Source organism: Legionella quateirensis, assembly GCF_001467955.1.
Classification (GTDB): Bacteria; Pseudomonadota; Gammaproteobacteria; order Legionellales; family Legionellaceae; genus Legionella; species Legionella quateirensis.
In genome coordinates this window covers 303,595-361,265 of record NZ_LNYR01000006.1, presented here as the reverse complement: position 1 = coordinate 361,265, position 57,671 = coordinate 303,595, and the positions used below count along the sequence as shown (strand labels likewise).

Genomic DNA, 57,671 nt, shown 5'->3' with positions numbered 1-57,671 from the left:
AAAAGAATTTGAAAATGAGCTTAAAAAAGAGGGTTGGCATAGTATAAGAGAGCGAATTCAAGTCGAAGAATTAGTTCTGGATGAATTGACTAATGAAAAGCATCAATTACAACAAGCTGTAGAAAGAAGTTGCCTCACCCCAGCTATAGAGAGAGCCAGGCAGGGTTATTCTGTTAGAGGAGTGTTCTGGGAGGAAATGCAAAAAAATCGTAAACACGTTGCTCCTTCAGAAACTTTAAAAGTCCTTGATGAACAAATTGATTGGCTGAACACACGACAAAAAATATTCGAAGAAATAAATGCTTACACCTCAATTAATAGGCCGTTTTCTTAAATTCTGTAGATTATTCTCTTTATTAACGAGCAAATTGCTCCCGACTGAACGTTACTTTATCCGTTGTAGATTCGTGCCCATGTTCCATAAAGCGGTTTTCAATAGCCCTATAGCGATTTAATCCACCTTCTCGATTGGCTATCTGAATATTTAATCCTGGCCGCGCATTAAGCTCCAGCATTAAAGGTCCATGATCTTTATCTAATACAATATCAACGCCAAGATAACCCAATCCAGTTAAATCGTAGCAACTTGATGCAATTTCAAGGATTTTATTCCAGTAGGGTACTTCGATATCAACTATCGGATTTAATGTATCCGGATGATAATCAATGGTGTCATTCTGGAACACACCTCCGAGAGTCTTTCCAGTTGCAAGATCAACTCCAACACCAATTGCTCCCTGGTGCAGATTTGCTTTTCCGCCAGAAAGGCGAGTAGGCAATCGTACCATAGCCATTGCGGGATAGCCCAATAAAGTGATGATACGAATATCAGGAATGCCCTCATAACTGACTTCAGCAAAAACGGGATCTACAACGACTCGTTTTTCGATGATGGCATAATCTGAAGATCCACCCAGGCTATAAGCACCTGATAAAAGGCATGACAGATGATAACTTAATTCTTGATGGGTAGTCAGTTTGCCATTAATTTGTCGATAGCGGCCATATACTTTATCCTTAAAAACTAAAATACCATCACCACCAGATCCTCGCGCAGGTTTAACTACGAAATCATTATATGGAGAAAATCGTTCTTCAATGTTGCGGATTTGTTGTTCTGTTTCTATGATGTCGTACAACGGCGGAACTGCAATTCCAGCTTTTAAAGCAAGCTTTTTAGTTTTAAGTTTATCGTCAACCAGAGGGAATAATTTTCTTGGATTATAACGCAAGACAAAATCGGTATTCCGCTGATTAATACTCAAAACTCCGTGATTTTTTAAACGACGAAAGAGACGAATCATTCTATAGCGCTCGCAAGTGCTTTAAACCGTTTCAATTCAGAGAGTCTATAACCGCGATATTGACCAAACCATAAAATAAAGCCCAGGAGAATTAGAAGCAGTTCAGGGAATGCGAATACCAAGTATTGAACGGGTTCGTAACTCATTGCCCAATAAGATAAAACAGCGGCGACCAGACTGCCGGCGCCTGATTTAATCGCTTCGGATGCCCCTCGCTCATCCCATGTAATACACATCCGTTCAATGGTCATAGTTAAAATAACCATCGGGAATAAAGCAACGGATAATCCGGAGTCCAGATCAAGATTCTGGCTGACCACACTGATGAATATCATCAACAGGATGACTACCGTGAGTATGGCAGCCAACCTCGGCACCAGGAGCAGTCTTAACTGATCCAGATAAAACCGGGCGAGCAAACCAAAGGATACAATGATAATAAAGAGGCTTATTCCCCAGACCACGTGTGTTTCTCTAAATGCCAAAGCGATTAATACCGGCATAAAGGTACCAAAGGTTTTTATACCTACGAAATTGCGTAATAACAGGATAATGAAGGCACCGATAGGAACCGTTAACAGGATTTTATAGGTTGCCTGGACATTCACTGGTAGCTGGAGTAGAGAAAATCGCAAGAGTTGGGAATCGGATTGTAATCCTCTTGATTTGGCTACGCTGAGCGCATTAATAGGAGTTGGTGACACTGTAAGAGAGAATTGTGCTTTGTTACCACCTGTTACATTAAATAGGGGATCATTACCATATTGCCAGATGAGAAATTCCTTGGGTAATCCTGCACCGCCAGTTCTTGGATTGATGTAGATCCAGCGTTTTCCATTAAATACTGCCAGTAATGATTTCAAATCTGCTTTGCTTTGCTGGTTCAGATAAATACCCTTCACCGGAATAGCAAAAATCTTGGATTGATTAAGTAATAGAATGGTTGCATTGATAATGGTTTCATCGTTGAACTCATTCCCAACTAATAATTTGGCATTTCCATCTTTTTTGTTTAATTCTTTAATGGTGCTCTGAGCAAAAGTCTGAATATCTGCAGATGATTGTCTGACCTGGTTGGTAATGGTTTCAACGGCAGATTTTTGGCTGTCATCCAAGGGTTGTGATTTGATTACAGAAGGTTTGGGTAATGAGGATTCATCACTGTCTGTCTGCCGAAAAATCGCCCGGTAATAAAGTGATTGAGCACCATGGCTACGCCTGATAGACCATACTGTTTCTCTGTTATAACCATTTAAATTGGTGGTTACCCCATAGCTTCTGGATACAAAATATTCATCAAGGATAGCAAAGTGAGGGGGTAAATAAGGAATTGTAAAACTGGCTTTAATCGGGGTGTTGTTGTCTGCAGTAAAGCGTAAATTGGATTCAACCATCCAGCTGTTTATTGTTTCAGTGTCTGTTAAAGGAACATCCAAAATAATATGTCGGTATAAAAATATTCCAGAACCCAATAAGAACAGGGTAAGGATCAGGCCGTAAACATGTCGCGTGTTTTTTTTCATTATTTAGTAAGGCTCTTGGATTTCAAAGTAAAGGTAAGGGCGGGATCAACAGCACCATCGAAATCTATAATTGCGTCTCTTCCCAGAAGCAATGGGTATAGGAAGCGTTTTCGGTTCGTTAAATTAACCTGAATGGCTCTGACTTTATCTCCCAGTTTGACATTTAGTAGAACCACTGGACGCTTGATGGGAGTGGATTTTAATAACCCGGGATTTGTTTCGCTGGCTCTGACTTTAATTTTAACTTTACCTATATATTCGCACTCAAAAATATGGTCGCCATTTTTAGTGGGTACAGTAAAACGTAAATAAGGCACCCCTTTTACATCGATTTCAGTGATATTTACTGCGTTTAATGATGCTGATTTTGCACCAGTATCCAATTTTGCTGAAAGAGTGAGATTTTTATCAACTAAGGTAGCTTTCTCAACATAACCATAAATCTGTACTTCACTTTTTGCCATAATGGGTCCAGTCAATAGTGACATAAATAAAAAGAGAGCAAGTATTGATCTCATCTAATCCTCAATTAGGGTTATATGTAATTATTAGTGCAATATCGTATCAGGTTTGCGTCTTAAGTCACAGTACGTGAATGAGATTAGTTAAAGAAATTTGAAATTTATTCATATTTTTTCTCTTTGATTGTGATAAAATCTAAAACCGCCCTAATTATTTGTATTTTTTTAATTCAGGCTGAAAAGTTTATTGACATCAAGAGCAATAATGCATACAATGTTGCGCAATCTTAGCTGATGGCCCATATGTGCACGAATGTCTCTTAAGAGTGATGAAAATCAAGCTATAAAACCTGTAGATTTAGTTTTCATTCTAGCAATTGCTGGCCGTATCGACGCGCAAAGTCGAATCCTGGCAGAAAAACTCGATAAAGATCGCACTGTATATTACGCCTACGCAATTTTAGATTCCCTCAGTTCTTCTTACAGCATGTTCAAATATTTCTTTGACCTGTGTATTCCCAACGGTAGCAATGATTTGATGCATGACATAATGATGACCCCTGGCGGAATCATCGCAATCTCCATTGAATCTCTATTCCTGGTTTCATTTTCTTTCCTGGCAACCCGATTTGAAAAAGAAAAGAATGATTATGTTAAAAAATTCATCGCTACAGCCTGGCCTTATTTCCGTGACATTATGAAAGGTCTGAAAAATGCCTACAAAGGGTTTCGAAGCGCGATAGTAGCCATCAGTTTAATTGGTGGTATCGATTTAAAATATCTTATCGCCCCGGTTGGATTATTCCTGGGCATTTTTGCCGCAGCCAATCGATTCTGGCTGCGAAAAATGGTGGAAGACCGAAAGGTCATGATGACTGCCAATGCGGAATTATTGCTTGAAATCAAAAAATTGCGGACATTAACTCAGGAAGAAAGTGAAACTTATCTGAAACAAATGAAACGTCAGTCATTTAATACACGATGCCTGGCTTTTGCTGCAGTAGCCGCAGGTGGTTTTATTGATGGATTGTATCTGTATGTGGGCGTATTAGGACTGGCGATATTATCGTCACCCATGTTGACCTCCATGGCCATTATTTGCGCTATATATACTGTTGCCTGTGTTGTTACTCGTTTATATGAAGAATATGATTTTCAACTCAGATTGTTTGTCACTCAGACCAAATGCGAACTGGCTTTGATTACCAAGGTAATGGAAACCAGCTACGCGCAATTATTAGCATTGAGAGGCAAATTCAATCATAGTTTAGAGGACCTGATTGCCATTCGTTGTTTGGAAATGGACGTTTATAAGTTAATCAACAGTTTTGAAGAAAAGCGAAATGTGCTGAAACAGCAATCAACCCGTACTTATTTATCTGCTGCATTATTAGGGATAAAAAATGGATTATATGCTTACAGCGCTTTGGCAAGTATCTTGTTTTTAGTTGGATCGATACTGGTATTAACTGGTATCGCGTTCCCGCCAGCTTTACTTGTCAGCTGCGTCATTCTTGGTCTTGTATTTATGGTAAGTTTCGCAATTCATTCCCTGGTTTCAACTTATATTCAATTAAACAAAAAGGATGATCCAGAAAATCATCCCTATCATGAATTGATAGATATGAAGAATAATCTATTGGATGGAACTGCTAATTTACTTGAGCCGGATTCTTTTCAACAGTCGCTTAAAGACGGTCTCTTTCTGGATCGGTCACCTCAGTTTTTCTTTCAAGAATGGTTTGAAGTATTCCGTTCCTTATTTTCCGGTTTTGGCAAAGGACAAAAATTTGTTGATTTTGCGGGGAATCCATTACAGGAAATGGACGATCAGGGGCATTACCAGGATACGCCAATAATGTATGTTTTATCGGTATTCAGTGCCTTATTCTTCGGTTTGATCCTGTCGCTCAGAGCCTTGGCAAGAGGGTTAGGACGCGCCCCATTAGGACAGGTAGATCTTGCGGCTGATGTAGAACCACAAACGGTCAAAGATCCTGTCACCGCCAAGGTAGTGCTGCAAACCGAGACGCCAGGGGAGTCAATCCAGAGCAAAAATCTCCGGACTGATTCCCAGAAATCGTCGCCCACTACCTCGAAACATTATGGATTTTTTAATAATAAATCAACCAAATCAGATATCCGCCACGCTAAAAGTGAACAGGATTTTTCAATATATACCTCTAGCCCGCAGAGTACAATTCAGGGTTTAACGTAGGGTCATTGTACATTTTAAACTGGTGATATATTCTAAAAGTACGTGTTTTTGCTTGTACTTCATTAAGAAGTTGTCCCAGACAAAGTGATAATTGCTCTAATTGATTATGTATGATGGCCAATTTCTGAGTACAGGTTTTTTTATGCTCTTCGCTGACATCAGAGCGTTTTGTCTGTAAGGCCATATGATAGGACTTCAAGGCTAATATGGATAGACGGTCAATAATCATCCCTGGTGATTCTGAATTAACCGGACATTGAGTTGGATTTGCTGGTTGCAATAAATGAAACAGCCATTCATCCATAGCCTCCATGCGATTATTTCTTAATTGATTACAGGCATCTATTTCTCGTTTCGCTTGATACACAAATTCAAAACCCATGTCATCTCTGCGAGCGCGATCTTCGGCATGCCATAATTGATAATTAAATGCATGATTTTCTTCAACCAGTTGATGAAATTGTTTATGTTGGTATTCGATCCCTGAAGATTTCCATTGGATGATGCAGTTTTTATGTAGATCAGTGATAACTGAGGGATTGATATCGTGGTACATAATCTATCCTACTGATTAAAAAGCTGAATAGTTTAACCTTATTTGTGGGGGTGAATCCAGCATTCTTTCAAAGGGGATAAGAGAACCTGGTTAGGTGCAGAAATGCTTACTTATCTTCACCAAAGTATAGTGTGTAGATATTGAGATAAGTTCCATCAGACTCCATGCTGAGAAGAGCCTTGTTAATATTATCAATTAATGCCTTATTGGTTTGGAGTGCGAGTATTCCATAACCCTCTCCAATAGGAACTTGTTTGCCAATCATTTTGATACCTAATGACACATTATAAATCATATAATGGGCCAGGTGATTATTAATAAAAATAGCGTCAATCTTATTATTTTCAAGCCCTGATACCATATCTGAAAAATTTGAATATCGCGTGATTTGTCCATCATCATAATTTGAATTAAGCAGTATTTGATACAAGGTATCAGTAATAACGCCAATACGTTTAGTTTTCAGATCGCTGACAGTATCAATTTTGTTTTGACTTAGTGTGACAAATTGACCATCACTGATTAAATAAGGAAGACTAAATAAAAAATTACCTGTGGCGTCGCTTGTAATGGGTATTTGAGTGAACGCAAGATCAATAGTACCATTTTGCAGTTCAGCCAGTTCATTATTAAATGTGATGGGTTTATAGATGCAGTCGATATTAATTCTCTTACACAGCTCATCCATCAGGTCAACGGTAAACCCATAAAAATGTTTTTCGTCATCATCTGCATAGACTGCGTAGGGAGGCGTAATAATAAAACCCACTTTGACCGTGGTTCCATAAAGTAGAGAACTGCTAATAAACAAGATTATGAAGAATATTTTTTTCATGTTTATAGCCTAATCAAGATTTACTTAAACTCTAGGTGGCTGGAGATTGTTTGTCAAATTATAAGTCATTAAGTGTTAAAATAGTGTTATGCTTTTTTAGCCAGGCAGCGATCAAGAGCATTGGCAAAAGCAGTTTTTTCTTTAATGCTCAATGCTGATGGCCCACCAATACGTTCTCCCGTAGAGCGCAATTGCTCATTTATATCTCTTAAATTTAATCGTTGTTTGATGTTGTTTGCCGTATAAATTTCTCCTCTGGGGTTTATGGCCAAGCCGTGTTTTGCTACAACATCCGCTGCAAGAGGTATATCTGCGGTTATTACTATATCGTGAGCGTTTAAATGACTGACGATGTAGTGATCGGCTTGATCAAAACCTTTTTCTACCTGAACGGAACGTATGAATGGTGAGTTGGGGTACGTGAGGAATGCGTTAGCGACCAAGGTCAGCTGGGTTTTTGTGCGTATGGCCGCGCGAAATAAAATTTCTTTAATTATTTTGGGACAGGCATCAGCGTCTACCCATATATGCATTATGTTTCATCCTTATCAGGGTGCGTTATGGATTTAAGTTAAAGTGCCGTTGACAATTCCGAATTCGACGTCCCGCGACGTTGGGAATAAATTGATGAATTGTCAATAACTCCTAATATTCTATCAAAATTGTAGTGATCTTATAACCACAGTGTGTATATTATTGAAGTGTGCCTTTCTACATGTTCAAATCAACAGATTATCTGTATATTAAATTATTGTTCTTGATGGAATAAAGTGCCAGGGATTTTTGCGGTTTTAAGGAAAAGTGGTATGAAGCTGTTAATAGACATCGTAAAATCACAAATTCAACAATTAAGAAGTCCTGCTTTAAAGGTTTGGCTGCTAAAACATTTTAATGAAGATTCTGATTCTTTAACGGATTTTTTTAGTAGACAAATTCCTGTAAACTGGAATAAACAGCATGCCCAGAGCATTTCGAACATTCAATTTCCTGCACATTATGCAATTTTTCCAATTGTAGCTAGCTATGCTCCCGAGGAATTACGTCAGCAATTAGGAAAATATCTAATTGCCGCTCCTGAATTACATCATGACGTAGAGGGTATTGATAATAGCGCATTCAGTTCTCAAATCTGCAATCAATTAAAGGATTTTTCAGAGGCCTGGCCTGTAATCACCGCTTTGCAAAAGCAAGGTCCTGATGAATTAATTCAAGTACTTGAACAGTCCAGCGAACCTTCATTAAGAGCATTAGCTCGCTTGAATCATGATCCCAATGTACAGATTTTGCTGGATGTTTTTTTTAGTAATAATAATAAGGAATTGGAGGCAATTAAACGAAACAGCTTATTTCAGTTTTTACGCCAACCTGATTTTTCCGGGTGGTTTACCCGTTATCTTGATTCCTATGTAAATCAGGCAACGGACATGATGTCCCTCCGCTTTTTATTGCTCATTTTTTCTCCAGGAACCAATGAGCTGGATAAGTTGACTGAATTGAGAGCCAGCATTGATGCCTATCCTTTTCCTCTTCATTTAGAAACGTTGTGGGCCATTTGCTCTTATTATCAATCAGCATTTGATCCTGATACATCTGTCGCATTGCCATTTATTATGATGATCCATGACCTTTTAAAGAAGATGGATTCAGAAACACAAATTGAATTTCTAAATGGCTTGAATCCGATTCAGTATTTTTTAATTGTTGATTATTGTTTAAAGAACACTATCCAGGGAGGGATGGAAGAACATCAGATGTTTATGGAGTTGCTGTTTTTATTCTGTTATGAATCAAGTGTGCCTGATAAACAGTGCCTGATGTTGATACAAAACCGTTTAATACAGCCGGAAGACATACTGTTTAAGACACATCAAATACCCACATCGGCTAAGTCACTTCCGGCCAAGTCAGTTCTTAAAACCGAGGGATGTTTTGGTGGATCAATGATAGAGCAGTTGTTGGTTTCAGCTGATTTTGTTGCGACAAGTTCATCTGAACTATTAAAACAGCTAATTGATCGATATACGTTGCTCAGTTTAACACTGAGTCAGACCGAATTTAATAAGAACATCCTTGTTTCAGATGAATCAAATTCCAATACCGCTGAGTTTAAGGAACATTTAAAACGCATTAACCTGCGATTACTGAAACAATCTGAACCCAATGAAGATTGGTTAGCCAAGCGGTTTAAAACTCTAAAAATGTGTATTGAATACAGGGTAAATGCATTGTTGTTTCAATTGGAAGAACATGCTAATCAGCGAATAAATCAAGGCAAGGAGCACGGGGAACAGGCTTTGCGGGTGTTGTATAACTATTATAGCCAGATGTACCCTTCCTTACGTTTTGATTTGTTGATCAGAGCTATAGAAACACATTATCAGAAGGTACGCGAGTCAGTAACCATTTTGAGCAACGATCCCAATCAAACGCTACAGAGTTTTAATTTATATGGTTCTCAAGTCACCATTGAACGTGTTGATTTGGAGCGTAAAAGAGACATTGGGTTATATAATTCAGTGGGCCAAAAGATTGGATTTATTAATGATACTAATGAAGCCATTACCTATGTTAATGAAGAACCTCTTCCACTAATTCAAACCGGGGCCGTACAGGAAAATGAACCACTTTTTGATCAATCAGGCAGAGTGATTGGGTATTTATCCGAATCAGGCCAGGTGAGAAGTGCAGGACAATTTCAAAAAGAGTTCAGTGTACGAATATTGGGAACAACTCCTGAACTGATATTAGATAAATCGCCTGCAGGTTTGGCGTTATTGCTCCAGCACGTACTCTTTGAAAACTCGTTGAATGTTTTTTATGGCCTTGAGGGGGTTACAGCCGGATCTCCAAAAGTCCAGTGGTTTGAACGACGTATGTCCACGACGGTAGAACATCTGGCAAAAGACATTAATCCAGCCACCCTTGAATCGATAGTCAATCATTTTAGTGATGATGAAGTATTTGGATTATTGGCCAATATTCGGCATAAAACTAATGCAATTCAATTATTTCATAGCATTTTAAATCACGATAAAAAACGTGCCCAATTATTTAGTGGCTTGTATGAAGCGGATGTTCATCAGTTTTTGGGTCGGCATAATGTGGTATGGTGTTTGGCTGAGTACATGGCTAAATATTATGATAAGCCCTGGTTTGCAGAAGGTTTATCGCGTTTTGCCTTTTATGCTAAAAAAAATAAGCTGGATAATGTACTGAGCGATTCTCTTGCTTTATTGTTTAAAGAATTAGGTTCCAGCGACACAAAGGCCGGCAAATTTGATGCATTGTTACACCAATTGATTGTAAGCGAAGACTGTGCTGCACTTGTACTAAAAGAATTTCTTAATGATCGTTCACTTACAGCGGTTCAGCAAGTAAAAAATCCTGAAATCAGCCGAGTGACTCAATATTTTAATAAGAAGCATTTGGTTGCTACTATTCCGGTATTAAATAAAACGTCCTTTTGGGAAGGAACAGCACAATATAAATTCGTGTTGCATGTTTTAGAACAACAGCATGCTGTCCTATTTCCAAAAGCGGAAACACCTTCCTCTGCAAAAGTAGCATGGCAAAAGAGCGAATTAGATGAGTTGGCAAAATTCACTAATCGACATTTAAGTAAAAAACGCTCTTTAGATAGTGATTCTTCAATTGGTCATAAAATCCTGGGGGAATTAATATTTAGAAGTGCCCGATTGGGACAGACCTCATTATTTTATTCTAAAAAGAAGTTTAATAAAACGCTTGCTCGCTTGTCTTTTTCGCGAGTTTATCTAGAGAAACTAGTTGAAAAATTCTGGATACCTGACGGAATCAAGGAGCAAATAGCGGGAGAATTACCCCGCATAAAAGAGTGGTTTCGTGCTCAGCTTCCATTGAACAAGGAGTTAAAAGATCATCAGGTTTTATTGGACTGGCGGCATTTAATATATGAGACCTGGAAAGAAATTAATACCAGAAAACTCCCCCTGATTTGCGCCTATCTTTTGAATTATTCAGGTCAGAAAAAATCAGTATTGCAATTACTAGAGGACTATTTTGACTCATTTCAAAATAATACTGAGTACCTGCATCCCGTTTCAGGATTGTTACAACAATTTCCACAGCGCGATATAAGTTTTGTTGTATTTGATGCTCTGGAAGAGGCGATGATTAAAAATCCCCAAAAACTGGATTTGGTGGTATTGCGCGATATGGCCCAGTTTTATGCAAAAAAAATCATAAATAATGAGTTGAAATCCCCGCAGGCAGAATTGAGTTTATTAACTTATTTTGGACAAAATAAGCAATATGAGCTGGCACGGCAGGGGTGTGAGCTTTTAGCGAAGACCTGTACTGATAAGGAATTAAAAAAGCGTTTGCTGAAGGGTGCAACCGAAGCTGAAGTTGAGGGAAGTTTACATTCAAGTATAAGTGAGTTTTATTTTGGATTGCTAAAAACTATTAAACGATTATGGCATTATGGTATTTTTGCAGAACAATCAACTTCTAAAATAGTTAAATTATGTGATGATCATACACCGGGATTCACGCGTCGACAGGCCGCTGATGAAGTGAACATCCCTAAAACCATGCAAATGAATAGTGAGTGCCTGGGTTTTAATGTAAAAAGAAAGCAATTAATCGGACTCCTGGATACTGTAAAACGTAGCCCGGTTATTAATACTGTTGAGATCCATCGTACGAAGTCAAAACAAACGCTATTTGGATGTGCACAGGAAATCCGCTCTTTGGAGCGAAAGGAAGTTGTCGCTAGTCAGAATGGTATGATAACTATATAATCTTAATAATCTTGGAAAATAATTCTGGAGCTGGTCATGAGAATAGTATTCTCTTTTTGCTTACTGCTAATCTCTGCTTGCCTGTGGGCAGAATCTACTCTCCCCGATGGATGTCAGGCCGTTGCTGTCCAGGGTGAGTCGGTCACTTTAAAATCAAAGAGCAGCAAATTGGTATTTATCCATAATCTCACCAGTGCTGATCTTTGGATCACTCATCCAGTGACCAATCCTGGTGCCAGTGCTGGATGGACAACACGTTTGCAGGCCGGTAACTGGTCAGCATTGGCAGTGGATAAACCTCCATTTGAATTGACTTGCATTGAATCGAGGCCAGGCCATGAACAACAGGTTCCTTGCGAAGGAGCCATTGCAGTGTGTCAGTGGAAGGGGGTAAAAATTCCTGCTGGAAGTGAAGGTACTTTTTGGGCTGGTGAAGACATGTCGTTGCAAGCGTTGACTGCGGCTATTGGTGGGCGTGGTTTTAAATTACCGGTAGCGAAGTAAAAGGTAAACCTTTCACCTATAAAATGCCCTGTTCTTGCTAGTTAAATAGATAAGTGGTAGAACAGACTAAACTGTGTTTAAGTACTAATTATGACAATAAAATATATAAGTGGTGAAAGGTGAGTAAAAAATCAAAAGATCCCTTTTATAAGCGGGAAAGTGAAAAATATGCCGATCCTATACCGAGTCGAGAATTTATTATGGAAGTTCTTGATGACTATGGGCGGCCCATGTCGCGAAATCAGTTATTTGATAAATTGCATCTGAATGAGGAAAGCAAGCAGGAATCTCTTGGTTTTCGATTGAAAGCTATGTTACGTGACGGACAAATAATGCAGGACAGACGAGGACGGTTTTGTCTGTTGCAAAAAATCAATTTACGCCGTGGAACTGTTCAAGGACATCCTGATGGTTTTGGGTTTTTTGTCCCCGATGAGGGTGGAGAAGACATGGTGCTTTCCGCTAAAGAAATGCGGACAGTAATGCATGGTGATGTGGTGCTTGCATATCAGGCCGGGGTCGATCGGCGAGGCAGACCTGAGGGTAAAATTCATGAAGTACTTGAGCATGCCAATGCCACAGTAGTTGGACGATTTTTCACAGATCATGGTGTGAATTTCGTTTTGCCTGACAGTAAACGTTTGACTCAGGATATTTCCATCCCGCTCGAATTTGCCAGTGGTGCTAAAAACGGTCAAATGGTATTAGTTGAATTAATTGCGTTTCCCAATAAACGTGCACAAGCAATTGGTAAAGTCATTCATGTTTTAGGCGAACATATGGCTCCAGGCATGGAAATTCAGGTTGCAATTCATGCTCATGGTATTCCATTTGAATGGCCAGATGATGTCTTGGCAGAAGTAGCAAAAATTCCGCAACAGGTTACAGAAAGTCAACTCAAGAATCGGACTGATTTGAGAAAACTGCCTTTTGTTACTATTGATGGAGAAGACGCTAAAGATTTTGATGATGCAGTCTATTGTTATAAAAAGCCCAAAGGCGGATTTCAGTTGTATGTGGCTATTGCTGATGTAAGCAATTATGTGGCGCAGGATTCTGCACTGGATAAGGAAGCATCAAGGCGTGGTAATTCCGTGTATTTTCCTGGAAAAGTTGTGCCCATGCTGCCAGAAGCTCTATCCAATGGATTGTGTTCATTAAATCCACATGTGGACAGATTGTGTATGGTAGCCGAGATGTCCATTAGTATGGATGGTAAAATAGCACGATCTCGTTTTTATCGCGCTGTCATTCATTCCCAGGCTCGCTTAACTTATACTCAGGTTGGCTTATGGCTCGAACAACAGAAAACAGATGAAAAACATCAACATTTGTGGCCTGTTCTTGAATCTCTTTATGAGTTATACCAGATTTTATTAACGACGCGAAAATTGCGCGGCGCGATGGATTTTGAGACTACTGAAACCAGAATAGAATTTGATGACAATAAAAAAATTAAATGCATCGTTCCCGTTATTCGTAATGACGCGCATAAATTAATAGAAGAGTGCATGTTGGCAGCTAATGTTGCTACTGCCCGATTCCTGGAAAAAGCAGAAATACCTACTTTGTATCGTGTTCACGCAGCTCCCGAAGAAGATAAAATTACGGCTTTGCGCCAATTTTTAGGTGAGATGGGACTGCAGTTGGGTGGTGGTCGAAAACCTACACCAAAAGATTTTCAGCGAACCATGAGTGTGATTGGTGACAGGCCTGAAAAGCATTTGATCGAAACAGTCATGCTTCGCTCACTAAAGCAGGCTCAATATGTTGAGGCGAATGAAGGTCATTTTGGTTTGGCTTACTCGGCGTATACTCACTTTACTTCACCCATCAGGCGATTTCCTGATTTATTGATTCATAGAGCAATTGGCCATTTATTGGATAATCATCCGGTTTATGAGTTTAGTTATACTCATGAGGATATGAATCGCCTAGGCAAGCATGCTTCAATGACCGAGCGTCGTGCTGATGAAGCAACTCGAGAAGTTGTGACTTGGCTGAAATGCGAATACATGCAGGATAAATTGGGACAGGTCTTCAAAGGAAGAATCTCTGCTGTCACCAGTTTTGGTATCTTTGTTGAACTAGATGAAATTTATGTCGAAGGCCTGGTTCATGTAACCTCGCTAAAAAATGATTATTATACCTTTGATTCAGTAAAACATCGTTTAATTGGCGCTCGTAGCGGCCAGGTTTATCGTTTGGGTGACAAAATGACGGTATTGGTCGCACGCGTTGATTTAGACGAGCGTAAAATTGATTTTGAGCCTGCAGAGGATGAAGTTAGCAATGAGTGAGCAGTTTGTATATGGGGTTCATGCGGTTACTGCTTTATTGGCTAATCCCCATAGAGTGATTAATAAGCTCTTTGTCAGTCAAGACAGAATTGATAAAAGACTGCAAGATGTATTGGATAAGGCAGAACAGGCGAATGTAAGTATTGAAAAATTAAGCGCTCAGAAAATGAATCAGCGTTTTTCAGAATTTACCCATCAAGGCGTTGTCGCCTCAGCTCGTCCATTGCCGGAATATGGTGAATCAGATTTAATTTCTTTATTAGAGACCAGCAAAAAACCAGGTCTAATATTGATTTTGGATGGTGTTACTGATCCCCATAATTTAGGTGCCTGTTTACGATCCGCAGACGCAACGGGTGTGGACTTTGTCGTGATCCCTAAAGATAAAAGTGCCAGCATTACACCTGTAGTCAGCAAGGTAGCTTGTGGTGCCGCAGAATCCGTTCCCCTGGTACGTGTAACGAACCTGGCAAGAGCCATGGACATTCTAAAAGAGCAAGGTGTCTGGATTTATGGCGCAGCCGGTGAAGCAGAGTGTTCACTGTATCAAGTAGATTGTACCGGTACTGTGGCAATCGCTCTTGGTGCTGAGGGAGAAGGATTGAGGCGCTTAACTCGCGAACACTGTGATGGCCTGTTTTCATTACCTATGGCAGGAACGGTGGACAGTTTGAATGTATCAGTGGCTACCGGTGTTTCATTGTATGAAGTAATCAGGCAAAGACAAAAAGGCAGTGTGTGATGAGTGAATTGAAAATCCGAGCAGCAAAAGCAGCCATGGCTTTTATTGAAGACGACATGGTAGTAGGGGTGGGTACTGGATCTACTGTAAATTTCTTTATAAAGGAACTGGCGTCTATCAAACATAGAATTGATGCCTGTGTTGCAAGCTCTAAAGCAACTGAGTCTTTATTACGTGCTGCTGGTATTCCCGTAATTGATCTCAATGCGGTGCACGAATTACCGATTTACATTGATGGTGCAGATGAAGTTACTGTGCGCGGAGAAATGATTAAAGGTGGTGGTGGCGCGCTTACTCGTGAGAAAATTGTTGCCAATGTAGCTCAAACATTTGTTTGTATCGTGGATGAATCTAAAGTTGTGACCCATTTGGGCGCGTTCCCGGTTGCAGTTGAAGTGATTCCCATGGCGCGCAGCTTTGTTGCCAGACAATTAGTGAAATTAGGTGGCGATCCTGAGTACAGAGAAGGATTTGTGACGGATAATGGCAATATCATACTGGATGTATTTAATTTCACCATTACTACACCCATGTCACTGGAAGACAGTATTAACCAGATACCGGGAGTAGTTGAGAACGGATTATTTGCCCATCGCTTGGCAGATAAAGTGCTGGTTGCTTCAGTAGACGATGTTAAGAGCTTGAAATAAGCAGGAAAACAGTAGGGGTTGTTGATAATGACTTGTTTCATTACTCGCAAACGCCTACGTACCGCGGCGTGTCCGAGGTAACCAGAGATCTTCTGGATGGCGCGGACAGGCCGCACCACGTAGGTATAATAGATTACTTGTCAACAGACCCTGGTCAAAAGACTCATTTTATAGGTTTTGAAACAGATGGATACACATAAAGTTTTTGTCAATAGAATTATAAATATGAAGAAAATCAAGTTGATTGGTCTGGATATGGATCACACCTTAATTCGTTATAATTCAGAGAGTTTTGAAGCCCTGGTGTATCAACTGATTAAAGAACGATTGGTTGACCTGAAACAATATCCTGAAGCCATCAAAAATTTGCAATTCAATTATCATGATGCCATACGTGGTTTGGTTATCGACAGTAAAAACGGCAACATTTTAAAGTTAAGTCGTTATGGCGCCATAAGACAAAGTTATCATGGAACCAAATTAATAAGCTTTAATGAACAGCAAAAATTCTACAGAAGTACCTATGTTGATTTAGGCGATCCGAATTACATGGCAATTGATACTTCATTTTCCATTGCCTTCTGTGTTTTATATGGTCAGTTGGTGGATTTAAAAGAAGCGTTTCCAGATGAAATGCCCAATTATCAAACTATAGCTCTGGATGTGCAATATTGTGTTGATAAAGTTCATTCGGATGGCAGTTTAAAAAATATTATTATTAAAGATTTAAACAAATACGTTATAAAAGAAAAGGCGGTCGTTGAGGGTTTAAAGCATTTTATTCGTCATGGAAAAAAGATTTTCATTTTGACCAACTCAGAATACTCCTATACCAAACTATTATTGGATTATGCGATAACTCCCTTTTTGAATAAAGGGGAAACCTGGCAAGATTTATTTGAATACGTCATTACTTTAGCAAATAAACCCCGGTTTTTTTATGATAACTTACGCTTTTTGTCTGTTCATCCTGAAAATGGCACTATGACTAATGTGACTGGGGCTATAGTTCCAGGAGTCTATCAAGGCGGTAATGCTAAAAAGTTTACCGAAAATCTGAACGTGAGCGGTGATGAGATTCTTTATATTGGCGATCATATCTATGGTGATATTTTACGATTGAAAAAAGATTGCAACTGGCGTACCGCTTTAGTTGTTGATGAATTAGGCGAAGAGATCGCAGCTCAATTAAAAGCCCTACCAACTGAGAGAAAAATAGTCGAATCCATGAATGTTAAAAAAAATCTGGAGCAACTCTATGTCAATCTGTGTACTCGGAGCATTGATGAGGCATCAAGAGAATACGACGTTCAAATTCATGATTTGCAGGTGGAAATTTCAGCCATAGACTTACAAATTAGCAAATTATTACAAGAGCAATCCAAGTTTTATAATCCCAAGTGGGAGAGAGTATTCCGTGCTGGGGCAGAAGAAAGTTATTTCGCCTATCAGGTGGATAGATTCGCCTGTATTTATATGGAAAAGCTATCTGATTTTCTGGAACATTCACCAATCACTTATTTCAGGGCACACAGACGATTATTGGCTCATGATATCGAGATTTAATTTTAATTCTTAAGTTTTTCTTAAGGTTTACCCTTTATACTCATTTTGTGAGTCTTAGGGAGTCGAGATGCGAGTATTAATTGTCGAGGACAGTGCGTTTAATGCATTTTGTTTACGTCGTTTGTTGGAGTCAGTGGTGGCACAGGTATCTGTGACTATTGTGAACAATAGCCAGACCGCTTTATCATTGATAAACAGCCACTCTCCGGATATGGTAGTCATTGATGGAGATTTAGGCGCAGACTCTGATGATCACTGTTGTAATGGACCAGAGCTTGTCGACATCCTGATACCTAAATATCCTAATCTTCCCTTGATTGCCTGGTCCGATTCAGAAGTCATGCGAGAAGCATTCAGCCAGGTGTTTAAGCGTCATAATCATTCACTCAATGAATACAACAGCTGGAGCAAAGTCATTAGCATCGACAGAATTTGCAAAACCTGGGCTTATTATTTCGATGAGTTCATGGGGGGGCAAGCAGAGGCCTTCTCCTGTCAATCTTGCGTGGTATCTTGCTGAGTCTGCTTAATCAACAGGTTGGCTTTAAGAGAAGATGTTTCATTCCTGGGCGCGTCTCTAATGAGCAAGACCTGACTCTTCATTCCGTTTGGATTGCCTGTTAAAGCAATAACTCCTATGATTTGGTAACCCTAAGTTTGCATTTCTATTGTGCATTTATTCAACACATTGTTGATAATTGGTGATGAAAGTTGTCAAATGATTGGCATTAACTTATAATGAGCATCTTTTTGCCACTAAGACACTTATCGGATCAGTATGCCTCATTTAAAAACTCCTGCACAACTTGCCACTCACCCAATAGCACACCGAATTCCCTGGAAGATATGGGAAAATGAATTTGATTATCAATCAGGTACTTGGGAATTAAAGTACATGAATTTTGATTTCGGCAAATTTTTACAACAGGTAAATAAATCGTACAATCCTTACAAAGCCATGTTGTGTATGCTGTTAGGTCATCAAGATACATCACCTGAAGAATTGTTACCCGTGCTCTTGAATGTTAAAAAAAAATATTTGGAATTGATGCTCAAAGCGTTGTTAGTAGCGGGACGAACAGACATACTGGAGCGCTACATCAAGCACCCTGATGTCAACATCCATCCACGAGTCCTGCAACACTTTTGGACTCAAGGATGCGTCACTGCTGCACGATATGATAATCATTCGTTCATGCACTTTATGGCACAGTGCTTAACGCCCGCACAGTGGTGGATCACGATTGAATCCAATGATTTTGCCGTGTATATCGAAGCAGCAGCAAATGGCCACACGGCCTTTCTGCACTATCTTGAAGAGCACGAACAGCCTATAAACCGACGTGTGGCTGCACTGGCTCAGAGTTGTCGGGCATTTAAAGAGGCCTTATCAAATGGGCATATTGAGACAATACGTCATCTGAATTCCCTGATGTCGCAGGAATACAGGAATGAAGCGCTCACAGCAGATGATTTTGGCGCTCTGCTAAAAGCTGCAGCAAACGGCCATACCTCTGCCCTGGAATATGCTGAGCAATGGATGACGGAAGAGCAAATCATGAGTATGGTTCAGACCAATCAATTTGAAGCGTACCGAAAAGCAGCTGCCAATGGACATGTGGGTACCTTGAGATACCTTGAACGTCGAATGCGTCCTGAAGACGTCAAAATCGCGATTCTGGCAAATGACTTTGAGACCTATCGAAAAGCCGCCGCAAAAGGGTCTATCGACACCCTGCAGCACCTTGAGTCGCACATGACGAAACAACAGATCACAGCCGCAGTTGTCGCAGATTATTACCATGCATACCGCGGAGCTGCTTTAAACGGCCATGTTGCTACCATGCAGTATCTGGAGCCACGGATGCCCTACGGACGAAAGCATGCTGCATTACGAGCCAACCAATATGAGTTGGTGCGAGCCGCGGCGAACAGGCGTGATGTCCTGACACTTGAGCAGTTACAAACAGGGTTAGAAGACCGTATTTGGAGAGAAGCACTAAGTGTAAATGATTACGAAGCATATGGCCAGGCTGCAGAACGTGGTGATATGGCCACCCTGCACTATTTGGAACGTTGTTTTACTGCGGAACAAATAAATGAAGCGATGTCAATGTCAAACTATGAAGGCGAGGGTTGCACACCTTATATCCGCGCCATCAGAAATGGTCATATGGAGATGGTGCAGCACCTCGAATCCCGGATGACCTCTGAACAAGTATTCGAGGCCTGTCAATCCAGTGATTTTAACCCCTATGCCCTGGCGGACAATGTTAATATACTCAGACACTTGGAATCTCATCTGTCCAAGGTACAAATCTACGGTATTCTAAGTGCAGACTCGTGGTCAGCATACCAAGAAGTCTTGAGTGGTCGAAAAATCGCCAATACAGAGTACCTCGAAACCTATATGTCTGTTGATGATATTAAGCAGAAGTTAAGGGCACATAGTTATAACGTATATCATTATGCAATAGGTTCCGGTTGCCTTTCAAACCTCAGGCACATAGAACAATATCTTGATAAAGAAGAAATTCAGGAAGTGCTTCGAGCAAATAACTACGAAAAACTCAATTATGCCCTATACCGCGGTCATCTTGAAATCTTGAAATACTTTGAAGAACACATTCTATCGCGAGAAGAAATTAGTATGCGACTTAGATCGAATAATTATGGCTCGATCCTAAGTGCTCTATCAACAGATGATATTGAACTCGCTGAGTACCTTAAAGGCTTTGTGACCCCTGAAGAAATAGATGGTGCGCTCAGGAGTAAACGCCTTAAACTATGGGAAGATGCGCTTCGCTACGATCATCGTGAATTCCAGGATCTTCTTGAAGGCTTCATGACTCTTGATGAAATGAAGCAGGTACTTCAGAACATGAAGTTTAGTGTATTCAAAGAAATTGCCATAAATGACCATATCGAAACACTCCAGCATTTGTTTGAAATAATGCCTTCGGATTTCATGGAGGCAGCACTGCAGTCGAATGATTATCAAGCATACAGAAATGCTCTTGGAATGTTGAAGATTGATGTCTTGCGTTACCTTGAGTCTTACATGTCTGGTAAACAAATCCATGCCGCGATTTTGTCTGATAATTATCGTACTTATTTTCTGGCAATGCGACATCCCGAAGCCACGCATTATGTGGAAAGACGATTAAAGCAGCTGGGATCTCCCCGGATTCCGGACCGAGTTATAGCCGATGTGTACCTTGATGCTGCGGCAGGTGGCAAAACCTCCATTCTGCGGCAACTCGAACGGTCAATGACTCCAGAGTTATTAAATACGATACTCCAATGTCTTTGTAACATTGACCATTTTGAGGTGGTATTCGAGACCGAGTCTATTAGTGAATTTCGCCTCACTCGCTGCGCCAAACGACATCCCGATACATTGTGGCATCTTCTGAACCACTTGATATTCATGGATTGGGCGCTTTTGCATCAGGCGGAGTGTGGTGATGTATTGCCGGTATTTTTGTACGAGCGTTGTGAGACATGGCAAGCTGAAGCAAGGGCCTTCGCCGAGAGTAATCCAAACGCGGTCTTTACGCTGGATGAGGCGAACACTGCTTTTGCTCTGCGTGCGGCAATCGGATTTACTCGGCATAACAATCCCTCAGCGCAACAGTTTCTGCGGTTTTTACTGGGTATTCCCAGTGTGGTCGCCCAGGCACATGCTGCAGTTCGCGATGAGGAAAATGCACTCTTGCGCGCAGCGATTCGTCATGAAAACCATAGGGCGATTCAACTGCTTATGACAATACCGCAAGTGTATGCCTTGGCGCAAGCCCATAATTTTTATGCAGATGACATTTCAGGCAATGTGGACCTACGAGCCATAGCACAGGATAGGGAATCGTCCCTGCGTGCCTTAACACCGTTGGAGAAACGTCGCTTATCCCGCCTTCAAAAACATTACGCAGAGAAGATTTTTGGAGGCGAGGACAAAATGGATTCCATCAGAGTAAACCAATTATTGGAAGCGCTGCGTAATTACCTGCGCAAATGTTATGAAGCCAAACCAGCTCGCATCATTATTAATGGCAAGGAATTGATCCTGCCACTGGCATGGGATGCATTTCAGCGGCTTAATCTCACCGGGGAGGTGCGCGCATGTGCATTGAGGGCGTATTACACACACACTGTTCATACCGCGCTTCGCTGGATACTGAAACCCAACCCATGGATGGCGGTTAATGCGTCCTTTGCTGAGAATGATCCGCGGAAAGGATTGGGTTATTCCTCCTTTGAAGGATACAGCAAAGAGATCGTTCTTCTTTGGGCAGCGGCAGCGGACACAACGGCGGCACCTACTGAAGGACATACTCTCGAAGGCCGGATTGTTCATTTTATCACAGAGCTTGCCCTTATCAATCGTGCCCATAATTGGGATAAAAAACGTCTTGCAAAACGCCTTGACGGTACGGAGTTTATGGAACACTACGATGATCTCGAAGGCGACAATCCAAGCTGTTTTTCAGGCGACTTACGTCGTCTTTTTCAATCAATTACTGGACATCCCCTGGTGCGTGCACTTGGAACAGAGCTTCTTGATGCAGAACTTCGTGATTTCGCAAGAGCGCATTTTTCTTCCCGAATCACACCTCAGAACCTGCAGCAACTCCGTGGCATAGCGGAAGCGCTGGTAGATTTGAAAGAATTAAGTGAGCAGCGGATGGAAACTCTTCGTGGACTCGACATTTCTGAGCAGGATTTCAATACCTTTATAGAGAAACTGTCTGAAAAATATGAAATGGAATGGAAGCCATGCCATCTGGCGTATCTGAAAGAGCGTATTGCGCTTAAAGAAGGTGCCTCCTATCATGTCACTCGACTGTGGAGTCTTGTCGATTTTGCACAGCTTCTCGAATCGCAAAAACCATCAGTCACTGCAACGACATCGACATCCGGTTTCTTTGCTGCATCCAGTGGGGCCGCTTCTTCAGTGCCTGTGAGCGACGACAGAGCAAAACGTGATCGTCCTGAAGAAAATTCCGAGGAGCAGAATTCAGAATTATCACAAACGCAAAAGCGCTCTCGTCACTCTTAAAAATCACCAGCCAGGAATGAACTGTCTTCCTGGTTGGCTGTACATTTTGTCTAGTGGATGAGATATCTCCTCATAATACTAGCCAGGATAATGATCTACTATTCAGTATAAACGCTCGTCTTTGCGAGCAACGCGAAGCAATCCAGAACACAGTTCCAATAAGGCTCCGTTGTGGATTGCTTCGCGTTGCTCGCAAAGACGGGTATTTATAGAACCATTTAGAATTAAATAAATATAGTGCCGGTGTTATAAATTATGAGGGGATACCTATTTATGGATACCGCGCATAAAGGATGAGATATCTCCTCATAATACTAGCCAGAATAATGATCTACTATTCAGTATAAACGTTCGTCTTTGCGAGCGAAGCGAAGCAATCCAGAACACAGTTCCAATAAGGCTCCGTTGTGGATTGCTTCGCTTTGCTCCCAAAGACGGGTATTTATAGGAGTATTTAGAATTAAATAAATATAGTGCCGGTGTTATAAATTATGAGGGGATACCTCAGGCATAAAGCCCGGCACGTAGTAAAAAAATAGACAAAATGTTGTATATCTACTTCGTTATTCATCTAAATTCGTGGGGACAAATCTGCCTGAGAGCGTTTCAAAAAAGACTGGTGGTACACATTCGCTTGTTTACCTAAACCTGGAAATTCAGGGATTTCGTCTTTTGAACAGTCTGTTAATGAGCATCATCCCAATTAGCGCCTGTTCCTATTGAAACCAGTAAGGGAACAGAAAGCTCAACCGTATGCTCCATGAGATCATGGATTATTTTAGTGCATGAATCGACTTCTTCATGACGTACTTCAAAAACCAGCTCATCATGTACCTGCATGATCATGCGGGCTGGAGGGTTGATTTGGGAATTTTGCCAGTTTGCTACGGCAAGCATGGTTTTTTTAATGATGTCTGCAGCTGTACCCTGCATGGGTGCATTGATTGCCATGCGCTCCGCAGCCTTTTGCCGCATCATGTTACGGGCATTAATTTCAGGCAAGTAGAGACGTCTTCCAAATAACGTTTCTACATAACCCAATTGATGCGCTTGCTTTCGAGTGCGTTCCATATAGTCGAGTACACCAGGGTATCGTTGAAAATAAGTATCAATGTAATGTTGGGCATCCTGGCGTTCAACGCCAATTTGTTTGGCCAGACCAAAAGCGGACATACCATAAATCAAACCAAAATTAACGGCTTTCGATTTTCTTCTTTGTTCTGAAGTGACTTGATCGAGAGGCGTTTGAAAAATTTCACTGGCTGTTGCTGCATGAATATCCCATCCATTCGCAAAGGCTTTCAGTAAATTTTTATCTTGCGATAAATGCGCCATAATACGTAACTCAATCTGAGAATAATCTGCGGCAAGAATGACACAGCCTGGTGGCGCAATGAATGCTGTTCGAATTAATCTACCTTCTTCACTTCTTATGGGTATATTTTGCAAATTGGGTTCGCTTGAGGATAAACGCCCCGTTGCAGCGACAGCCTGATTGTATGAAGTATGTACTCTATGCGTTTTGGGGTTGATTTTTTTAGGCAAGGCATCAATGTAAGTTGATACTAACTTGGTCAATCCGCGATATTCCAGGATGACAGCGGCAAGTCTGAAATCAAAAGCCAGCTCCTGTAAAACCGATTCTGCAGTGGAGGGTTGTCCGGTTGGTGTTTTTGATATAACCGGTAATTTGAGCTCATCAAATAAAATTTCCTGTAATTGCTTCGGAGAATTAAGGTTAAAAGGTCTTCCAGCCAATTGAAGCGCTTCGTTTTCTAATTCTCCAATTCGCTCTTTTAATCGCTTGCCATGATTTTTCAGGGTGATTGGATCAATTAATACACCGTATCGTTCCATATCGGCAAGCACGGTGAGCAAAGGCATTTCAATAGTCTGAAATACTTCGCGTAACGACTCGTCCATCATGGGATACAGTTTATGGTGGAGCTGTAACGTGATGTCTGCGTCTTCCGCAGCATAAATTCCTGCTTTGGCTACGGGTATCTGATCAAATCTGAGTTGTTTCGCACCTTTTCCGGCAATTTCTTCAAAACTGATGGTTTTAACGCCCAAATATTTTAAGGCTAATGTGTCCATGTCATGGCGTCCGGCACTACTATTGAGCACGTAAGACTCTAACATGGTGTCGTAGGCAATTCCTTTTAAGGTAATGTCATGATTCTTAAACACTTCATAATCATACTTTATATTCTGCCCAATTTTTTTAATATCGGAATTTTCAAGGATGGGTTTTAATGCAGTTAAAACTTCTTCCCGTTCCAATTGAGGACTGCCATCTGTATGTATTAAAGGAATATACATTCCCTTTTCTTCCTCAATGGCCATTGAGATGCCAACAATTTCTGCTTCCATAAAATCCAGACTGGTCGTTTCAGTATCTACAGAAAAAATGGGACATTGTTCCAATTTGTTTAACCAGTGGTTTAATTGCTCATTGGATGTGATGATTTCATACGATGTATATGAGGTACTCGGTTCATCCGTTTGAGTTGGTTGGTTTTCTTCCTGTCCTAATAATTCTTTAAGCCAGTTCTTGAATTCCAGTTCTCGGGTGAGTTCGATTAACTGCTCTAAGTCGGCCGGTTTTGGTTTTAAATCATTCAGGGTTAAGGGGAGTTCCAGATCTGTTTTGATGGTGACCAATTTTTTGGATAAAGCCAAGTGAGGGATGCAGGCACGTAAATGCTCTCCAATTTTACCGCCAATAGCATCTGCATGTTGAATCAGGTTATCCAGAGTTTTGTATTCATCCAACCATTTTACTGCGGTTTTGGGACCACATTTGGTCACTCCGGGTACGTTATCTACAGTATCACCAATGAGCGTCAGGTAATCAATAATTTGCTCGGGGGTGACGCCAAATTTTTCTTTGACCCCATTTACATCCATGCTGTAATTGCTCATCGTATTAATCAGTGAAACATGTTGGTTGACTAATTGAGCCATATCTTTATCGCCAGTCGATATGACAACGGATAAACCAAGCTCTGTTGCCTGATGCGCTAAAGTACCAATAACATCATCGGCCTCAACTCCATCAACGATCAACAAAGGTAAACCCATGGCCTGCAAGAGCTGGATTAAGGGTTGAAATTGAGAGCTTAGTTCTATTGGCATAGGTGGTCTGTGTGCTTTGTATTCTGGATACCAATCGTCTCGGAATGTTTTTCCTTTTGCATCAAAAACTACTGCCAATTCTTCAGGTTGGTAGTCTTTAATCAATTTTTTTATCATGTTGGCTACCCCATAGACTGCTCCAGTGGGTTGGCCTTTTGAATTGGTTAATGGGGGTAAGGCATGAAATGCCCGAAAAAAATAGGATGATCCATCAATCAAAATTATCGGGGCTTTCATCATTATTCTGCCTCTTGTACGGCTAATCGTTTATTCAGGAGTGCAACCTGCTCGGTCAGAGTTTTAATATTTTTACGCATTAAAGGAATACGATTTACTGATAACTCATGTTTTATTGCTATATCTTTGGGGCGAGCCGGATTACCTAAATAAATGGTTCCTTCTTTCAAATGTTTATTAGGTGGTACACCTGTTCTGGCTCCCAGGATTACTCCATCGTCGATACGAACATGATCACTGACCCCGACATTAGCCGCAAATATGACATTATTACCTGTTGTGGTACTTCCAGCGATTCCAGTAAAACCACATAAAATATTATGTTTGCCCAATTTAACCGAGTGTGCAACCTGGACCAGATTATCAATTTTAGTCCCCTGACCAATGACGGTCGCCCCCATGGTGGCTCGGTCCACCGCAGTATTGGCGCCAATTTCTACATCGTTTTCAATGATAACCCGACCTAAATGAGGAACTTTAAGGTGTTGTCCGTCGACAAAAGTATATCCAAATCCATCCGAGCCAATTACGGTTGATGCGTGAATTGTTACTCCTGAGCCTATCTGAGTATTATCATATACTGTTACATGAGCGTGTATGGTGGTGTTATCCCCCATTACGACGTCATGGCCAACGTGTATGTGACTTTTAAGGACGCAGTTGTTACCTATCTTGCTTCCTGACTCGATCACGACGTAAGGGCCTATAGACACACCCTCACCCAGTTGAACTTCTTCACCTATGACGGCTGTAGGATGAATACCGGCAATTGCTTTTTTAGGAGGGTTAAAATGATGGAGTAATTTAATAAAGGCTTTGAAGGGATGAGGAACCTGTATCAGTGGTTTATTGGATTTAATTGTTGATTGCCCTACCAATATGGCTGCTGCTTCCGAGAGTTCAGCTAATTTAATATTGTCCTCACCTTCAGCAAAAACTAATGAACCGGGAGTAATATTATCTATGGGGGATAAGGCGGAAATTATTATTGAGTCATTACCTATCACAATTCCTTGAACCAGATTTGCTATATCACAAAGTGAGGTATTCATTCATTAACCTTTTTATTCTGCAAAATAGGTCGATTATATACCCCTTACTCTTCATTTTCGAGTTAATACGAATAGAAATCAGGACTGTTCCATTTGCCTGTGACCGAATGATTTAGATTTCAATAGAAAAAAATACTTAAATAAGGTATAAAAACAGATAATTAGTAGTTCATTCATTTTTACTTGAGCCTCACTGGGTGACTAATTTGAAATCAAAAGGATGGGATATGTTAAAAAGAATAATGATCGCCGGACTTGGTGCTTCCTTGACAATGAGTGCTTCTGCTGCAGAATTGGTTTATGAAGAAGGAATACCGGTACTTTGGTCATCGATAATTACTTTAAGTGGTGGCCCATCCTGGTCTGCTCCCGGGCAAAGTCAATATTTGTATCCTGAACCCATTCCTCGCTTTGATCATTATACCTATAACTCAAAGACCGGTGTGATGGCAAACGCAGAAATTTTCTTTGGATTGCAACGTATGGTTCGACCCAACATCCTCGGTGAATTGGGACTTGGGGTAGCTGGTGCCAGTGATGCCAAGATTACTGGTAATGTCAATGTTGATGGTATTCCGGATTTTTATTCATTTCAGTATAAAGTAAATCATGTTCGGGTTGAAATGAAAGGCAGACTGATAGGAAATTTAATTCAGCCTGTTCAACCTTATGTGAGTGGTAGTTTTGGCGCCGGATTTAATAATTCACATGGGTTTAACTCACTCTCTATAAGTCCTTACTTATACCCATCACCCTGGTTTGCCGACAATACGACCGTCGCATTTTCCTATACGCTGGGTGTTGGCGTGCAATTAATGTTGAATCCTAACTGGCAGGTTGCCGCTGGATATGAATGGGGTGATTGGGGCAAAAGCTATTTGGGTGGTGATGGTAATACAATTACCAAAGGACCACGGCTAACTCACTTATATACTAATGAAGTATTGCTTAGCTTAAGTTATTTATTTACTGCTTAGCCTAAGGTATTTATTTACATAGTACTCTTTCACAGTTTATTTTTCTTTTGAAAGAGTATTTGAGCGTCGAATGATTTAAATAGATACACATCTCAAAGTCTCGATGTACCGTGGCTTGTCCACGGGATCCATTGATGTCATGAGATTCCTGGATCTCGTGGACAAGCCACGGGACGTCGAAACAGTTTATGAGTTAATATTTGAAACGTATAAATGGTCAAATATAACTTGCGCATATTTAAATCATTCAGCGCTTTAACCTCTGTATTTACGTAGCACTAATGCTGCGTTTGCACCACCAAATGCGAAATGATTGGATAATGCTATGTCTATCACTTTGGGTCGGGATACATTGGGTACATAATCCAGATCGCAAGCTGGATCAGGAGTATTCAAGTTGATGGTGGGTAAAAGGATATCGTTTTGCAGGCACAAGGTAGTGGCTATAATTTCCATGGCGCCGGCAGCACCGATAGTATGCCCCGTCATGGCTTTTTGAGCCGTGATTGGGATTTCGTAGGCTTTTTTTCCAAAAACAGACTTGATTGTTTCCGTTTCAGTACTGTCATTTAACTGGGTACCCGTACCATGAGCATTGATGTAGTGAACATCATTAATGGATAATTTTGCATCATTTAACGCTGCGGTGATTGCTCGTGATTGTCCTTGAGAATTAGGTGCTGTGACGTGAAACGCATCACAGCTGGCACCAAAGCCAATAATTTCAGCGAGAATTTTTGCTCCCCTTGCTTTAGCTTGCTGCAGTTCTTCCAGAATTAGTACGCCCGCGCCATCGGCCATCACCATTCCATCCCGATTAAAATCAAAGGGACGACTGGCTTGAGTTGGGTTTTCATTGTTAGTCGACATGACGCGCAGTTTACACCAGCCTGCCATTACCGATTCCCAAATTAGAGATTCGGTTCCACCACAAAGAGCTGTAGAAATGTTTCCCTGGGAAATTTGTTGGTATGCAGTGCCAATGGCTTCACCAGAAGAAACACAGGCGTTGGAAATGGTAGAATTGGGTCCGCCAATACCGAAGGCTATGGCTATATGATTGGCAACAGAGTTAGGCATACCTCTTATCACACTCAGTGGGGGAATTTTTTTCCAGCTTTCAGTAAAAAATGCTTTATAGCCCACTTCCAACTCTGGGTGACCACCAAGGCTTGTACCGATGTATGTTCCTGCTGATGCAAGATCCTGTGCCGTAAGCCCAGCTTGTTCAATCGCGTTATGAGCACAATACAAGGCATACTGGGCTGCTTTGGGATAACGTTTGCTTTTATTAAATTCTGGAAGATTATCCAGCGATAAATCGGTAATTTCGCCAGCAATTTGAGTTGTATACGGCGAAGGATCATAGGCTTGTATTCGTTTGATACCACAAAGACCCTGGATTGCGGCATTCCAAAATTTATCAATTCCAGTTCCTATGGAAGAAGTAATTTCCATGCCAGTGATCACAACCCTTTTTTTCATTAATGGTCCTTTTTGTTCAATAAATAACGCCTTCCTTTAGGCAGACACCAGCAATACTAAAGGTGAGGTTTAAATAAAGTCAAGTTCTAATTAATATATGTTTCAGAAGACCTTTAGTGGCGGTTATGCACAAGGCCTGGGATGAACGTAAAACTGACGCCACCTGTTTCATTGTTGTAGATTATTTGAATATCAAAAGACGCTAATGAGTGGCGTATTAATAGGATTCAGGAGTGGGGTGCAGCATACTGAATCACTCTAAAGTTTTTGTAACTGCTTCAGGTTTATTTCCCAGTAGTCACATGCATTTTGTATCAGAAAACCAAGTCTGGAATACAAGTTAAGCGCTTTAAGATTATGGGTTTCTACATCCAGATTGAGATGAGGTTTACCTTCAATTAATGCTTGATTGATGCAATACGTGATTAATGTGGTTCCTAATCCTTTACCTTGATAAGCGGGTAAAATGGCGATATCGGATAGAGTAGCTCCATTATCTTGCCAGCGCAGATGCGCCTTTCCAATGGGTTTGTTATTTTTTATAGCAATTACGATTTGATATTCTCTTCCTTCAATTAAATGTTGGAATCGTTCAACCGAGTCGACGTAATGTTTTGGAAAGCATACTTTATCGATGGCTGATAAAATGGGAATATCATTCATGTTGGCTTTACGAAACGTCAAGGATTTATTGTTATCAAGTAAGGGATTTAAATCTTCCCGTTCCATATAATATTCGCTATGAAGGTAGGTAAATCCCTTCGCAAGTAACCATTGATCGTTAAGATGAGAGGGGCTTGAGAAAATTAATCTATGAAATTCATGGTATTCAATAAGAGGTATTATTGATGCGATAAGTTCCCTGGCTATTCCTTGTTTGCGTTCGGAAGGTTTTACAATGAGTGCGATTTCAACAGCGTCCTCATAAAAGAAATAGGCACTTAAAAATCCAATTAATTGTTCTTTTTTATAATAAAGCAAGCTGGCTGGCAGTGAACGGACTTGGCTCAAAATATGAGTATAAACATTAGGGGTGCTTCCGTCAGATTTTTTACAGACAGCCATTAACTCCTCTAGTTCCTTGAGTTGTTGCGTATTGAGTTGGTTTATATTAGTAATCATAGTGCTACTTTATAATTCCTATTTATTATTGCTAAGATTAGCGTGTTTTATCAAGAATTGCTTATTTTTTAGAAAAAAGTTTGAGATAAGCACCATAACCTCTTTGTGCCATTTGATCCTTGGGAATAAACTCTAAAGAAGCTGAATTGATGCAGTAACGGAGTCCACCAGGTTGCGGACCGTCAGTAAAAAGATCCCCTAAATGAGAGTCGCCATTCTTTGATTTTACTTCAGTGCGTACAAAGAATAGATAATGTCGGCCTGTATGCAAAGTAATAAATTGCATGTCGATTGGTTTGGTAAAACTTGGCCAGCCGGTTCCCGAGGAAAATTTATCAGTAGAACTGAATAAGGGCTCACCTGATACGATATCGACATAGATTCCTTCTGCCTCATTATCCCAATACGCATTCTTGAAAGGCGGTTCAGTTGCGCCTTCCTGAGTCACTTCATATTGCAAAGGAGTGAGTTGCTTCAGTTTTTGCTCTTTATCAAATGCAGGGTACGCTTGAGTCAGAAAACTGATGAAAAAAAAGCAGATTACAGTAATGTATTTAATGGGTTTCATGAGACCATACCTCTTCTACTCGAGCATCTCGGCCGCAACGGTAACGATAATATTTATAACGAATTGGATTTTTTTGATAATAATTCTGGTGGTATTCTTCCGCGGGATAAAAATGTGTCGTAGGTACTATCTCGGTATAGAGTTCCGAAAATGTATGCTTCAGTGATTCCTTGACTGTTTCAGCTGTATTTTTTTGTTCATTATTTAAATAGAAAACAGCACTACGGTATTGACGACCTTGATCACAAAATTGCCCATCTTTGGTCGTTGGATCGATGTGTCTGAAAAAATAGTCGACTAATTGCTTATAGCTGATTTTATTCGAGTCAAATTCTACAAGGACTGATTCTGCATAATTGGTTCCTCCGGCAGATACCTGTTCATAGGTCGGATTTTTAATGGTATCCCCATCATATCCAGAAGTTGTTGAGATGACTCCAGGAAGGTGATCAAAATCAGCTTCCATGCACCAGAAACAACCTCCGGCAAAAATCGCCTGTTCGGTTTTGGCAAAACCCGAGATTGATATGAGAAACAGGATGCAGACAACACCTGAACGAATGAAGGGATTTATCATGTTGGTCCGCTCTCCTGAAGTATCTGGATGATACAATGTCACTATATTTAGTTTAGTATATATCAACGGGCAGAATGACTGTTTTTTTTAAATTCCATCATTCGAATCAAGGCTGTAAAGCAAACTAAAATACAAAACAACCATGCTAAAGGATTAAAATATCCGGGGTATAAGGTCATGGCAATAAAGAAAATAAATGCTTCTGCCCGCTCCATTAATCCTGGGCTGTAGTGAAAACTTTTATGGGTATTGTTGTTGGTGAATATGCCTACAACAAGAAAGCTGGTAATACAGAGCAAGATACTGCCTAACATTAAAATGGCAGAAAAAGCATTTTGAATTGGATTAAATAGATAAAATGCAAAAATTACTGCAAATTCAACGATTCGGTCAATAATGATGTCCATTGCTGAGCCAAAGTCGCTTGACTTGCCTTGAAAGCGGGCTATTGAGCCATCAAGTGTATCTAAATACCCTGAGATTAAGAGACAGCTAATTGCTAAAAACGGTTTATGTAATAAAAGGCAAGGAATAAATAATAAACCAAAAAAGCCAGATAACCAGGTAATTGATAATGGTGTTATTCGATTATTTAAACGACAGACTAGAGGATCAACCAACACACGTTGATAATGATGTCTTAATGTTTGTTCTAACATAATGTTTCCCTTAAATTTTAATAGAGTCAGGTCTTACAAAAAACGTTCAATCTCTTCATTAAAAATTCAAATAAGGAAATTCACTCTTCAGAAGATGCACTACTTTATCCAGGTAATTCTTGCTCTTGATAATTAGGAGGATGGTATCATCACCGGCAATAGTACCCAGAATTCCTGAATCTTTATTTTCAAATGAATGATAATCGACATATTTTTGATCAATGTAATAGCCAATGCTGTTTGCGTTACCTGGTTCTGTATGCAATACAATGAGTCCATATTCAGAAATATTAATGCCAAGTATCAATGGTAAATTAGACGATTTAAAATCAACAACCTTATACACTCCGGAAACTTTGGCAATATTCAATTTTTTTAAACGTCGCGATAAAGTCGCCTGAGGAACATCATAACCTCTGGCCTTTAAATACTGTTGCAATTCCATCTGCTCCGCAATTTTACTGCTTTGAACAATAGTTAAAATATGCCCATCCAATACGGCATCACGCGACATAAAACCTCCCATTATAATTTGAATATGCAATCAATTGTTTGAAATTATATCCATTAAGCCTTGACAAGGCAATCTGAGATCCATATAGTGAATAAATGAATAAAAATTGGATATATATTTAATATGAATAAATTGATGTACGTGTTTTTAATATGCTCTGTCCTTTTTTTTACAGGGTGTAGTGGGGGGAATGAGGCTCAAGTCCTGAATGTTGCCACCTCGGCAGAATATCCACCATTTGAATACTCCGATCAGGGTGAAATCAAAGGTTTTGATATTGATCTGGCTCGCCTGGTCGCTAAAGAGTTAGGAAAGAAGGCTGTATTTCATGACATGCAGTTCAGCAGTATTTTACCGACTGTTTTGTCAGGGCAAGCAGATTTTGCCATCTCAACCATCACCATTACTAATGAACGAAAAAAGAATCTGGATTTTAGTACACCTTATTATTTTGAAGGCATGGCCGCAGTTTTTAAGACTGGGCAATCCCTGAATTCAATAGGTGTACTGCATGATAAGAAAATAGCGTGTCAGTTGGGAACCACTATGGAAATCTGGGCTAAAAAGCAAGTGCCAACCGCAGAGCTTGTCCTGATGGATAATAATAATCAGGCTGTAGAAGCACTTAAGGCAGGACATGTTGATGTGGTGATTATGGATGGCGCGCAAGCTCCCATCTTCAGTAAAAACAATCCAGGATTAACTTATGTATTGATTGCACAATCTGAAGATGGATACGCTTTGGCGTTACCCAAGAACTCATTGTTAACGCCCCAAGTGAATCAGGCATTAAAAAATCTGGAGGCAAAAGGAGAAATTCAAAAATTAAAAACTAAATGGCTGGAGAATGATTCATGGAACAAATAAATGAGTACATCGTTTTTATTGGCTCCGGCATGTTTCTGACTTTGAAGCTTCTGGCAGGAGGACTGCTTACCGGTATAGTGCTTGGAACCGTGCTGGCCATATTACGATACAACGGTATAGGCAAAGGATTAATCAGGCAGTTTATTTCCGTTATCAGAGGAACGCCCGTTATATTGCAATTGAGCTTTGTGTATTTTTCTTTGCCGGGACTTACCGGGTTCCGACCCGATATTTTGACTGCAGGCATTTTGACTTTTGGTTTAAACAGTTCGGCTTATATTGCCGAAATTTTAAGGGCAGGTATTGAGCATTTACCAAAAGGGCAGTTTGAAGCCGCGGCAACCTTGAACATATCTAATTTTTACTTGTGGAAGGACATTATTTTACCTCAGGTAATCAACAATATTCTGCCAGCGCTGATTAATGAAACCATAGCTTTAACCAAGGAAACGGCATTGATTTCTACTATAGGCGGTATGGATTTAATGCGTAAAGCGCAATCAGCGGCTTCAGAGCATTTTACCTATTTTTTACCTCTTTGTATTGCGGGTTGTTATTACTACGCTCTGGTTTTATTGATTGAATTTCTGGGTAAACGAATCGCAAAAGGAGGATCGCATGTTAACTATTGCTAATGCCTGCAAACAATTTGGTTTCACTCAGGTTTTGAATAATATTAATCTGCAGGTTAAGGAACACACTATTCTAGGGCTGTCTGGTCCTTCGGGCAGTGGAAAATCAACTTTATTGAGATGCATCCAAAAACTGGAACATTTAAATTCAGGAGCAATTCACATAGAAGGAAACAGTGGATTCATGTTTCAGGATTTTCAGTTGTTTCCTCACATGACCGTACTTAAAAATCTGACTTATGCCCCAGGCCTGCACAATAAAGCACAAAACCACCAAGCACAAGCCATGCATCTTTTGGATACTCTCGGTATTGCAGATAAAGCTGGAGAGTACCCATTTCAGTTATCTGGCGGACAAAAACAACGTGTAGCTCTGGCACGAAGTTTAATGATGCAACCCGCCGTGCTGCTTTGCGATGAGCCTACATCGGGTCTGGATTCGATCATGATTGAAGAAGTCATCATGCTTTTGAAAAAAGTGAACAACATGGGGGTCACCATGATCATCGCCTCACATGATTTAGCTTTTCTGACTCAACTTACTGACCGGCTTGTGGTGCTTAAAAACGGGCGGCTTATCGCCGACATTAAGCCCAGAGAACTAGAACATCCTATCCATTATGTAAAACAAACATTAGCAGGAGTTGATTATGAAGCAAGTAATTAAAAAAATTGTTTTAGCCTATTCTGGCGGGCTTGATACATCGGTAATGATTCCTTGGCTTAAAGAACACTATCCTTTGGCTGAAATTGTTGCGGTGATTTGTGATCTGGGGCAGAACGAAGATCTGATAGCCATTAAACAAAAAGCTCTGAATAGTGGTGCTATCAGCGTCTATGTTATTGATGTTCAGAACGAGTTTGTTACCGATTATCTTTGGACTTTGGTTAAATCAGGAGCGTTGTATGAGGATCAATACATCCTGGGTACAGTTTCCAGGCCATTAATCGCACAAAAACTGGTAGAAATTGCTACTCTAGTAGATGCTGATGCTATAGCCCATGGCGCTACAGGTAAGGGAAATGATCAGGTGCGATTTGAATACACGATTAAAGCTCTGGCACCTGACATGCACATTATTGCTCCCTGGCGTTCTTGGGAAATTAAATCAAGGCAACAAGCCATAGATTATGCCAAATTGCATGGTATTGAGGTTCCTGTAACCCCAAAATCTCCTTATTCCAGAGATCATAATATTTGGTATATCTCTCATGAAGGCGGTGTTTTGGAAGATCCTGCTCAGGAACAACCCGATGATTTGCTTTTGATGACTACTCCAATTGAACAGACGCCTGATGAACCTGAATTCATCACGATTGAATTTATACAGGGTGAGCCGGTATCTTTAAATAATACTCCGATGCATCCAGTGGATTTGCTTCACCTGCTCAATCAAAAGGCTGGTGCTCACGGGATAGGTGTTGCTGATATTGTAGAAAATCGATTGGTTGGCATGAAGATCAGGGGTGTTTATGAGGCACCGGCGGCAGCGGTTCTTTATAAGGCACATCAGATGCTTGAAAGTCTTTGTCTGGATAGAGAGACTCTCAGCCTGAAGCAATCTCTGCAGGGAACCTATGCCACTCTGGTTTATGAAGGGCGTTGGTTCAGCCACACGAAAAAAGCACTGGACGCATTAATAGAGGTAACTCAGCAACATATTACGGGTACGGTAAAACTCAAGTTGTTTAAAGGCAATATGATTCCTTGTGGTATGCATTCACCTTATAGTCTTCATCAGCCAGCTCTCGCAACATTTGAAGAAGATACGGTATATAACCAACAGGATGCAGAAGGTTTTATTAATTTATTTTCGTTGTCAGCACAAGTCTTTGGCAAGGTCCATAAAGGAGATCAGTATGAGCAATAAAACCTGGGGCGGTCGATTTAAAAAAAGCCTGGATCCTTTAGCCAAAGCGTTCAATGCTTCTTTAGCCTTTGATCATGTTCTTTATTCATATGACATTCTGGGCAGTCAGACTCATGCCAAAATGCTTGCGCGTCAGGGAATTATTCAATCAGAAGAGGCTCAGGCGATTTGTGCCGCTTTGGAAGAGATCAAAGGTGAATTGGACAAAGGCGAGCACGTTCTGCAGGATGAGTATGAAGACATTCATATGTTTATAGAACACCTGTTGATTGAGAAGATTGGTGAAACAGGTAAGAAATTACATACTGGCCGAAGTCGAAATGATCAGGTAGCTCTTGATTTAAGACTCTATACCCGAGATGCGGCCTCTAAAATAATTGGTTTGTTGCACAGCGTCAGGGATGTACTCCAAAAACTGGCCATGAAACATGCTGATGACCGCATGCCGGGATATACTCACTTGCAACAGGCTCAACCTATTTATTTAGGATGGGTTTTTGATGCGTATCTGTCCATGTTGGTACGAGATATAAGTCGCTTTGAAGACATGAGAAATCGAATGAATTTCTCTCCATTAGGCGCTGGGGCGCTGGCGGGCAGCAATTTACCACTGGATAGAAACTGGGTTGCTCAAACTTTGGGATTCAGCGGCATTATAAACAACACTCTTGATGCTGTGAGCGATCGCGATTTTATTATGGAATTTTGCAGTGCCGCTTCAATTTTGATGGTACATCTTTCTCGATTGGCTGAAGATTTAATTCTCTGGGCAACTCAGGAGTTTGGATTTATTACTCTTGATGACGCCTTTGCAACCGGTTCATCCTTGATGCCTAATAAGAAGAATCCGGATATTCTTGAGTTGATCAGGGGTAAATCTGGCAGGGTCTTTGGACATTTACTCGGTATAGTAACCGTATTAAAAGGCTTGCCTCTAGCTTACAACAAGGACTTGCAAGAGGACAAAGAAGGTCTATTTGATACAGTAAATACCTTAGTCTCCTGTCTTACTATTCTGCCTCCATTTTTGGAAAGCCTGGACTTTAATACTGAGCTGATGGAAAAAAAAGCCAATAGTGGTTTTCTCAATGCCACCGCTGTGCTGGAAGCATTGATTATGCAGGGTATTCCGTTTCGAGATGCTCATCATCAGGTGGGACAAATGGTCGCTGCGGCTTTGGAGAATCAGTGTTCTCTGGAAGAGTTACATCCAGAAGTTAGCGGTTTCCTCTCAAAACCAATCAAACCTTTGAATCCGCAACAAGTGGATTCAGTTCAATTAAAACATGTCGTAACAGGAATGGAGTTAGATGGTCAGGATATTCGGTTATTATTGGATAGTGCTAGCAGGATTAAAAAAAATCCTCTTGAATTTTCAAATACACTGTTGGGCAAAAATTTGGTCATGATTTTTGAAAAACCGTCATTCAGGACTCGATTGAGCTTTACTCTGGCAATGGAAAATATGGGAGGAACAGCGATTGAAAGTATCAGTAATTCACGAAAACATGAAGAACCTCGTGACTTGATTCGTGTATTGAATGGCTATTGTGATTTTGTCATGGTAAGGACTCATGATGACACAGTGCTGACTGAGATGGTGAATTACTCCAAAGTACCCATTATCAATGGTTTATCGGCCTTGTATCATCCATGTCAGGTGCTGGCTGATTTGTTATCACTGCAAGAGCATTTTGGTACCCTGGACGGGTTAACGATCGCTTATATTGGTGACGGCAACAATGTGCTCCATAGTTTATTGTTAATGGCTCCTTTGGTGGGGGTTAAAATTAATTATTGCTGCCCTGAATCTCATCAGCCAAGAGAAGAGATACTGAACCAGTGCACGTCGTCTTTAGAATCGATGATTACGTGCTATTCCACACCAGAGGAGGCGGTTCGCCATGTTGATGCAGTGTATACCGATGTATGGACCAGTATGGGTTTTGTTAATCAGGATAATGAGGACTGTTTTACAGGATTTCAAGTGAATGAAGCTTTGATGGCTCAGGCAAATTCCGGAGCTGTGTTTATGCACTGCATGCCCATGGAGCGTGGAAAAGAGGTTACTGATTCATTACCGGACCATTCCTGTTCCATCATATTTGCACAAAGCGAGAATCGTTTGCACGTGCAAAAAGCGCTGCTCTTGTTCCTTGGGCAATGAGTAAAACCGTTTAAAAATCCGGTTGACGTCTTCTCGATCTCAGAGATAACGTTTCCCGGATTTATTAAGACATGATCAGTTAACTAATAACAAAAAACACCACGAAAATCAGGCTTAAAACGAGGACCAAGGGGCTTTGTTTTTGTCGGGTTAACAGTTTGAGTAAACTATAAAGGATGATTCCTCCTCCAATACCATTTGCAATGGATCCAGTGAAGGGAATCATCATAATCGTTAACATGCAAGGTGCGGTTTCACTGATATCGGGTAATTTCATATCAGTTAAATGCTTCATCATACAGCATGCTACATATAATAAGGCTGGTCCTACAGCGAAACTGGGAATCATTCTGGCCAAAGGAAAAAAGAAGAGCATTAAGATAAATCCAACTGCGATGACCAATGCGGTGATCCCCGTTCTTCCTCCTGCTTCAATTCCGGTAGCTGATTCTATGTACGGTGAGGTACTGGCTGAACCTAAAAGACCTGCTAAAGAAGACGCAGCAGCATCCGCGGTTAAACTGTAACTTAAACGCTTGGGATAATCCTCTTCCTCTTTGAATACAGTAGGATTAAGCAGTCCTATTAATGTTCCAGTGGCATCAAATATGGCGATCAGGAAAAAGGTAAAGATTGCCTTTAATGCGGTCACACTGGTAAGGCCAGAAAAATCCAGTTTTAAAAAGGTGGGCTCCATAGAGGGCGGTAAGGCAACCAATCCTTGCCAGGAAGTTAATCCAAGAATCAGGCTCAAAGCAGCGATACTCAGAATGCCGATTATAATCGCACCGGGTATGCGATAATAATCAAGAGCTAATATCAGCAAAAATCCTAAGAAAAACAAGCCGATTTCCGGATGGTTGAGATTTCCAAGACGCATTAAACTGTGAGGATCATCAATGACAATCTGATTGGTTTGTAAGGCAATTAACGCGATTAATAAGCTAATACCAATTAAAATCGCAATTTGTAAATTGTAAGGGATTGCTTCAATTAACAGTCGACGCAGGCCAGTCAAGGTGACTAAAAGAAACAGCAGTCCAGAGATGAACACCATAGCCAAAGCATGCTGCCAGTCAATCCCCATTCCCTGAACGACGCTATAAGAAAAATAAATATTTAATGCCATACCCGGGGCGACGCCAATGGGCGTATTGGCTATTAACCCGGTTAGTGCGCAGGCAAAGGCAGTGACCAAACAGGTAGCGGTAAATACAGCACCTTGATCCATGCCCGCATCATGCAAAATGGAGGGATTAACGAAGGCAATATACACCATGGTAAGAAATGTGGTCATTCCTGCCAGAATTTCAGTTCTAAGGGTAGTTCCATTAAGATAATTGGATTTTGAAGTATTCATCTGGGGATTGATTGGTAGGAAAATTTAATGCTACACAAATACAGGGGTGATTTGCAACTTAACTGTTGTGTCTATACCGATGAGCCTATGCCACAGACTGACGTGAGCCTTTCTGTAGCCTATATAAAAAACGATGTGTTAACGTTTCAAATTAAAAATGGAAGTTTGATATCAACAGGATTATTTCTATCGCGATTAATACAATAATTATAATTTCCAGATTATGCCCATGACGGTTTTCCAGATAACCATTAAACATATCAAAAATTTCATTAAGCGTATCCAGCCTATGATTTATTGCATTAACTCTTCTTTGAATATGTAAATAACGCTCAAGCATGGTGAAATGCTCTTCGAGAGTCGGATGTTGCCAAAAATATTTTGGATGATAGAGAAAATTACTGATTAAATTCAACTCACTCTTGGCTCCTAAAATCTCTCCTATGACCTGCTGGATTTGTTTCCGGCTGATAGGCATTTCACCTTCGTGAGACAAGCTTTGAATCATGGGATTGTATTTTTCTATCAGAGCTTCAATGATGGTTTCAAAATATTGTAATTTCACCGATTGGGAAAAGCCGTAGGACAAACTGAGCTTCAGCTCATCGCTGTCATCTTCCATAGTCAAACAGTCCACATCAAAAAAATCATGAGGCTCGATTGCTGTCTTGTTGCTTATTTGATAATGGAATTCATCGTGAACCAATATAGCTACAGGCTTATCAATCAGCAGTTTAATGGTATTAAGATAGTCATTAATCTCATATCGCTTGATTCCCCATGAGACTACCGTACCGTTTTTAAAAATAAAAACGGTGTGATCTTTATTATTACGAGGATTCAGCTTGAGTACATCTCGAGTTTTAACTGAATTGTATTCAGTAGATAAATTTTTGAAGTGGTTGTCTAAACGTGCTAAGTCAATCGATTTGGCAACGCAAAAGCTTAAGCATTCCATGGTAATGATAATCCGCAAATTGATAAGGCGTTTGCAGAACAATCAATTTGAGGCAAACGCCATTTATTATGGCTAAGTATACAATAATTTAAAAATTATTACACGCTATCTGCTGTCTCACGTCCTGGGTAGGCTTTTTTCCTATCCGTTGCTCCACCTAACCATTGTGGGCATACTTCCAGGATTTCTGCGATTTTATCTAGCTGTTCTTTATCTGGAAGTACATGACCAAATATCATTGAGTTTGCCAAATGACGGGTGACTCCAAATACTTTTGCAACTGCTTTGGTCTTTTCAGCTAACTCTTCTGGAAATCCCAGTGCAGCCAATTCTCGATTAAAGCGTTGTGAAAACACTTTACTGTTCATTTTCTCACTCCATGAAAAAATAGTTAATCCAGCACTGCCTTGTCGACTAGCTGACCCAACATCAATACCTCGTCAATCCATGAACCAGGTAAGAGTGTTATAACTTATTTTTTTTCAATAGCAAAGACTTTTTATTAATAAAATCAATTGTTTTTCATCAGGTTATCGTGAAAATATCAAGATGACCAAGTAATGAGCGTCTAGAAAATCCAGGATGCATTCCTGGTGACTGATATTGTTTTGAGGATGAATTAATAGTACTTTTAATTACAGTGATACATAATTAATAGGGATGTTATGAATGTATTAAAAATTGATTTTGAACAATCTGATGCCAAAGGCCAACTTGCCTCATCATTGCACCACACCGGGTTTGCTGTTCTGGATAATCACCCAATAGACATCCAATTGATTAACGAAATCTATCAGGAATGGATGACCTTTTTTAAAGGTGATGACAAATATAAATATCAGTTTGTTGTTGAAACCCAGGATGGATATTTCCCCTCCTCGATTTCTGAGAAAGCGAAAGGTGCGGAATTAAAGGATTTGAAAGAGTTTTATCAATATTATCCATGGGGACAATATCCTGAAACTATGGGTACTAATACCCGAAAACTATACCAGCAATTGACACAATTGGCTTCCACTTTGTTATCCTGGCTGGAAGAGGAACTACCCTTCACTATTGCCAGTACCTTATCCATGCCATTATCAGCAATGATAAAACACAGTGACCTGACCATGCTGCGTATATTGCATTATCCTCCATTATCGGGCAATGAGCCTGTTGGTGCTGTCCGAGCTGCGGCTCATGAGGATATTAATTTGATTACTTTGCTAGTTGGAGCAACCAGCTCAGGATTACAGGTAAAAGATAATCAAGGTAATTGGCACGAAGTGCCCTGTTCTAAAGAAAGCATTGTGGTTAATAATGGGGACATGCTGGATTTGGCCACCCATCATTATTATCGTTCAACCACTCATCGAGTAGTGAATCCAGATAACGGTAATGCGGCCAGATTATCCATGCCATTTTTTTTACATCCAAACCCTGATGTTCTTTTATCGTCAGATATAACCGCAAAACGCTACTTATATGAGCGATTAGTTGAATTAGGTTTGAAGTAACTACTGTTCTGTTTTATTTATGGAACGGAAAATCCATCAATTGTTCAGACCGTGAGAAGGTTGAGATATCTACGCATAATTTATAATGCTGAACATGTATTAACTTCGGCTTTAATGATCCGATAAATACCTGTCTTTGCGAAGGAAGTGAAGACGGACATTAATGATTATCTTCACTAGATTTATGAGAGATACCTCAGGTGAGAGGGGCCGGCGGCACTACCATTAAAGTCAACGTTTTAAATTGTTGCCGGTATTTATTACTCAAGGGCACTTCGACGCACTTAAAATCCTGGGCTAAATAGCGCTCTTTTAGTTGTGAATTTCTGGTTGGGTTGCATCCATCAATAACCATCATAAACCCCTGTCTTTTTAGTTCCTCTTGCTCCAGCCATGGACTGAGTCGAAACGAATAAGCTTCAAGCAATTTTGGTCTGTTGGGCAGGTACGCGGCAAGGTAATAATCGTAATTCTCATCACCAGCTACATAGTTCAGCGGCTTGTTGGTAAATTGATTCCAATAGCTCTGTGCTTCCTGAGCCAGCATATAACTGGGATTGTTGGTTCGAGCATATTTGAGTGAAAAATAGTTAGCGGCCATATAGATTCCCAGCCCGCCTGAATGAATTAATAACGCCATAAAAAGCAGCGGTTTTAAAAGTGCTGTTCTGCTTTTTAATTGAAAATAGGACATTATTGCTGGCACGGTGAACGAAAAGAGTGGAAAGCCCCATTCCGGCTGAATTTTCAAGCCAAAAATAAGGGACAGTAGAATGACCAAACATAAAGGGGCTATTCCCAGATAGACTAAATAATTCCATTTAACCTTGTTTGTTTCACGAATTGCGGGATTAATCCGCTTGGTTTTAATCAACAGGATGAGTATTGCTAATGCAGGCGCTATGTGACCCAGTTGCTCACGTAATGCTTTAATGGGATAAGTTAAATGGGGGTGTTGCGTATAATTGCCTGGATCCTCACTGACTTTGCCATGGATAAACTCCAAGGTTAAAAAACCATGTTGGATTACAGAAATCAGATGCGGTGTGAGTAACAATAACGATAATCCAAAAGCCATTAACAATTTGAACAAAAATTTATATTCAAAATGCCATAGCAGGTAGACCAGTGCGATAAAGATGATTAACAGGGATTCGTATTTAGCCAATACTGCTCCTGCAGTTACTATCGCTAAAAAAATCCAGTCCTGTAGGCGATTTGTATGGATGCAGCTATCCAGAAAGTAACATATCATGATCCAAAAAGGGAGCATGATGGAGTTTTGATTAAACTGCAGGACGAAATTAGTCTGATAATACAAGCAAAAAGAAGAAACAACGCATGCGACAAAAGCATCATGAGAACCCAGATAGCGTTTTGATAATAAGTAAATAAAGAGCAAACTTGTTGATAAACATAAGACACTGGCACAAAAGGTTGCCATTTCATTATTGACGCAGATAATACTCATGAAGCTGATGAGCCAGGTGCCAAGAGGCGGATGACGATTATAGCTCCAAGCCCAGGCGTGTCCCCAACTGATGTTTTGCGCGGAGTCAGGTAAGATGGATTGGTATCCCAAAAAGGGGATCAGGATATAAATTAATGAGAATCCCAGGATAAATACACTGAGTACATGTTTCGGATTAATTGCGTCTGTATCATGAAACAGGGTTTCCTTTAACGCTGATAATGGACTAAACAAGTAATTATTACGCATTAGTACTATCCTGAATGAGTCGAAAATGCACCAAGTTTATTCTATCGCCCTATTCTTTGGAAGCCTTCAACTTTTTTTACTGGTTCAGAGCAGTCTTGAGAATAGTAACCTCATCCTTGTGGACGAGGTTTTTAGCTGAATTGCTGGGATGTCACATCTGGCCTGTTCTGAAAGTCATGAGCTTTGTTTAGTCGACTAGATTTCTGTTATTAAACTGATTAAGGTCTTTGTCATTCGCATGTTCTGCAACTTGATTAATTGAGCTTAATACCGGAGTAGTTTTAAAAAAATGATGAGCAGAATAAATAAGCGTTCCTGCGCCGGATAATGAAGAACCAACAGCAACGGAAACGGCGCTGGCACTGCCTGCCGCTAAACCGGTAAAAAACGCACCGGGTCCAGACCATGATCCTAAAGCAAAACCGATACCGAAGCCGATCACAGCGGCAATAACCGTAACAGCCGCTGCGTAAACAAGAGTCAATAACGCACTTTTAAGTTCGTAATGAGTCCCTTTAACTGCTCTATTACAATTAGCGATGAATGTTTTAAAACAGGGTTCTTTATCATCAATGGTTGGATCTTCAAGTTTATCAAGCAGGCTATTTGTTTCAATTCCCAATGCTTTGATTGTTTCAGGGGATAAATCTTTGGCTTCAAGATTTAATTTATCCAGGGCACGATACACATCAGAATCTTCAGTGCATCGATTTCGAGCATGCAGGATGGTTTTCCTTTGTTCGACGTCGTTGATTAGCTCCTGTGCTTTCTTTAATTCTTCCTCTTGCTTTTGTTGCGCTATTTTAGGCGTTTCTAAAGTAATAACCTTAACCAATTCCAGTGCACCATTTGTTTCCCTTGCAGAGGTCGATACAGCTGATATAAAGGGAATTTGTTCAAACTGCTGTTTTGCATTTTCAAGCGCATTGGGTAACGCTTCATCTCTTTTGGTTCCTACTAAAATTAACAACGCAGCAGGATTTGCTTCCCGGAACGTAGCCAGGTCATCATTAAGTTCCTTGATTATTTGTTGATCAACAGGTTTGGATAAATCAATACAAAAAAGACCAAAATTCGAGCCAGGGAGAAAAAATGGGGTGTTGTTTTTGAGTTTCGGATTTCCAGACGTTTCCCATATGTTAAGCTGAACTTTTTTAATTCCTTCAATATCAGGAATCTCAATCGTATTAAAATCTGGACCAATCGTACGGCTGTATTTTTGATGTGGCTTATTGGTATATTGAGGTTTAGTCAATTTTTTACATAATTCTGTTTTACCTACGCCTTCCGCGCCAAAAATAAATGCTTTTAGGAACATTTTATTCATCTCAAGTTCAAATTTTGAGTCATTGTACATCAACATGGTGATAATACAATCACTCGATGATTCATACTTGTTATCTGTACCGTCTTTTGTTAGAGGCCCTCCATTTTATTTACAAACAAAACACCTTGGGCTAAAATTGCCCAAAGTGCTGTGAGTAGTATTTAAATAGGAATAATAGATTTATGAAATTTAAAGAATTTTCTGGTGAAGAATTAATGAAAAGAGTTAATGCTCTTCAAGAAAATGTAACATGCTCACCTATGTTAGGTACTGTTTTTTATATAATTGAGTCCTCAAACAGCAAAACAATCGAATTAAAAAAACACTATAAACCGGAACTTGATAAACCGGGTATTTTTACTGATTACCATACAAATCTTAGAAAACAAAAAGAACTGATAGATTTGATGAACAGGAAATTGTGGGCGAATGGATTCAATGGAGAGCGCAACTGGAACCCGTATGGTGCATTAAAATTACACCTGAACCTTAATAAAATCGCTGAAATGGATGAAGCAATTATTCTGGGGTTAATCCATTTATTAATTCAAGAAACGGAGTCACCTGACAATAACCTAAGCTTTAGCTTTAAAATAATTGATCCCTCCAGTCGTGTTCACGCTCGTTTTTTTTATACCGATCAACTCACGGTTTATTTTGATAAATATTCTTCAGCTGCGGATATGATTCGCTTATCACAAAAAATAGAAGACTATTTACTCTCTAACAATGTACCACCCAACACGATTAAACGTGGACCTAAAGACAGTTTTGGCTTTAATTCTTTTGTATCTGCGCGATTTGATACCAATAGACTCTTGGGACAATATGATGTGTATCCATTCTTTGATCTGGAACTTGAGAAGTTTTTTAAAGCTCATTCAGTTGACGAGTTGAATATTCCTATATGTGCTCTCGAAGCGGTTTTTAATACAGTGCTTATAACAGATATCGCTCAGAATATAAAAGTTAAAGGGGCAGGATTGACTAAAAAGGAACGTGATGCGGTACAAGCAGAATTTGTGAAAATGCTTCAGGATCCTAAAAAGTATATGTCACATTGTGACATTAAAGTCAGAATAACATTACAACAAAAGTTGTCTCAAGCTCCTGCTGAAGTTAGAAGTATTATCCATTCAGTACAACAAAATGGCCTTAGTTTTACTCAATGTACAACTTATGAAGAGATTAATCATTATTTAAAGCAAGAAGTAACGAATCTCAATCAACAGAGTGCAGCTTTTAAAAATATAGAGAGTGATTTTGTTAAACTGGATCAAGTGATAGTTAATGAATTTAAACGTTTGGTAGAAGATAAATTAAGCGAATTAAACCAGGCAGCAGAAGCACAGCGGATCAGATTATCGCAAATCCATAACAACAAGTTCCAGGAGCTATTGCTTAAAATAAGCAATAAAAGTAAACAGCTTAGGGAAGAACAATATCCTGACAAAGCACTAATCGCTGAAAATCTACATACCAAAATAAAAGATGCATTTGATCTTTATCAATCTTCCTCAAAGACGAGGCAAGATTATCAGCAGTTCAAGGAAGAATGTACGAAAGAGATTAATGCAGCCAAACCTCATTTGGAAGAGCATCGTGGATGGAAACAAATTTTTGTCAATATGGCAATAGGAATCGCAACATTGGGGTTAGCATTTGTTATTAATTACAGTTGTTCAAAAAGTAATGCTTTTTTCTTTAAGGTAAATACAGATTCAGTCAATAAGCTTAAAGATATGTCGCAGATCATCGATGACATGAATACGTCACCTTCAGCCGCATAAACCCCAACGGAATGCTCCATTAAATCAATCCTCATGTGCACTTTTTATAAGCTCGCCATCCTCGCGAAAGCGTTGAGGAATCCTGGCATTTATTTAATCATTTTACAGGGCTTAATTGATTCACACTGACTAGAATAACGTCATCCTCGCGAAAGCGGGGATCCATTAAGCAAGCGCAGTGAGGTGCTAATTTGATGCATGGATTCTCACCCTTCCAATTCGCCTTAGTTTTTCTTGATAAAAAGCTCAATATTTCATTTCAAATGGTATCGAGATCTCACTAAAATGGCCTTCGCCCTCAGGGAGAAGGTGCCGACAGGCGGATGAGGTGATCAAACATCATTCATTTGCAAGGATGTCGTATAAAAAGTGAGGACCGTTCAGGAGCTACCCGGCTACACATGGAGTTGGTACCCGGGATTCAGGATTAATCTATATTTGAATCAGATTTTTTCTTGGCAAAATAATTCAAATCCAATTCTCGAGCAGCTTTCACATCATCAAGCCGTTTGACTGGTAAGGTATGTGGCGCATCTTTAAGCAGGTTGGGATTATTCGCTGCCTCTTCTCTGATGTTTTTCATTGCGTGAATGAAACCATCCAACTCTTCTTTGCTCTCGGTCTCAGTGGGCTCGATCAGGAGACATTCTGGAACTAGCAGAGGAAAATAGGTGGTGGGGGCATGAAAACGGTAATCCAACAGTCTTTTTGCCAAATCCATCGCAGAAATTCCGAAGCTTTTTTTCTCCGGATTTAAGGTAAGAATAAATTCATGAGACGCTCTTCTACCTGGATATGCAGGAGTAAAGCCCGCAGCGGTTAACTCTTTGAGTAAATAATTGGCATTAAGCGTGGCGTATTCAGAAACTCGTAATAAACCTTCTTTTCCTAATACAACCATATAGAAGTATGCCCTCAGGAGAATACTGGCATTGCCCATAAAGCAGGATAAACGACCAATGCTTTGTGGGTAATCCTGTCTTGTGGCCCATTGGTACTCTGTGCCTGTCGTTTTCACGACGGGAAGAGGCATAAATGGAACCAGCCTTTTGCTGACGGCAACTGGGCCTGCGCCCGGGCCTCCGCCTCCATGAGGAGTTGCAAAAGTTTTATGTAAGTTGAGGTGCATTACGTCAAAACCCATATCCCCAGGTCTTACTTTACCCAGAATGGCATTAAGGTTGGCGCCATCATAATACAGTAAACCACCCGCTTGATGCACAAGAGTAGCGATTTCCTTTATTTGACGCATAAATAGTCCCAGAGTTGAGGGATTGGTCAGCATGATCCCTGCTGTTCTTGGGCCTACTTTACTTTTCAACTCCTCCAGATCAATATCACCGTCAGCGCCAGTAGTAATTTCTATCACTTTAAAACCGCACATGACCGCAGATGCTGGATTTGTTCCATGAGCTGCATCTGGGATCAGCATTTCATCACGTGCTGTATCGCCCCGAGATTGATGGTATGCCTTGATCATGGCTACACCGGCAAATTCACCTTGCGAACCAGCCATCGGAGTCAGCGAAACTCCTGCCATGCCCGTAATTTCAGCAATATTGTTCTGTAAGCGGTATAATGACTCCAGGAATCCTTGACTGTCTTGTTCCAAAGCCAAAGGATGACGGTTGGCAAATCCAGGAATAGAAGCCGCTTTATGAACTCCTCGAGGGTTGTATTTCATGGTACAAGAACCCAGAGGATAAAAATTGGTATCAATAGAAAAATTCTTATGAGACAGGCGTGTATAGTGTCTCACTACCTGTAATTCAGAGCAGGCAGGCATTCTGGGCGGAGTTTTACGTTGAAATTCAGCCGGGATCGCATACGTACTGTGTGCAATCTTAGGTGCCTGGGCGGTAGATTGTCGACCGTGTTTGGATAATTCAAAAATCATCATATTTTGCCTTCCGTTTTTTGAATAAGTTCTTTGAACTCGTCTCGATACATCATCGGAGTGAACTCAATAAAGTTGTACTCAGCTATTTCAGCCAGAAAATAAGGGTCTTTTTGAAATAGTGACTCAAGGTATTCCCTATCATTGGTGTTAGCGATGATAATGCCCCCTGTTCGTGGCTTCATCGGGCCTGAAAACAGTAAAAGACCTTGTTTGTAATGGTAATCAAGAAATTCTCTATGTGCTCGCAGATATTTATCTACTTCACTAAGAGGGGTCAGATACGTTAATTGCACTATAAACATCAGGCACCTCGCTTGGTCATAATGGCTTTTAATGCCCGGGTATAATTCGCGATATCTTCCTGTGTACGCATCTCAGTGGCGCAAACCAGCAGAGTATTGCTTAATTGGGGATAATGAGTCCCAGGCGCATATCCTCCTGCAATACCCGCATCAGCTAATTGCTTTAACACTTCTTCAACTGGTTGATTGAGTTTGAGCAAAGCTTCATGGAAATAAGGAGCTTTAAAAACGTGTTCGACGCCATCAATTTGTGTCAGTGCCTCAACTAATTCATGAGTATTCTGATGGCATTGACTGGCAACCTGTCTTAGTCCCTCAGCACCAAGTAAACTCATGTGTATCGTAGCGGCGGTTACTAGCAAGCCCTGATTTGTGCAAATATTTGAAGTGGCTTTGGCGCGGCGTATGTGTTGTTCACGAGCCTGTAAAGTCAGGCTAAAACCGGTTTTACCTTCTTTATCAACGGTGCAACCGATTAAGCGTCCGGGCATTTGACGCACGTGAGCCATTCGGGTACTTAAAAAGCCAAAATATGGGCCACCGGATGCCATAGGTGATCCTAAGGGTTGTCCTTCGCCACAAACGATATCCACCCCATGGGCTCCCCAATGACCGGGAGGGTTCAGTAAGGCCAGTGAAACGGGATTGACACAGGCTACGCTAATGGTTTTGTTGTGATGGGCCCAGTCTGTGAGTTTGTCAACTTGTTCCAGACATCCAAAGAAATTAGGTTGAGCAATAACCAGAGCCGTAATGTCTTCGCCAGAGTATTGCTCCAGAACTGACATGGCAGTGATTCCCTGTTGCTCATCAAATGGAAGCGTAATCACTTCAATATGTTGATTGCGTACAATCGTTTCTATGGTTTCGCGATAAAAGGGATGTACTGTACCTGCAATTAATACTCTATTGGTTTTGCTGTGCTTGTTGACTCGGACAGCCATAAGCACGGCTTCAGCCAGAGCAGTGGCGCCGTCATACATGGAGGCGTTAGATACTTCCATGCCGGTTAATTCGCAGATCATCGTTTGGTATTCATACAATAATTGCAAAGTTCCTTGACTGGCCTCAGCTTGATAAGGCGTGTATGCCGTTAAAAATTCACCACGAGAAGCAATATCCCACACCGCAGCAGGGATGTGATGCTCATAACATCCTGCGCCAATAAAACAGATACCATTTCGGTTTTTATTTGCTAAATGCTGAGCTTCTTTCAGCATATCCATTTCGTTGATGCCGGAAGGCATGTTTTGAAATCCAGCATATTGCAATGATGAAGGAATTTCATCAAATAATGCCTGGATCTCGTTGACGCCAATTGACGTCAACATTTCTTTGGTATCTTCAGGAGTGTGTGGGATGTAAGGCATGATTAATTTTCCTCAGCTATCTCGTTTTGATATTGATCAGCACTCAATAATTCATTAATTTCTTTTGGGTTACTGGGTTTGAGCTTAACCAGCCATCCAGCGATATAGGGATCCGTGTTAACAATGGCAGGATTCTCAACCACCGCATCATTGACTGCAGTAACAACACCACTGATTGGCGCATAAAAATCTGAAGCGGCTTTTACTGATTCAACAACGCCTAACTCCTGTCCTGCACTGACTTCATCACCGATTTCAGGCATTTCAACAAACACCATATCGCCAAGTAATTGTTGTGCATGATCGGTAATTCCTACAGTAACTTCATCTTGACCTGATTTTAACCATTCATGTGTTGCTGTGAATTTTAAATCATTCATTATTTTATCCTTATGTATAGAGCTTTTATTTAAATGGAATTAAGTTATATGGCCTTTCCTTGTTTAACAAAACGCGGTTTTCCTACTTTTGCTGGAACCAGTTTACCTCGTATGTCTACCATTACACTGTCGCCGGTTTCTACTGGAACACGTGCCAGAGCAATCGAGTGTTCCAATGTCGGAGAATAACTGCCGCTGGTAATTACCCCATCAGTACAGCCTTCAATAATCACTTTTTGTCCATGACGCATAATGCCTTTGTCTAATAAAGTGAGTCCTACCATTTTTCGTTTAACGCCTTCTTGCTTCTGGGACAATAAGGCGCCCATACCAATAAAGCCGCGATCTTGTGGATCCCATTTGACGGTCCAGGCAAGTCCTGATTCAAGAGGGGTTGTTGTCTCATCCATATCTTGTCCATAAAGCATCATTCCGGCTTCCAGTCGCAAGGTATCTCTTGAGGCAAGGCCACAGGGTTTTACACCGGCTTTTATTAAATCTTCCCATAGCTGGATTATAAGCTCCTTGGGAACGATGATTTCAAATCCGTCTTCTCCTGTGTACCCTGTGCGGGCAAAAAACCAGTTATCCACATCCACGCATTCAAAGTTGGTCAGGGTTGATACCGCATCGATTTGAGCCGGGCTGAGAATAGTCAAGGTTTTCGCTATGGCATTAGGGCCTTGTACAGCAATCATGGCTAATTCGCGTCGTTCTTGTAAACCAACTGCAAATCCTTCACTTTTCTGCCGAATCCAGTTGATATCATTTTGGCGTGTTGCTGAGTTGAGTACTACTCGGTAATTGTCTGATGCGCGTTGATAAACGATTAAATCATCTATGATTCCGCCATGTTCATTGCACATACAACTGTATAATGCTTTGCCATTATGCTGTAATTGATCGACATCGTTGGTCAGTAATTTACGCAAAAATTGACGGCCACCAGCACCAAGAATATCAACTATGGTCATATGTGAGACGTCAAAAATACCTGCATCGTTGCGGACAAAATGATGTTCGTTGAGTTGTGAGCCGTAGTGCAGGGGCATATCCCAGCCGTGAAAATCAACCATTTTTGCGCCACTTGTCAGGTGAGTGGCATGAAGAGGGGTTTTTGCAATCATTGCATATCCTTTATTTATCACCTTGATGCTTGTGATTATACTCGTTGCGATTAATTTTGCGAGATTTAGCTTTTGATTTTTCGCATTATTAGAAGAAATAGCTATATACTGTATATTTAAGGGATTTTTAATAATGAATTGGCTTACTTCTGGGAGATGGGTGCTGGATTTAGGTTGGTTGAGTTTTCTTTTATTACTTCTAAGGCATTTCTGGTGTAGCCGATCGGCTCTGGTACAATCAAAATCCTGGCTAAAAGTTAAAGGCCACATTACCCGTTGTGACTGGACCAAGGTTGGTCATAGCCTTTGGCCTAAAATTGAATACACCTATCAGGTCCAGGATAAGGATTTGATTGGCGAGTATCTGTTTTTAGATACCTCACATAACAATCCACATTCCAAATATTCCCGTCTGGTTGCTTATAAGGCAGCGATGGCATTTAAAGAAAACTCTGAAATTGATGTCTATTATAATCCTAATGATCCAGAGCAATCGGCTTTAGATGTTACTATCCCGGTAAAATTAAATTTTATCCTGATTTTTATCGGCTCTTTAATTATTTTTCATATTGGCTTCATTGCTTATCGGATTTTTGGGTAGAATTCTCGTTTTCAGGGATTTTGCATTCACATGGCGGTTCTGTAATCCGTGCTTGCAAACTGGTTACAGCAAAACCTCTCACTCCCTGGCCTGCAGGTGCCTGGGTGAAGCTTAAGACAACTTTTAAATTTTGCTGCTGCTGATATTGTGGATTTTTATAAACGACTAGCACGGTCATGGTCGCCTGCCAGTGAGTAGGATCCAGAGTCGCCAACACAGGTGGTTGTGTTGCAACTGCGGTTACTTCATATGAATTTTTTTGCACCGCTTCCGGTAATTTGGAGTCATTTAACGCTTTGGTGTAGGCTATCCAGCCATCAGAAGTAAAATATTTGGCAATTTCTTTTTGCTGCTGCAGGTAGTTTTTATAATCAAAAGTATACGTTGCAACAATGGCTTCATTAGCCCAGACAGCCAATTGAGTTCTATCAGGTGCTGCGATTCCTGCATGTGCCGCAAAAAACAATACTATGCCTGCAGCAAGAGTTACTAGTTTATTCATAGCTGTATTCTCAATAATGTTATAGCCTCATTGTAGTCCTATTTTCCAGGACTGGCCTAAAAATTGTGATGAAACATGGAACTGGTGTCTGTTCATGGTTCAATTAAAAGTGATTGAAAGTCTAATATAAAAAAAACCCCGGTTAAAGTACCGGGGAAAATTATGTGTCTGAGTTGGATAAAAACAGACACTACCCCGCATAAAGAGGGGAAAGCGGGGCAGAGTATTCGGGGGGGAATACTCATATACTTAGACACTGGGTTTGCAATAAAGTTCAATATTTGTTCAGAATTTATTCGCAGCTCGTAATCTCAAGCTTTTTAACCACCGTCCTGGTATCGGTTAGGACTGTTTTATGGTATTTTATTGTCATGATACATTTCGAAAAAAGCAGATGCTCAGAGCCTGCATCAAGAGTCTGTTGGCATGTGCTTTAATTTATCAAACCGCATAATAATTTAGTTGAAGATTGTGGTTCACTTTAATGCAATCATTCATGTTGTAGCAACTGTCTGAGGCTATGTAGTAGCAATTGTCTTGTGTTTTATAGTTTAAGTTGCCAGAAGTGCCATATGGTATCGCATAAAAATAAATACTGAATTCAGGTTTGTATAAATAAATCGGTCCAGATGAAAGTTGAGGTATATAAGGCATGGTGCGTAACAGTCGTTTTTATTTTGCTAATCCTGATACAGTCGGCCGATTTATTAATCGCTGGGATATCCTGTTACTGGTTTTAATTTTTTCTGTTTTGTTTTTTTTAGGCTGGGCAGGGTCACAAATGGCCACACCTTATCAATTGGGCGATCAGATCCCTATTTCTCTGGCTCCTTCCAATCTTCCATTTTATGCCTTACGCACCGTTTTGCGGTTATTTATCGCGTTAATTTTTTCAATTATATTTACTTTTGTAGTAGGTGCATTGGCTGCCAAAAATCGTCGGGCAGAGCAAGTAATTATTCCTGCTATTGATATATTACAATCCATCCCCGTACTCAGTTTTTTATCCATTACGGTTACTGGCTTTATTCACCTGTTCCCCAATAGTTTGTTAGGTCCTGAGTGCGCTTCAATTTTTGCAATATTTTGTGCTCAGGTGTGGAATATGACTTTTGGTTTCTATCAATCATTAAAAACCTTGCCCCATGATTTAAAGGAAGTGTCCTCGATGTTCCGGCTTTCGGCATGGCAGCGTTTCTGGAAAGTAGAGGTTCCATTCTCCATGTCCGGATTATTATGGAATATGATGATATCCATGTCGGCAAGCTGGTTCTTTGTGGTTTTATCCGAAGCCATTTCGGTCGCGCATCAAAACATTCGATTGCCTGGAATCGGGTCGTATATAGCCTTGGCTATTGCACAGAAAGATTTACATGCAGTGGGTTATGCAATTTTGACGATGATGATTGTTATTTTCTTATACGATCAAATTTTATTCCGACCTTTAATTGCCTGGTCGGAAAAATTTAAAGTGGAGCAATCACCAGATGAATCCGAGTATCAATCCTGGCTTATTGACTTGATACGCGGCAGTCGATTGATGAAACGATTCACCAAAGGTATTGGAATATTGGTAGATGGCTTTGTGAATGCCCGATGGTTACGAATCAGTGAACCTAAAGCAGTCAAGGAAATTGATTTTAAACGACAGAAACGTCTGGATAGGCTATGGGGAGCCTTGGTTCTGTTATCTATAGTGAGCGGTGGCTGGTTATTATTAAGATTTATTCTTGCTGAGCTGAAAGTCAGCGATATTTTGCATGTATTTATACTTGGAGCTGCTACAGGTACAAGGGTGATCGTATTAATTATATTAAGTTCATTAATATGGATACCCGTCGGGGTATGGATAGGTTTGAGACCGCGAATTGCTCAGAAGATACAGCCTGTAATACAGTTTGTAGCCGCTTTCCCAGCCAATTTATTTTATCCGCTATTTGTCATAGCAATAGTTGAGTTTCATTTAAGTGTAGAGATATGGGTCACTCCACTCATGATTTTGGGTACTCAGTGGTATATATTATTTAATGTGATTGCTGGAGCATCAAGTATTCCCAGAGACTTATATCTTGCTGCTGATAATTTTGGCCTGAAAGGATGGAACTGGTGGAAAAGATTGGCATTACCCGGTATTTTTCCATTCTATATCACGGGTGCAATCACAGCTGCAGGGGGCGCTTGGAACGCCAGTATTGTGGCTGAATTGGTGAGTTGGGGGAATATTACTCTTAAAGCTACTGGACTGGGAGAATACATTCAAGCCAGTACCACTGCGGGTGATTTTCCAAAAATTGCTCTGGGAACTGCAATGATGTGCGTTTATGTTTTGGCTTTTAATCACCTGATATGGCGTCCACTTTATCGATTAGCTGAAGAGCGTTTTAATTTTAATTGAGGCACTTATGTCTGAAACCATTATTGCCATAGAAAATCTGAGGAAGTCCTTTAAAAAGGCTTCTTCTCAGGATTTGTTGGTTCTTGAGGACGTTAATTTTAAATTACAGGAAGGTGAAATAGTCGCTTTATTGGGAAAATCAGGTTCGGGAAAATCCACATTGCTACGGATTATTGCCGGATTGGTTGCCCCATCGAGTGGAACGGTTACTTATCGAGGGAAACCGGTTACCAGACCCGTGGCAGGAATTGCCATGGTATTTCAATCCTTTGCTCTTATGCCTTGGCTTAATGTGCTGGAAAATGTAGAACTTGGTCTTGAAGCACAAGGTATCAGTCGTGATGAGCGTAGGCATAGAGCAATTGAAGCCATTGATATTATTGGTCTTGACGGTTTTGAATCAGCATTTCCAAAAGAGCTGTCTGGGGGGATGCGACAAAGGGTTGGTTTTGCTCGTGCTTTGGTAATTAATCCTGACGTCTTGTTAATGGATGAACCGTTTTCAGCACTTGATGTATTAACTGCAGAAAACCTAAAGTCTGACTTGCTGGAATTGTGGAAAGAAAAGAAAACCAACACTAATGGAATATTATTGGTAACCCATAATATCGAAGAAGCAGCTACTCTTGCTGACCGAATTGTGATTTTTGGAAATGATCCTGGATATATTCGAGCTGAATTACCGGTGACTTTACCACAACCTCGAGATCCTGAAACCCCGGAGTTTCGTGCTTTAGTTGATAAGATTTATACCTTAATGACTACGGGCCCCAAAGAAAAGGCTAAACGTGCGCAAAGAGAACGTCAGATTGGTTTAGGTTACAGGTTGCCTGATGTTGAGCCTTCAGAATTGTCAGGATTGATTGAAACCATGAAATCATTTGAGGAACGCATTGATTTACCTGAACTTGCTGATGAGCTCATGATGAATATTGATGATTTGTTTCCCATTCTTGAAACTTTGGAAATACTTGGTTTTGCCAAGGTATCCGCAGGAGACATACAACTCAGTGATTTGGGGAAACAGTTTTCCGAGGCTGATTTGCAGGAACGAAAGCAGCTATTTGCTCAAAGGTTATTGGAAAAAGTTCCCCTTGCCCGCTATATACGCAGGGTTTTAGATGAAAAAGTAGGGCATCGTGTTTCTGAAGAGCGCTTTTTAAGTAAGTTGGAAGATTATTTGAGTGAGAAAGAAGCGGATCGTGTTTTACGTACAATGATTGACTGGGGGCGATATGCTGAAATATTTGCCTATGATTTCAATACTGGAATTTTAAGTCTGGAAAATCCGGGTAAGGGTTTATAAGGACGCGAGTAAAAGGTAAGCCCCTATCAGGGATTGCTGTGCTTTGTTTGTTTCCCATATCCTGCAGTTTTGATAAGGGAAACAAATAGGGCAATGTTCAGGATAGCTTAAGCTGATTTTCGGACCAGGTAATCGAGGATCTGAAATAAACGTTCCTGGCTACCGGCCATTTGCAAATCGGTTTTATATTTGTTGTTTATCACAAACGCAGGAACGGCATTGATTTGATAACCGGCCATTAACGTCATGCCATTTTGCACACGCATATCAATAGTCGGCGAGTTTTCAAAAGCACTTTTGGCAATTTCTTTATCAACACCATGAGCTACAAAAAAATCTATCATTGATTGTTTTGATGACAAAGGTTTTTTCTCTTCCTGAATGGCTTTAAATAATTGAGGGCTTAATTTCTCAGATAAAGCTAAGGTTTTAGCTGTATAGTATGCTTTGGCATATAATTCCCAATCGGGTTTGAATACTACAGGAACGCGATCCAGTTGCACGTTGGCTCCCATTTTACTTGCCCACTCATTTACTGAGGGATCAATTTTATAGCACCAGGGGCAACCATAGCTGAAAAACTCGGTAATCACGGGTGTTTTGCCTTTATTGACCGATTGTTGAGGATTGCTGACCAGTTGGTAATCCTTACCTTCTACAAATTCGGCTGCAAGTGCCATAGCAGGTAACAACAACAGAATACAGATTAATTTTTTTAGCATGTTTAATTCCTTAGTATAAACCTTCAATATAATGGGCTACTGCTTCC

Annotated in this window: 48 protein-coding genes and 1 pseudogene (2 of these 49 only partly in view); 22 read left to right on the top strand and 27 right to left on the bottom strand. The window is 40.4% G+C overall.

Annotated features, from left to right (window positions below):
• A protein-coding gene (locus tag Lqua_RS04005; RefSeq protein ID WP_058472982.1) for a hypothetical protein crosses the window boundary here: on the top strand, positions 1-334 show its 3' portion. The gene continues 113 nt to the left of window position 1, outside the view; the window shows 334 of its 447 coding nt (coding positions 114-447); the start codon falls outside the window, past its left edge; the stop codon is at positions 332-334.
• A gap of 22 nt (positions 335-356) precedes the next feature.
• On the opposite strand, the gene Lqua_RS04000 is transcribed toward Lqua_RS04005, so the two are convergent.
• From Lqua_RS04000 to Lqua_RS03990, 3 genes are read right to left on the bottom strand one after another with little or no spacing between them, the layout of a single operon-like run.
• Positions 357-1,304: an alpha-L-glutamate ligase-like protein gene (locus Lqua_RS04000; RefSeq protein WP_058472981.1), complete on the bottom strand. Its 948-nt coding sequence runs from the start codon at positions 1,302-1,304 to the stop codon at positions 357-359.
• Positions 1,301-2,827, bottom strand: a complete 1,527-nt coding sequence (locus tag Lqua_RS03995) for an inactive transglutaminase family protein (RefSeq protein WP_058472980.1) — start codon at positions 2,825-2,827, stop codon at positions 1,301-1,303. Before Lqua_RS03995 ends, Lqua_RS04000 begins: the two co-directional genes overlap by 4 nt.
• Complete coding sequence (locus Lqua_RS03990; protein WP_058472979.1) at positions 2,827-3,345, bottom strand: ATP-dependent zinc protease family protein; 519 nt, start codon at positions 3,343-3,345, stop codon at positions 2,827-2,829. The genes Lqua_RS03995 and Lqua_RS03990 overlap by 1 nt, the downstream gene beginning before the upstream one ends.
• Before the next feature lie 256 nt (positions 3,346-3,601).
• Here Lqua_RS03990 and Lqua_RS03985 point away from each other — a divergent pair, with 256 nt between their 5' ends.
• A complete protein-coding gene (locus tag Lqua_RS03985) occupies positions 3,602-5,506 on the top strand; it encodes a hypothetical protein (RefSeq protein ID WP_058472978.1) in 1,905 nt (634 codons plus the stop codon).
• On the opposite strand, the gene Lqua_RS03980 is transcribed toward Lqua_RS03985, so the two are convergent.
• The 3 genes from Lqua_RS03980 to Lqua_RS03970 all read right to left on the bottom strand — a co-directional run bounded on the left by Lqua_RS03980 (position 5,472) and on the right by Lqua_RS03970 (position 7,430).
• A complete protein-coding gene (locus Lqua_RS03980; protein ID WP_058472977.1) occupies positions 5,472-6,062 on the bottom strand; it encodes a DUF4254 domain-containing protein in 591 nt (196 codons plus the stop codon). The genes Lqua_RS03985 and Lqua_RS03980 overlap by 35 nt on opposite strands.
• A 106-nt stretch (positions 6,063-6,168) precedes the next feature.
• Positions 6,169-6,897 (bottom strand): transporter substrate-binding domain-containing protein, encoded by a 729-nt coding sequence (locus Lqua_RS03975; RefSeq protein WP_058472976.1) that lies wholly within the window; start codon positions 6,895-6,897, stop codon positions 6,169-6,171.
• Positions 6,898-6,983: 86 nt separating this feature from the next.
• The gene (locus Lqua_RS03970; protein ID WP_058472975.1) at positions 6,984-7,430 is read right to left on the bottom strand and encodes a YaiI/YqxD family protein; all 447 of its coding nucleotides are present in this window, start codon (positions 7,428-7,430) and stop codon (positions 6,984-6,986) included.
• Between the two features lie 273 nt (positions 7,431-7,703).
• On the opposite strand from Lqua_RS03970, the gene Lqua_RS03965 reads away from it, so the two are divergent.
• The 8 genes from Lqua_RS03965 (at position 7,704) to Lqua_RS03930 (ending at position 22,499) form a co-directional block, all read left to right on the top strand.
• Complete coding sequence (locus Lqua_RS03965) at positions 7,704-11,678, top strand: hypothetical protein (RefSeq protein ID WP_058472974.1); 3,975 nt, start codon at positions 7,704-7,706, stop codon at positions 11,676-11,678.
• A 36-nt stretch (positions 11,679-11,714) separates the two neighbouring features.
• On the top strand, positions 11,715-12,182 hold the full coding sequence (locus Lqua_RS03960; protein ID WP_058472973.1) for a hypothetical protein: 468 nt from the start codon (positions 11,715-11,717) through the stop codon (positions 12,180-12,182).
• 119 nt (positions 12,183-12,301) lie between these two features.
• On the top strand, positions 12,302-14,482 hold the full coding sequence (rnr, locus tag Lqua_RS03955; RefSeq protein ID WP_058472972.1) for a ribonuclease R: 2,181 nt from the start codon (positions 12,302-12,304) through the stop codon (positions 14,480-14,482).
• Positions 14,475-15,224 (top strand): 23S rRNA (guanosine(2251)-2'-O)-methyltransferase RlmB, encoded by a 750-nt coding sequence (gene rlmB / locus Lqua_RS03950; RefSeq protein WP_058472971.1) that lies wholly within the window; start codon positions 14,475-14,477, stop codon positions 15,222-15,224. The genes rnr and rlmB overlap by 8 nt, the downstream gene beginning before the upstream one ends.
• Positions 15,224-15,874, top strand: a complete 651-nt coding sequence (rpiA, locus tag Lqua_RS03945; RefSeq protein ID WP_058472970.1) for a ribose-5-phosphate isomerase RpiA — start codon at positions 15,224-15,226, stop codon at positions 15,872-15,874. Before rlmB ends, rpiA begins: the two co-directional genes overlap by 1 nt.
• A gap of 186 nt (positions 15,875-16,060) precedes the next feature.
• Positions 16,061-17,440: an HAD-IG family 5'-nucleotidase gene (locus tag Lqua_RS03940; protein ID WP_058472969.1), complete on the top strand. Its 1,380-nt coding sequence runs from the start codon at positions 16,061-16,063 to the stop codon at positions 17,438-17,440.
• Between the two features lie 67 nt (positions 17,441-17,507).
• Positions 17,508-17,960, top strand: a complete 453-nt coding sequence (locus tag Lqua_RS03935; protein WP_058472968.1) for a response regulator — start codon at positions 17,508-17,510, stop codon at positions 17,958-17,960.
• A gap of 258 nt (positions 17,961-18,218) precedes the next feature.
• Positions 18,219-22,499, top strand: coding sequence for a hypothetical protein (locus Lqua_RS03930; RefSeq protein ID WP_058472967.1), 4,281 nt, complete (start codon positions 18,219-18,221; stop codon positions 22,497-22,499).
• A gap of 684 nt (positions 22,500-23,183) precedes the next feature.
• On the opposite strand, the gene polA is transcribed toward Lqua_RS03930, so the two are convergent.
• Positions 23,184-25,874: a DNA polymerase I gene (gene polA, locus Lqua_RS03925; protein WP_083501253.1), complete on the bottom strand. Its 2,691-nt coding sequence runs from the start codon at positions 25,872-25,874 to the stop codon at positions 23,184-23,186.
• 2 nt (positions 25,875-25,876) lie between these two features.
• On the bottom strand, positions 25,877-26,926 hold the full coding sequence (lpxD, locus tag Lqua_RS03920) for a UDP-3-O-(3-hydroxymyristoyl)glucosamine N-acyltransferase (protein WP_058472965.1): 1,050 nt from the start codon (positions 26,924-26,926) through the stop codon (positions 25,877-25,879).
• 227 nt (positions 26,927-27,153) lie between these two features.
• Between lpxD and Lqua_RS03915 the strand changes: the two genes are divergently transcribed.
• Positions 27,154-27,903, top strand: coding sequence for an outer membrane protein (locus Lqua_RS03915; RefSeq protein ID WP_058472964.1), 750 nt, complete (start codon positions 27,154-27,156; stop codon positions 27,901-27,903).
• A 255-nt stretch (positions 27,904-28,158) separates the two neighbouring features.
• Here Lqua_RS03915 and Lqua_RS03910 read toward each other — a convergent pair whose 3' ends face one another.
• From Lqua_RS03910 to Lqua_RS03885, 6 genes are all read right to left on the bottom strand, one after another.
• Positions 28,159-29,388 (bottom strand): beta-ketoacyl-[acyl-carrier-protein] synthase family protein, encoded by a 1,230-nt coding sequence (locus Lqua_RS03910; protein WP_058472963.1) that lies wholly within the window; start codon positions 29,386-29,388, stop codon positions 28,159-28,161.
• A gap of 258 nt (positions 29,389-29,646) precedes the next feature.
• Positions 29,647-30,510 carry a GNAT family N-acetyltransferase gene (locus Lqua_RS03905; RefSeq protein WP_058472962.1) on the bottom strand — a complete coding sequence of 288 codons (864 nt, stop codon included), beginning with the start codon at positions 30,508-30,510 and terminating at the stop codon, positions 29,647-29,649.
• A 61-nt stretch (positions 30,511-30,571) separates the two neighbouring features.
• Positions 30,572-31,078, bottom strand: coding sequence for a peptide-methionine (R)-S-oxide reductase MsrB (gene msrB / locus Lqua_RS03900; RefSeq protein WP_058472961.1), 507 nt, complete (start codon positions 31,076-31,078; stop codon positions 30,572-30,574).
• Entirely contained in the window at positions 31,065-31,655 is a 591-nt protein-coding gene (msrA, locus tag Lqua_RS03895; protein ID WP_058472960.1) for a peptide-methionine (S)-S-oxide reductase MsrA, read from the bottom strand. The genes msrB and msrA overlap by 14 nt, the downstream gene beginning before the upstream one ends.
• A gap of 62 nt (positions 31,656-31,717) precedes the next feature.
• On the bottom strand, positions 31,718-32,314 hold the full coding sequence (locus Lqua_RS03890; protein WP_058472959.1) for a CDP-alcohol phosphatidyltransferase family protein: 597 nt from the start codon (positions 32,312-32,314) through the stop codon (positions 31,718-31,720).
• A 58-nt stretch (positions 32,315-32,372) separates the two neighbouring features.
• Positions 32,373-32,828 carry an arginine repressor gene (locus tag Lqua_RS03885; protein WP_058472958.1) on the bottom strand — a complete coding sequence of 152 codons (456 nt, stop codon included), beginning with the start codon at positions 32,826-32,828 and terminating at the stop codon, positions 32,373-32,375.
• Positions 32,829-32,951: 123 nt separating this feature from the next.
• On the opposite strand from Lqua_RS03885, the gene Lqua_RS03880 reads away from it, so the two are divergent.
• The 6 genes and pseudogenes from Lqua_RS03880 (at position 32,952) to argF (ending at position 38,365) form a co-directional block, all read left to right on the top strand.
• The gene (locus Lqua_RS03880) at positions 32,952-33,695 is read left to right on the top strand and encodes an ABC transporter substrate-binding protein (protein ID WP_058472957.1); all 744 of its coding nucleotides are present in this window, start codon (positions 32,952-32,954) and stop codon (positions 33,693-33,695) included.
• Entirely contained in the window at positions 33,683-34,330 is a 648-nt protein-coding gene (locus tag Lqua_RS03875; protein WP_058472956.1) for an amino acid ABC transporter permease, read from the top strand. The genes Lqua_RS03880 and Lqua_RS03875 overlap by 13 nt, the downstream gene beginning before the upstream one ends.
• Positions 34,314-34,994: an amino acid ABC transporter ATP-binding protein gene (locus Lqua_RS03870; RefSeq protein ID WP_058472955.1), complete on the top strand. Its 681-nt coding sequence runs from the start codon at positions 34,314-34,316 to the stop codon at positions 34,992-34,994. The genes Lqua_RS03875 and Lqua_RS03870 overlap by 17 nt, the downstream gene beginning before the upstream one ends.
• The gene (locus Lqua_RS03865) at positions 34,978-36,198 is read left to right on the top strand and encodes an argininosuccinate synthase (RefSeq protein ID WP_058472954.1); all 1,221 of its coding nucleotides are present in this window, start codon (positions 34,978-34,980) and stop codon (positions 36,196-36,198) included. Before Lqua_RS03870 ends, Lqua_RS03865 begins: the two co-directional genes overlap by 17 nt.
• A pseudogene (gene argH / locus Lqua_RS19085) lies at positions 36,188-37,426 on the top strand (argininosuccinate lyase); the annotation flags it as partial. The gene Lqua_RS03865 and the pseudogene argH, both read left to right, overlap by 11 nt.
• A 36-nt stretch (positions 37,427-37,462) precedes the next feature.
• Positions 37,463-38,365, top strand: a complete 903-nt coding sequence (gene argF, locus Lqua_RS19080; RefSeq protein WP_274519350.1) for an ornithine carbamoyltransferase — start codon at positions 37,463-37,465, stop codon at positions 38,363-38,365.
• Between the two features lie 79 nt (positions 38,366-38,444).
• On the opposite strand, the gene Lqua_RS03855 is transcribed toward argF, so the two are convergent.
• The 3 genes from Lqua_RS03855 to Lqua_RS03845 form a co-directional block, all read right to left on the bottom strand.
• Positions 38,445-39,725 (bottom strand): NCS2 family permease, encoded by a 1,281-nt coding sequence (locus Lqua_RS03855; RefSeq protein ID WP_058472953.1) that lies wholly within the window; start codon positions 39,723-39,725, stop codon positions 38,445-38,447.
• A gap of 151 nt (positions 39,726-39,876) precedes the next feature.
• Positions 39,877-40,683, bottom strand: coding sequence for an RMD1 family protein (locus tag Lqua_RS03850; protein ID WP_058472952.1), 807 nt, complete (start codon positions 40,681-40,683; stop codon positions 39,877-39,879).
• 98 nt (positions 40,684-40,781) lie between these two features.
• The gene (locus Lqua_RS03845) at positions 40,782-41,051 is read right to left on the bottom strand and encodes a hypothetical protein (RefSeq protein WP_058472951.1); all 270 of its coding nucleotides are present in this window, start codon (positions 41,049-41,051) and stop codon (positions 40,782-40,784) included.
• A gap of 297 nt (positions 41,052-41,348) precedes the next feature.
• On the opposite strand from Lqua_RS03845, the gene Lqua_RS03840 reads away from it, so the two are divergent.
• Positions 41,349-42,182: an isopenicillin N synthase family dioxygenase gene (locus Lqua_RS03840; RefSeq protein ID WP_058472950.1), complete on the top strand. Its 834-nt coding sequence runs from the start codon at positions 41,349-41,351 to the stop codon at positions 42,180-42,182.
• A gap of 196 nt (positions 42,183-42,378) precedes the next feature.
• Here the strand turns inward: Lqua_RS03840 and Lqua_RS03835 are convergent, their stop codons facing one another.
• Positions 42,379-43,902, bottom strand: a complete 1,524-nt coding sequence (locus tag Lqua_RS03835) for a glycosyltransferase family 39 protein (protein WP_058472949.1) — start codon at positions 43,900-43,902, stop codon at positions 42,379-42,381.
• Positions 43,903-44,089: 187 nt separating this feature from the next.
• Positions 44,090-45,229, bottom strand: coding sequence for a Rab family GTPase (locus Lqua_RS03830; RefSeq protein WP_162264382.1), 1,140 nt, complete (start codon positions 45,227-45,229; stop codon positions 44,090-44,092).
• A 182-nt stretch (positions 45,230-45,411) separates the two neighbouring features.
• Here Lqua_RS03830 and Lqua_RS03825 point away from each other — a divergent pair, with 182 nt between their 5' ends.
• Positions 45,412-47,019 (top strand): hypothetical protein, encoded by a 1,608-nt coding sequence (locus tag Lqua_RS03825; protein WP_058472947.1) that lies wholly within the window; start codon positions 45,412-45,414, stop codon positions 47,017-47,019.
• Between the two features lie 427 nt (positions 47,020-47,446).
• Here Lqua_RS03825 and gcvPB read toward each other — a convergent pair whose 3' ends face one another.
• From gcvPB to gcvT, 5 genes are read right to left on the bottom strand one after another with little or no spacing between them, the layout of a single operon-like run.
• Positions 47,447-48,919: an aminomethyl-transferring glycine dehydrogenase subunit GcvPB gene (gcvPB, locus tag Lqua_RS03820; protein ID WP_058472946.1), complete on the bottom strand. Its 1,473-nt coding sequence runs from the start codon at positions 48,917-48,919 to the stop codon at positions 47,447-47,449.
• Positions 48,916-49,221 carry a YciI family protein gene (locus Lqua_RS03815; protein WP_058472945.1) on the bottom strand — a complete coding sequence of 102 codons (306 nt, stop codon included), beginning with the start codon at positions 49,219-49,221 and terminating at the stop codon, positions 48,916-48,918. The genes gcvPB and Lqua_RS03815 overlap by 4 nt, the downstream gene beginning before the upstream one ends.
• Positions 49,221-50,591 carry an aminomethyl-transferring glycine dehydrogenase subunit GcvPA gene (gene gcvPA / locus Lqua_RS03810; protein ID WP_058472944.1) on the bottom strand — a complete coding sequence of 457 codons (1,371 nt, stop codon included), beginning with the start codon at positions 50,589-50,591 and terminating at the stop codon, positions 49,221-49,223. Before gcvPA ends, Lqua_RS03815 begins: the two co-directional genes overlap by 1 nt.
• A gap of 2 nt (positions 50,592-50,593) precedes the next feature.
• A complete protein-coding gene (gene gcvH, locus Lqua_RS03805; RefSeq protein ID WP_058472943.1) occupies positions 50,594-50,971 on the bottom strand; it encodes a glycine cleavage system protein GcvH in 378 nt (125 codons plus the stop codon).
• A gap of 44 nt (positions 50,972-51,015) precedes the next feature.
• Positions 51,016-52,098 (bottom strand): glycine cleavage system aminomethyltransferase GcvT, encoded by a 1,083-nt coding sequence (gene gcvT, locus Lqua_RS03800; RefSeq protein WP_058472942.1) that lies wholly within the window; start codon positions 52,096-52,098, stop codon positions 51,016-51,018.
• Positions 52,099-52,231: 133 nt separating this feature from the next.
• On the opposite strand from gcvT, the gene Lqua_RS03795 reads away from it, so the two are divergent.
• A complete protein-coding gene (locus Lqua_RS03795; RefSeq protein ID WP_058472941.1) occupies positions 52,232-52,699 on the top strand; it encodes a DUF3592 domain-containing protein in 468 nt (155 codons plus the stop codon).
• On the opposite strand, the gene Lqua_RS03790 is transcribed toward Lqua_RS03795, so the two are convergent.
• Positions 52,674-53,201: a DotI/IcmL family type IV secretion protein gene (locus Lqua_RS03790; protein WP_058472940.1), complete on the bottom strand. Its 528-nt coding sequence runs from the start codon at positions 53,199-53,201 to the stop codon at positions 52,674-52,676. The genes Lqua_RS03795 and Lqua_RS03790 overlap by 26 nt on opposite strands.
• 655 nt (positions 53,202-53,856) lie before the next feature.
• Here Lqua_RS03790 and Lqua_RS03780 point away from each other — a divergent pair.
• Both Lqua_RS03780 and Lqua_RS03775 read left to right on the top strand, forming a co-directional pair.
• The gene (locus tag Lqua_RS03780) at positions 53,857-55,596 is read left to right on the top strand and encodes an ABC transporter permease (protein ID WP_115148802.1); all 1,740 of its coding nucleotides are present in this window, start codon (positions 53,857-53,859) and stop codon (positions 55,594-55,596) included.
• 7 nt (positions 55,597-55,603) lie between these two features.
• Positions 55,604-56,902: an ABC transporter ATP-binding protein gene (locus Lqua_RS03775; RefSeq protein WP_058472937.1), complete on the top strand. Its 1,299-nt coding sequence runs from the start codon at positions 55,604-55,606 to the stop codon at positions 56,900-56,902.
• Between the two features lie 107 nt (positions 56,903-57,009).
• On the opposite strand, the gene Lqua_RS03770 is transcribed toward Lqua_RS03775, so the two are convergent.
• Both Lqua_RS03770 and Lqua_RS03765 read right to left on the bottom strand, forming a co-directional pair.
• On the bottom strand, positions 57,010-57,624 hold the full coding sequence (locus tag Lqua_RS03770) for a thiol:disulfide interchange protein DsbA/DsbL (protein ID WP_058472936.1): 615 nt from the start codon (positions 57,622-57,624) through the stop codon (positions 57,010-57,012).
• A 10-nt stretch (positions 57,625-57,634) separates the two neighbouring features.
• Positions 57,635-57,671 carry the 3' portion of a c-type cytochrome gene (locus Lqua_RS03765; RefSeq protein WP_058472935.1) on the bottom strand. It continues 563 nt past the right edge of the window, so 37 of the gene's 600 nt are visible here — the last part of the coding sequence; its start codon lies beyond the right edge, outside the window; it ends in the stop codon at positions 57,635-57,637.

Bases quoted from the DNA above. Each gene is read 5' to 3' on its own strand.
- polA (WP_083501253.1), bottom strand. From the start codon at position 25,874: ATGAAAGCCCCGATAATTTTGATTGATGGATCATCCTATTTTTTTCGG.
- gcvPB (WP_058472946.1), bottom strand. From the start codon at position 48,919: ATGATGATTTTTGAATTATCCAAACACGGTCGACAATCTACCGCCCAG.
- Lqua_RS03995 (WP_058472980.1), bottom strand. From the start codon at position 2,827: ATGAAAAAAAACACGCGACATGTTTACGGCCTGATCCTTACCCTGTTC.
- rpiA (WP_058472970.1), top strand. From the start codon at position 15,224: ATGAGTGAATTGAAAATCCGAGCAGCAAAAGCAGCCATGGCTTTTATT.
- Lqua_RS03815 (WP_058472945.1), bottom strand. From the start codon at position 49,221: ATGTTTATAGTGCAATTAACGTATCTGACCCCTCTTAGTGAAGTAGAT.
- Lqua_RS03830 (WP_162264382.1), bottom strand. From the start codon at position 45,229: ATGAATAAAATGTTCCTAAAAGCATTTATTTTTGGCGCGGAAGGCGTA.
- Lqua_RS03890 (WP_058472959.1), bottom strand. From the start codon at position 32,314: ATGTTAGAACAAACATTAAGACATCATTATCAACGTGTGTTGGTTGAT.
- gcvT (WP_058472942.1), bottom strand. From the start codon at position 52,098: ATGATTGCAAAAACCCCTCTTCATGCCACTCACCTGACAAGTGGCGCA.
- Lqua_RS03775 (WP_058472937.1), top strand. From the start codon at position 55,604: ATGTCTGAAACCATTATTGCCATAGAAAATCTGAGGAAGTCCTTTAAA.
- Lqua_RS03965 (WP_058472974.1), top strand. From the start codon at position 7,704: ATGAAGCTGTTAATAGACATCGTAAAATCACAAATTCAACAATTAAGA.
- Lqua_RS03865 (WP_058472954.1), top strand. From the start codon at position 34,978: ATGAAGCAAGTAATTAAAAAAATTGTTTTAGCCTATTCTGGCGGGCTT.
- lpxD (WP_058472965.1), bottom strand. From the start codon at position 26,926: ATGAATACCTCACTTTGTGATATAGCAAATCTGGTTCAAGGAATTGTG.
- Lqua_RS03960 (WP_058472973.1), top strand. From the start codon at position 11,715: ATGAGAATAGTATTCTCTTTTTGCTTACTGCTAATCTCTGCTTGCCTG.
- Lqua_RS03770 (WP_058472936.1), bottom strand. From the start codon at position 57,624: ATGCTAAAAAAATTAATCTGTATTCTGTTGTTGTTACCTGCTATGGCA.
- Lqua_RS03935 (WP_058472968.1), top strand. From the start codon at position 17,508: ATGCGAGTATTAATTGTCGAGGACAGTGCGTTTAATGCATTTTGTTTA.
- msrA (WP_058472960.1), bottom strand. From the start codon at position 31,655: ATGATAAATCCCTTCATTCGTTCAGGTGTTGTCTGCATCCTGTTTCTC.
- Lqua_RS03980 (WP_058472977.1), bottom strand. From the start codon at position 6,062: ATGTACCACGATATCAATCCCTCAGTTATCACTGATCTACATAAAAAC.
- Lqua_RS03975 (WP_058472976.1), bottom strand. From the start codon at position 6,897: ATGAAAAAAATATTCTTCATAATCTTGTTTATTAGCAGTTCTCTACTT.
- Lqua_RS03880 (WP_058472957.1), top strand. From the start codon at position 32,952: ATGAATAAATTGATGTACGTGTTTTTAATATGCTCTGTCCTTTTTTTT.
- Lqua_RS03915 (WP_058472964.1), top strand. From the start codon at position 27,154: ATGTTAAAAAGAATAATGATCGCCGGACTTGGTGCTTCCTTGACAATG.
- Lqua_RS03985 (WP_058472978.1), top strand. From the start codon at position 3,602: ATGTCTCTTAAGAGTGATGAAAATCAAGCTATAAAACCTGTAGATTTA.
- Lqua_RS03835 (WP_058472949.1), bottom strand. From the start codon at position 43,902: ATGCGTAATAATTACTTGTTTAGTCCATTATCAGCGTTAAAGGAAACC.
- Lqua_RS03870 (WP_058472955.1), top strand. From the start codon at position 34,314: ATGTTAACTATTGCTAATGCCTGCAAACAATTTGGTTTCACTCAGGTT.
- Lqua_RS03790 (WP_058472940.1), bottom strand. From the start codon at position 53,201: ATGAATAAACTAGTAACTCTTGCTGCAGGCATAGTATTGTTTTTTGCG.
- gcvPA (WP_058472944.1), bottom strand. From the start codon at position 50,591: ATGCCTTACATCCCACACACTCCTGAAGATACCAAAGAAATGTTGACG.
- Lqua_RS03930 (WP_058472967.1), top strand. From the start codon at position 18,219: ATGCCTCATTTAAAAACTCCTGCACAACTTGCCACTCACCCAATAGCA.
- msrB (WP_058472961.1), bottom strand. From the start codon at position 31,078: ATGAAACCCATTAAATACATTACTGTAATCTGCTTTTTTTTCATCAGT.
- Lqua_RS03970 (WP_058472975.1), bottom strand. From the start codon at position 7,430: ATGCATATATGGGTAGACGCTGATGCCTGTCCCAAAATAATTAAAGAA.
- Lqua_RS03940 (WP_058472969.1), top strand. From the start codon at position 16,061: ATGGATACACATAAAGTTTTTGTCAATAGAATTATAAATATGAAGAAA.
- Lqua_RS03910 (WP_058472963.1), bottom strand. From the start codon at position 29,388: ATGAAAAAAAGGGTTGTGATCACTGGCATGGAAATTACTTCTTCCATA.
- rlmB (WP_058472971.1), top strand. From the start codon at position 14,475: ATGAGTGAGCAGTTTGTATATGGGGTTCATGCGGTTACTGCTTTATTG.
- Lqua_RS03840 (WP_058472950.1), top strand. From the start codon at position 41,349: ATGAATGTATTAAAAATTGATTTTGAACAATCTGATGCCAAAGGCCAA.
- Lqua_RS03845 (WP_058472951.1), bottom strand. From the start codon at position 41,051: ATGAACAGTAAAGTGTTTTCACAACGCTTTAATCGAGAATTGGCTGCA.
- gcvH (WP_058472943.1), bottom strand. From the start codon at position 50,971: ATGAATGATTTAAAATTCACAGCAACACATGAATGGTTAAAATCAGGT.
- Lqua_RS03795 (WP_058472941.1), top strand. From the start codon at position 52,232: ATGAATTGGCTTACTTCTGGGAGATGGGTGCTGGATTTAGGTTGGTTG.
- Lqua_RS03990 (WP_058472979.1), bottom strand. From the start codon at position 3,345: ATGAGATCAATACTTGCTCTCTTTTTATTTATGTCACTATTGACTGGA.
- Lqua_RS03825 (WP_058472947.1), top strand. From the start codon at position 45,412: ATGAAATTTAAAGAATTTTCTGGTGAAGAATTAATGAAAAGAGTTAAT.
- Lqua_RS03850 (WP_058472952.1), bottom strand. From the start codon at position 40,683: ATGGAATGCTTAAGCTTTTGCGTTGCCAAATCGATTGACTTAGCACGT.
- Lqua_RS03855 (WP_058472953.1), bottom strand. From the start codon at position 39,725: ATGAATACTTCAAAATCCAATTATCTTAATGGAACTACCCTTAGAACT.
- Lqua_RS04000 (WP_058472981.1), bottom strand. From the start codon at position 1,304: ATGATTCGTCTCTTTCGTCGTTTAAAAAATCACGGAGTTTTGAGTATT.
- Lqua_RS03905 (WP_058472962.1), bottom strand. From the start codon at position 30,510: ATGATTACTAATATAAACCAACTCAATACGCAACAACTCAAGGAACTA.
- Lqua_RS03875 (WP_058472956.1), top strand. From the start codon at position 33,683: ATGGAACAAATAAATGAGTACATCGTTTTTATTGGCTCCGGCATGTTT.
- Lqua_RS03885 (WP_058472958.1), bottom strand. From the start codon at position 32,828: ATGTCGCGTGATGCCGTATTGGATGGGCATATTTTAACTATTGTTCAA.